Origin of the sequence: Butyrivibrio sp. WCE2006 (genome assembly GCF_000701985.1) — a bacterium.
GTDB lineage: Bacteria > Bacillota > Clostridia > Lachnospirales > Lachnospiraceae > Butyrivibrio.
Genome location: NZ_JNKH01000001.1, coordinates 346,029 through 403,699 on the forward strand (window position 1 = coordinate 346,029; position 57,671 = coordinate 403,699).

The 57,671-nt window shown below is 37.6% G+C and carries 51 protein-coding genes (1 of these 51 only partly in view); all 51 read right to left on the reverse strand.

The genetic code is table 11. From position 1 onward, the window contains the following. Nucleotides 1–538, reverse strand: the 5' portion of a protein-coding gene (gene yqeK / locus T501_RS01480) for a bis(5'-nucleosyl)-tetraphosphatase (symmetrical) YqeK (RefSeq protein WP_242845467.1). It extends 44 nt beyond the left edge of the window; 538 of the gene's 582 nt are visible here — the first part of the coding sequence; it begins with the start codon at nucleotides 536–538; its stop codon lies beyond the left edge, outside the window. 26 nt (nucleotides 539–564) lie between these two features. Beyond that, entirely contained in the window at nucleotides 565–1,224 is a 660-nt protein-coding gene (gene nadD, locus T501_RS01485) for a nicotinate-nucleotide adenylyltransferase (protein WP_044912804.1), read from the reverse strand. 53 nt (nucleotides 1,225–1,277) lie between these two features. After that, nucleotides 1,278–1,574, reverse strand: a complete 297-nt coding sequence (gene yhbY, locus T501_RS01490) for a ribosome assembly RNA-binding protein YhbY (RefSeq protein ID WP_026509288.1) — start codon at nucleotides 1,572–1,574, stop codon at nucleotides 1,278–1,280. Beyond that, entirely contained in the window at nucleotides 1,558–2,949 is a 1,392-nt protein-coding gene (gene obgE / locus T501_RS01495; RefSeq protein WP_081842994.1) for a GTPase ObgE, read from the reverse strand. Before obgE ends, yhbY begins: the two co-directional genes overlap by 17 nt. Before the next feature lie 70 nt (nucleotides 2,950–3,019). Then, nucleotides 3,020–3,304 carry a 50S ribosomal protein L27 gene (rpmA, locus tag T501_RS01500; RefSeq protein ID WP_026509287.1) on the reverse strand — a complete coding sequence of 95 codons (285 nt, stop codon included), beginning with the start codon at nucleotides 3,302–3,304 and terminating at the stop codon, nucleotides 3,020–3,022. Nucleotides 3,305–3,307: 3 nt separating this feature from the next. Next, on the reverse strand, nucleotides 3,308–3,637 hold the full coding sequence (locus tag T501_RS01505; protein WP_026509286.1) for a ribosomal-processing cysteine protease Prp: 330 nt from the start codon (nucleotides 3,635–3,637) through the stop codon (nucleotides 3,308–3,310). Between the two features lie 24 nt (nucleotides 3,638–3,661). Further along, nucleotides 3,662–3,970 (reverse strand): 50S ribosomal protein L21, encoded by a 309-nt coding sequence (gene rplU, locus T501_RS01510; protein WP_026509285.1) that lies wholly within the window; start codon nucleotides 3,968–3,970, stop codon nucleotides 3,662–3,664. Nucleotides 3,971–4,058: 88 nt separating this feature from the next. Next, nucleotides 4,059–5,081, reverse strand: a complete 1,023-nt coding sequence (locus T501_RS19760; protein WP_050008053.1) for a ribonuclease E/G — start codon at nucleotides 5,079–5,081, stop codon at nucleotides 4,059–4,061. After that, a complete protein-coding gene (locus tag T501_RS01520; RefSeq protein WP_050008054.1) occupies nucleotides 5,074–5,829 on the reverse strand; it encodes a TIGR03936 family radical SAM-associated protein in 756 nt (251 codons plus the stop codon). Before T501_RS01520 ends, T501_RS19760 begins: the two co-directional genes overlap by 8 nt. Before the next feature lie 111 nt (nucleotides 5,830–5,940). Beyond that, nucleotides 5,941–7,821, reverse strand: a complete 1,881-nt coding sequence (locus T501_RS01525; protein WP_044912805.1) for a TIGR03960 family B12-binding radical SAM protein — start codon at nucleotides 7,819–7,821, stop codon at nucleotides 5,941–5,943. A gap of 41 nt (nucleotides 7,822–7,862) precedes the next feature. Continuing rightward, nucleotides 7,863–9,140, reverse strand: a complete 1,278-nt coding sequence (gene hisIE, locus T501_RS20595) for a bifunctional phosphoribosyl-AMP cyclohydrolase/phosphoribosyl-ATP diphosphatase HisIE (protein ID WP_081842995.1) — start codon at nucleotides 9,138–9,140, stop codon at nucleotides 7,863–7,865. Between the two features lie 27 nt (nucleotides 9,141–9,167). Next, on the reverse strand, nucleotides 9,168–9,755 hold the full coding sequence (gene hisB, locus T501_RS01535) for an imidazoleglycerol-phosphate dehydratase HisB (RefSeq protein ID WP_044912807.1): 588 nt from the start codon (nucleotides 9,753–9,755) through the stop codon (nucleotides 9,168–9,170). Between the two features lies 1 nt (nucleotide 9,756). After that, complete coding sequence (hisD, locus tag T501_RS01540; protein ID WP_026509281.1) at nucleotides 9,757–11,052, reverse strand: histidinol dehydrogenase; 1,296 nt, start codon at nucleotides 11,050–11,052, stop codon at nucleotides 9,757–9,759. Next, nucleotides 11,052–11,699, reverse strand: coding sequence for an ATP phosphoribosyltransferase (gene hisG, locus T501_RS01545; protein WP_044912808.1), 648 nt, complete (start codon nucleotides 11,697–11,699; stop codon nucleotides 11,052–11,054). Before hisG ends, hisD begins: the two co-directional genes overlap by 1 nt. A gap of 1 nt (nucleotide 11,700) precedes the next feature. Beyond that, the gene (hisZ, locus tag T501_RS01550) at nucleotides 11,701–12,813 is read right to left on the reverse strand and encodes an ATP phosphoribosyltransferase regulatory subunit (RefSeq protein ID WP_044912809.1); all 1,113 of its coding nucleotides are present in this window, start codon (nucleotides 12,811–12,813) and stop codon (nucleotides 11,701–11,703) included. A gap of 88 nt (nucleotides 12,814–12,901) precedes the next feature. Continuing rightward, nucleotides 12,902–13,435 carry a Holliday junction resolvase RecU gene (locus tag T501_RS01555; RefSeq protein ID WP_044912811.1) on the reverse strand — a complete coding sequence of 178 codons (534 nt, stop codon included), beginning with the start codon at nucleotides 13,433–13,435 and terminating at the stop codon, nucleotides 12,902–12,904. Between the two features lie 70 nt (nucleotides 13,436–13,505). After that, nucleotides 13,506–14,558, reverse strand: coding sequence for an RluA family pseudouridine synthase (locus T501_RS01560; protein ID WP_044912812.1), 1,053 nt, complete (start codon nucleotides 14,556–14,558; stop codon nucleotides 13,506–13,508). 14 nt (nucleotides 14,559–14,572) lie between these two features. Continuing rightward, nucleotides 14,573–15,175 (reverse strand): hypothetical protein, encoded by a 603-nt coding sequence (locus T501_RS01565; protein WP_044912814.1) that lies wholly within the window; start codon nucleotides 15,173–15,175, stop codon nucleotides 14,573–14,575. A gap of 16 nt (nucleotides 15,176–15,191) precedes the next feature. Then, nucleotides 15,192–15,899 carry a pseudouridine synthase gene (locus tag T501_RS01570; RefSeq protein ID WP_044912816.1) on the reverse strand — a complete coding sequence of 236 codons (708 nt, stop codon included), beginning with the start codon at nucleotides 15,897–15,899 and terminating at the stop codon, nucleotides 15,192–15,194. 127 nt (nucleotides 15,900–16,026) lie between these two features. After that, a complete protein-coding gene (locus tag T501_RS01575) occupies nucleotides 16,027–16,677 on the reverse strand; it encodes an HrpE/YscL family type III secretion apparatus protein (protein ID WP_026509275.1) in 651 nt (216 codons plus the stop codon). After that, nucleotides 16,674–17,183 carry a pantetheine-phosphate adenylyltransferase gene (gene coaD / locus T501_RS01580; RefSeq protein ID WP_026509274.1) on the reverse strand — a complete coding sequence of 170 codons (510 nt, stop codon included), beginning with the start codon at nucleotides 17,181–17,183 and terminating at the stop codon, nucleotides 16,674–16,676. Before coaD ends, T501_RS01575 begins: the two co-directional genes overlap by 4 nt. Before the next feature lie 11 nt (nucleotides 17,184–17,194). Beyond that, nucleotides 17,195–19,942, reverse strand: coding sequence for an Ig-like domain-containing protein (locus T501_RS01585; protein ID WP_044912818.1), 2,748 nt, complete (start codon nucleotides 19,940–19,942; stop codon nucleotides 17,195–17,197). 33 nt (nucleotides 19,943–19,975) lie between these two features. After that, nucleotides 19,976–20,527 carry a 16S rRNA (guanine(966)-N(2))-methyltransferase RsmD gene (rsmD, locus tag T501_RS01590; protein WP_026509272.1) on the reverse strand — a complete coding sequence of 184 codons (552 nt, stop codon included), beginning with the start codon at nucleotides 20,525–20,527 and terminating at the stop codon, nucleotides 19,976–19,978. A 16-nt stretch (nucleotides 20,528–20,543) separates the two neighbouring features. Further along, the gene (locus tag T501_RS01595) at nucleotides 20,544–22,781 is read right to left on the reverse strand and encodes a DNA gyrase/topoisomerase IV subunit A (protein ID WP_044912819.1); all 2,238 of its coding nucleotides are present in this window, start codon (nucleotides 22,779–22,781) and stop codon (nucleotides 20,544–20,546) included. Nucleotides 22,782–22,856: 75 nt separating this feature from the next. Further along, nucleotides 22,857–24,779, reverse strand: coding sequence for a DNA gyrase/topoisomerase IV subunit B (locus T501_RS01600; RefSeq protein ID WP_026509270.1), 1,923 nt, complete (start codon nucleotides 24,777–24,779; stop codon nucleotides 22,857–22,859). A 68-nt stretch (nucleotides 24,780–24,847) separates the two neighbouring features. Further along, nucleotides 24,848–25,714: a DegV family protein gene (locus T501_RS01605; RefSeq protein ID WP_044912821.1), complete on the reverse strand. Its 867-nt coding sequence runs from the start codon at nucleotides 25,712–25,714 to the stop codon at nucleotides 24,848–24,850. Nucleotides 25,715–25,780: 66 nt separating this feature from the next. Further along, nucleotides 25,781–27,847, reverse strand: a complete 2,067-nt coding sequence (gene recG, locus T501_RS01610) for an ATP-dependent DNA helicase RecG (protein WP_044912823.1) — start codon at nucleotides 27,845–27,847, stop codon at nucleotides 25,781–25,783. A 1-nt stretch (nucleotide 27,848) separates the two neighbouring features. Beyond that, complete coding sequence (locus T501_RS01615; RefSeq protein ID WP_044912825.1) at nucleotides 27,849–29,621, reverse strand: DAK2 domain-containing protein; 1,773 nt, start codon at nucleotides 29,619–29,621, stop codon at nucleotides 27,849–27,851. Nucleotides 29,622–29,636: 15 nt separating this feature from the next. Next, nucleotides 29,637–29,999 (reverse strand): Asp23/Gls24 family envelope stress response protein, encoded by a 363-nt coding sequence (locus T501_RS01620; protein WP_026509266.1) that lies wholly within the window; start codon nucleotides 29,997–29,999, stop codon nucleotides 29,637–29,639. Between the two features lie 153 nt (nucleotides 30,000–30,152). After that, complete coding sequence (rpmB, locus tag T501_RS01625) at nucleotides 30,153–30,338, reverse strand: 50S ribosomal protein L28 (protein WP_026509265.1); 186 nt, start codon at nucleotides 30,336–30,338, stop codon at nucleotides 30,153–30,155. A gap of 199 nt (nucleotides 30,339–30,537) precedes the next feature. Further along, entirely contained in the window at nucleotides 30,538–31,071 is a 534-nt protein-coding gene (locus T501_RS01630; RefSeq protein WP_044912827.1) for a J domain-containing protein, read from the reverse strand. An 87-nt stretch (nucleotides 31,072–31,158) separates the two neighbouring features. After that, the gene (locus T501_RS01635) at nucleotides 31,159–31,551 is read right to left on the reverse strand and encodes a GerW family sporulation protein (RefSeq protein WP_044912829.1); all 393 of its coding nucleotides are present in this window, start codon (nucleotides 31,549–31,551) and stop codon (nucleotides 31,159–31,161) included. A gap of 17 nt (nucleotides 31,552–31,568) precedes the next feature. Next, on the reverse strand, nucleotides 31,569–32,660 hold the full coding sequence (locus T501_RS01640) for a DUF2953 domain-containing protein (protein WP_044912831.1): 1,092 nt from the start codon (nucleotides 32,658–32,660) through the stop codon (nucleotides 31,569–31,571). Then, nucleotides 32,660–32,998 carry a hypothetical protein gene (locus tag T501_RS01645; RefSeq protein WP_155831402.1) on the reverse strand — a complete coding sequence of 113 codons (339 nt, stop codon included), beginning with the start codon at nucleotides 32,996–32,998 and terminating at the stop codon, nucleotides 32,660–32,662. Before T501_RS01645 ends, T501_RS01640 begins: the two co-directional genes overlap by 1 nt. Nucleotides 32,999–33,001: 3 nt before the next feature. After that, on the reverse strand, nucleotides 33,002–34,426 hold the full coding sequence (locus T501_RS01650; protein ID WP_026509261.1) for a peptidoglycan D,D-transpeptidase FtsI family protein: 1,425 nt from the start codon (nucleotides 34,424–34,426) through the stop codon (nucleotides 33,002–33,004). Beyond that, entirely contained in the window at nucleotides 34,413–35,765 is a 1,353-nt protein-coding gene (locus T501_RS01655) for an FtsW/RodA/SpoVE family cell cycle protein (RefSeq protein WP_044912833.1), read from the reverse strand. Before T501_RS01655 ends, T501_RS01650 begins: the two co-directional genes overlap by 14 nt. Nucleotides 35,766–35,777: 12 nt before the next feature. Next, nucleotides 35,778–38,174: a U32 family peptidase gene (locus T501_RS01660; protein ID WP_044912835.1), complete on the reverse strand. Its 2,397-nt coding sequence runs from the start codon at nucleotides 38,172–38,174 to the stop codon at nucleotides 35,778–35,780. 67 nt (nucleotides 38,175–38,241) lie between these two features. Further along, the gene (gene zapA / locus T501_RS01665; protein ID WP_029321302.1) at nucleotides 38,242–38,649 is read right to left on the reverse strand and encodes a cell division protein ZapA; all 408 of its coding nucleotides are present in this window, start codon (nucleotides 38,647–38,649) and stop codon (nucleotides 38,242–38,244) included. A 110-nt stretch (nucleotides 38,650–38,759) separates the two neighbouring features. Next, complete coding sequence (gene ruvB / locus T501_RS01670; RefSeq protein WP_044912836.1) at nucleotides 38,760–39,797, reverse strand: Holliday junction branch migration DNA helicase RuvB; 1,038 nt, start codon at nucleotides 39,795–39,797, stop codon at nucleotides 38,760–38,762. Nucleotides 39,798–39,821: 24 nt separating this feature from the next. Next, nucleotides 39,822–40,442 carry a Holliday junction branch migration protein RuvA gene (gene ruvA, locus T501_RS01675; RefSeq protein WP_026509256.1) on the reverse strand — a complete coding sequence of 207 codons (621 nt, stop codon included), beginning with the start codon at nucleotides 40,440–40,442 and terminating at the stop codon, nucleotides 39,822–39,824. 34 nt (nucleotides 40,443–40,476) lie between these two features. Then, nucleotides 40,477–41,865 (reverse strand): GGDEF domain-containing response regulator, encoded by a 1,389-nt coding sequence (locus T501_RS01680; protein ID WP_026509255.1) that lies wholly within the window; start codon nucleotides 41,863–41,865, stop codon nucleotides 40,477–40,479. A 22-nt stretch (nucleotides 41,866–41,887) separates the two neighbouring features. Beyond that, nucleotides 41,888–45,655: a cache domain-containing protein gene (locus T501_RS01685; protein ID WP_050008055.1), complete on the reverse strand. Its 3,768-nt coding sequence runs from the start codon at nucleotides 45,653–45,655 to the stop codon at nucleotides 41,888–41,890. Between the two features lie 21 nt (nucleotides 45,656–45,676). After that, complete coding sequence (locus T501_RS01690) at nucleotides 45,677–46,186, reverse strand: Gx transporter family protein (protein ID WP_044912838.1); 510 nt, start codon at nucleotides 46,184–46,186, stop codon at nucleotides 45,677–45,679. A gap of 8 nt (nucleotides 46,187–46,194) precedes the next feature. Continuing rightward, a complete protein-coding gene (locus tag T501_RS01695; RefSeq protein WP_044912839.1) occupies nucleotides 46,195–46,884 on the reverse strand; it encodes a hypothetical protein in 690 nt (229 codons plus the stop codon). Nucleotides 46,885–46,917: 33 nt separating this feature from the next. Continuing rightward, nucleotides 46,918–48,498: a PP2C family protein-serine/threonine phosphatase gene (locus T501_RS19765; RefSeq protein ID WP_207641174.1), complete on the reverse strand. Its 1,581-nt coding sequence runs from the start codon at nucleotides 48,496–48,498 to the stop codon at nucleotides 46,918–46,920. Next, nucleotides 48,495–48,899 (reverse strand): ATP-binding protein, encoded by a 405-nt coding sequence (locus tag T501_RS01705; protein WP_044912841.1) that lies wholly within the window; start codon nucleotides 48,897–48,899, stop codon nucleotides 48,495–48,497. The genes T501_RS19765 and T501_RS01705 overlap by 4 nt, the downstream gene beginning before the upstream one ends. A 17-nt stretch (nucleotides 48,900–48,916) precedes the next feature. Further along, complete coding sequence (locus tag T501_RS19770; protein ID WP_050008057.1) at nucleotides 48,917–50,092, reverse strand: phosphotransferase; 1,176 nt, start codon at nucleotides 50,090–50,092, stop codon at nucleotides 48,917–48,919. A gap of 14 nt (nucleotides 50,093–50,106) precedes the next feature. Continuing rightward, on the reverse strand, nucleotides 50,107–53,331 hold the full coding sequence (locus tag T501_RS01715; RefSeq protein ID WP_081842997.1) for a cellulase family glycosylhydrolase: 3,225 nt from the start codon (nucleotides 53,329–53,331) through the stop codon (nucleotides 50,107–50,109). A 94-nt stretch (nucleotides 53,332–53,425) separates the two neighbouring features. Then, nucleotides 53,426–53,725, reverse strand: a complete 300-nt coding sequence (locus T501_RS01720; RefSeq protein ID WP_044912842.1) for an STAS domain-containing protein — start codon at nucleotides 53,723–53,725, stop codon at nucleotides 53,426–53,428. A 125-nt stretch (nucleotides 53,726–53,850) separates the two neighbouring features. Then, complete coding sequence (locus T501_RS01725; RefSeq protein ID WP_044912844.1) at nucleotides 53,851–55,641, reverse strand: ABC transporter ATP-binding protein; 1,791 nt, start codon at nucleotides 55,639–55,641, stop codon at nucleotides 53,851–53,853. Between the two features lie 2 nt (nucleotides 55,642–55,643). Beyond that, the gene (locus tag T501_RS01730) at nucleotides 55,644–57,428 is read right to left on the reverse strand and encodes an ABC transporter ATP-binding protein (RefSeq protein ID WP_044912845.1); all 1,785 of its coding nucleotides are present in this window, start codon (nucleotides 57,426–57,428) and stop codon (nucleotides 55,644–55,646) included. Between the last annotated feature and the right edge of the window lie 243 nt (nucleotides 57,429–57,671).

The following is a 57,671-nucleotide window of genomic DNA, read 5'->3' on the forward strand; positions in this document are numbered from 1 at the left end:
TATCATCGCACTCTTTATCAATGTTTTTTAGATAGTTCAGAGTATCTGATAATATATGTAGCATACATTTATCAAGGTCTGTATAAGCAAGTTTTCTGATTTCACTCATATGCTCCAGCGGTTTCCTGTTTGGCTCAATGAAATCGGCAATAAAAACTATCTTTTCAAGATCAGTCATACCGGGATGCCCTGTGGTATGCCATCGGATTGCACCAAGTATGTCCTCATCTTCTATTCCATATTTATGTTCCGCAAGGCACATGCCTGCTTTTGCATGTATTAATGCAGGATTTCGTCTCTCTACATCAGTAATCTCGACGCCATACTTTTTGCATATTTTGATTTGCTCATCATGTTCCAGATTCTTGGCACAATCATGAAGATAGCCTGCAGTAATCGCTTTATCAATTGGAACATCATGTACTGCAGCCATATTAGCAGCTGTATATGCGACTCCAAGCGTATGATCAAATCTATCCGCATTAAGTACAAGCTTCATTTCTTTTCTAAGCTTATGGGATATTTCTAAGATCTTCACACTCAAGAATAATACCTCCCGTAAACTCAGCCATTGTATATTTTTACATCATCATCAGAATTATCAGGAGCCGGCATACCGTTGTACAAATTCTTTATACTTGCAAAATCAATTACAGATTCCGGAAGCATATATCGAACAGATCTGCCGTTTTTAATTCTGGCTCTTATATCACTACTTGAAATCTCAATATTGTTCAGTTGAAGAAGTCTTATATCTGCGCCATATTTATCATGCAGATAACTTCTGTGCTTATCCATCTCTTCGAGAGATAATGAGCCTCTTACACCTGCTAAAATAACACAATTAGCAAATATCTCCTCTGAATGATACCAGCTTTCGAGCTGTTTAAATGTATCACCGCCTACAATGAAATATATCTCATCGCCTGGATACATCTTCTTAAGCTCTCTCAAAGTATCTATAGTATAGGTTTTACCCTCACGGTCAATTTCAAGTCGTGAACAGGTAAAATAAGGATTACTGTCAATGGCAAGCTTCACCATCTGATATCTAAGCTCTCCCGGAGCAACATTATCATTTTCCTTCATGTATGAGATGCCACTTGGCATAAAAATCACCCTATCAAGTCCGAATTGCTCTCTGGCAGCTTCTCCTAAAATAAGATGAGCATTATGAATAGGATTGAACGTTCCACCTAAAAGTCCGATTTTTCTACTTGCCATATAAAAGTCCCCTTTTTATAATCATTTGATTATTTTATTTTTGATATATTGTATTACTTAGGCAGCTTAATCTCAGGATCTTCATGAAAAGGCTTGTAAAGTACTACTTTTCTTCCTATAACCTGTACAAGTGTGGATCTTGTTCTTTCTGCCACAGTATTTGCGACTTCTTTCACATCATCAGTACAGTTTTTTAATATAGAGCCTTTAATAAGCTCTTTTGTATTAAAGCATTCTAATACACTTTCAGTTACTTCAGGAGTAACTGAAGCCTTTCCTATCTGAAAAACAGGCTCTAAGTTCATAGCAAGCCCCTTAAGATAAGCTCTCTGCTTACTCGTTAGATTCATCATCTTCCTCCATATCTATATAATCGTCCTGTAATATACTATCATCTGCTGAAGCACCGCTTTCTTCGGTATCTGCATTTCTGTAATAATCAAAGCTGTTACCATACATTCTGACAGTATCGCCCTCCTGTATGCCAAGAGCCTCCAGCTTATCCAAAATGCCATTTTCAACAAGGAAGTTCTGGAAAAATGCAAAACCTTTCTCTGAATCAAGGTTAGTGTAACCAAGCATCTTCTCAATCTTAGGTCCTTCGATTACATATTCCTTTTCATCAGAATCATATTCAACTGTAAATGCTTCGTTTTCTTCTTTAAGCTCAACTTCAGGATCATATTCACTTTCAAATACGACAGTATCCTCACCAAGTTTATCGAGCTCCCTGCTAATATAGTATAACAGTTCGTCTATTCCTTTGCCAGTTAGCGTTGAAGTAGCAAATACTTTTACCCCTTGAGGCTCAAATTTTTCTTTAAGTTTCTTTATGATCTCAGAATTCTCACCATCAGGAAGCATATCAATCTTATTGGCAGCAATTACCTGAGTCTTTTTGGTGATATCAGCATTATACTTCTCAAGCTCAATATTTATAACTTCAATATCTTCAAACGGATCACGGCCTTCAGTTCCTGCAGCGTCAACAACATGAATCATCATGCGTGTACGTTCAATATGCCTCAAGAACTCGTGACCAAGACCTGCTCCATCAGCCGCACCCTCAATAAGTCCGGGAATGTCAGCTACAACAAATCCGCGGGCATCATTAAGACTAACTACCCCGAGAATAGGAGTTAAAGTTGTAAAATGATAGTTCGCAACTTTTGGCTTTGCATTTGAGACCTTAGTTAGAAAAGTTGATTTACCAACATTAGGGAAACCAACAAGTCCCACATCTGCAATCATCTTAAGTTCGAGTAATATTTCAAGTTCCTTGGCAGGTTGACCTGGCTGAGCATATCTGGGTGCCTGCATTGTGCTTGTAGCATAATGCATATTACCGTTGCCGCCTTTACCACCTTTTAAAAGAGTATATTCTGTAACATCTCCTGACATATCTACAATAACTTTACCACTGACTGCTTCTTTAATTACAGTACCCTGTGGAACCTTTATTATAATGTCAGCCCCCTGCTTTCCATGGCATCTGCGTTTTCCGCCATCTTCACCATTTTCGGCTTTATATTTTCCACCGTAGTGGAAGTCTGAAAGAGTGTTTATGCCCAAGTCGACCTTAATAATAACGTCGCCGCCTTTACCGCCATCGCCGCCATCCGGTCCACCGTTTGCAACGAATTTTTCTCTTCTAAAGGAAACATGACCGTCTCCACCTTTGCCACTTTTTACAAACACTCTCGCTCTATCTACAAATGCAGGCATTATTATCTCCTATATGATAAAAAGAGCTCCAAACAATACATGTTTGGAGCTCAATACAATACGATACTGATTACTTCTCTACAGCGTAAACGCAAGCCTGCTTCTTATCGCGGCCCTTGCGCTCGAAACGAAGCACACCATCAACAAGTGCGAAAAGAGTATCATCTTTACCGATACCTACGTTCACACCGGGATGAATGTGAGTGCCACGCTGTCTGTATAAAATATTTCCAGCCTTTACGAATTGTCCGTCAGCTCTCTTTGCTCCAAGACGCTTTGACTCGGAATCACGACCGTTCTTTGTGGATCCGACTCCCTTCTTATGAGCAAAAAATTGAAGGTCCATATTCAACATGACTTACACCTCCTCGAATTTAATGTTCAAAAACTCATTACCATACTGTTTGTAGACGCCCATTATGCCAAGTTCAAATGACTTCAAAAGTAACTCGCCATTTTCTGAAAATCCCTCAGAGGATTTTACATCTATCAATCCTTTAACAGGATCAGCATCACAGGTAAAATTATCATCTGTAAATTTTTCCAATGAATTAACGGTATTAATTGAGAGCATAGAAATAGCTGCACAAACAATATCTTTTCCATATTCACCGGATCCGGCATGGCCCTCAAGCTTAAAGCCGAGTATCTCACCATCTTTATTTTTACGAATAATGATATTTGTCATATCTGCAAACACTCACTACAAGAATTACAGTGAAATCTTATCAATCTTCACACTTGTGAAGCACTGTCTGTGACCGTTCTTCTTGTGATAACCGGTCTTACTCTTGTACTTATAAACGATAACCTTCTTACCTTTGCCCTGTTCCATAACTGTTGCGCTAACCTTTGCACCAGCTACATCACCAGCAACCTTAAGAGTCTTGTCATCATTTACTGCAATAACATTATCAAATGTAACTTCTTTTCCGGCTTCTACGTCAAGCTTCTCAACACGAATAACGTCGCCCTCGGAAACCTTGTACTGCTTACCACCAGTAACTATAATTGCGTACATAAGGCACCTCCTTCTTCCAAATCTCGCTAACTATGGTGGGATTCATCCACTTCAACCTCGTTAAGCGGCATACTATTGAATAATAACATCACTTATTACGTGTGTCAATAGTTTCTCTTAGAGATTTCTTTTTTTTATTTCTTGTGAATTCCATGATTCCAAGTCCTGTAAGATCCACAAAGCTTAAATTCATAGGATCATTTTTGATAAGATCCTTAATAAACGCTATCAACTCTGAGTTCATGCTTTTATCCTTCATGGATATAAAATCTATAAGAATCATACCGGATAAGTTTCTTAATCTTATCTGTCTATAAGCTTCTTTTGCAGCTTCTTTATTCTGCTCAAGAAAAAACATATCGGATTTTTTTAAATTTTTACCGGAATTAACATCAATAAGATTTAAAGTTTCAGTCTGCTCAATTACCAGGAAAGCTCCGGATTTTAACCATACGTTTTTCTTGAAAATATCTTCAGTACGACTCGTAAGACTATAATGTACTTTTAAAGGTAATCGTTGTTCCTCTTCATCATAATAAGTACAATCGACATCTGCCCCGGTAAGCTCCTCATATATCGATCTGTTATCTGTAACTATCCTGTCAGGAGCCTCATCACATATCTGACTGAAAATCTCATACGTCTTATTCACTACACACGATATACCTGTTTCTTCAGGTGCTATCTGCTGGTATTCAGATCTTGTCTTTGCTATTGCGATTAAATTCTGTAAATCCCCAGCGGTATTTTCGAATGATAATTTTAATTTACCGGTAAGCCTTGGCTGTTTGGTCTTTTGAGCTTCAACCTTTATCTGTACAAGAACAATATCACCGGCTTTAAGCTCCTTAGAAGATTCGACATCTCTGTTTAAAACACATTGAGCTGGAAGCGTGTTCAACGGTAAAAAGCCTATACCATTCTTATCTCCGTTTTTTTCGAATCTGACAAATGCTGCATTTATGTTGGAAACAATATTTTCTACTCTTCCGACATATATATTCCCTGTGCGATCAACAATATCGATGATATCCAGATATTCTATTTTGTTTTCTTTAAGACCTAATATACAGGTGTGGTCAAAAAATTCTGTTATCAGCAGCTCAGACATATATTTTTCCCTGTGTCAGATTCTTATCTGCAGCAAAAGATAACTCGTTTAACATATCGGGAATCATAGGCTGTACATAGTGTCCGCCTTCATCCTCGCCTTCAAGATAAGTCTCAAGCCTGTGAAATCTTGCAGCGAATTCCTGCATTTCTTCATTGGCAAATGCAAATAAGCTCTCAATAAGTAAAGACGCCTTTAAATTGGAACTGCTACCTGCAGATAGCAAAACATGAACACTTTTATCTTCCAAAATCTCCCACTTGTAGATCAGCGGTTTAATGTCAATCTGCTTCTCACCATTTTTAGTCTTCTTTGTTGCCAAAATCTCATTCTGTTTCATGAATTCGGTAAATTCATGTAGTAGGTCAAATGAAGGTTCCTTATTTTCTCTAAAGGAAATAATGTACTCTGCAGCTGCAACACTGGTCATTGCATTGACACTTTTTTCAGGTAATTCTTGTATTGCAAGTATCTCAATTCCTTCATTCATAGCACCGTTCAGTGATTCCATGACACTCTCGGGAGAACTACAGCTTAGAACAGTCATATCCATATAGTCACCGTCTGTTGTAGCTCCAACGCTAAGGGGCTGTGCAAATGACAGAATCTGATGAGGGCTGTAGCCTTCACTGTATTTAATATCAATTTCAGCACGTCTTATTGCTTTCTGGACATATCTCATTACATCCAAATGTCCAAGAAAACGTATAGGACCATGCTTTGAAAATTTCAATCTTAGTTTAATCATATTTTGTAACCTTTAAATTTTTGCAATTTATAATGTTTTTCTCTATTATGACTTTTAAAGCGATAACTATGAAAATCGCTAGACAATCCTATAAGTTTGATAACATTATTTTTATATGCCTGTTTTGGGCTGGAAGCAAATGCCTACGCCATAGTTTGCGCCGCCGCAGCCCATACATGACTGTCTGCAATTGGGTGAAACTTTACCTTCTTTTGAAGTCTGCCACTCGCGCCATAAGAATTCCTTAGAAACACCGCAATCAAGAATATCCCATGGAAGAATTTCGTCTTTACTACGCTCTCTTTTTACATAGAAAAGGGGATCCAGACCTGCTTTTTCCATCTCTTCCATCCAGATATCGTTTTTAAAGTACTCACTCCATGCATCAAAGATACATCCGCGCTTATAAACGTTATAAATAACCTCTGAAAGTCTTCTGTCACCTCTTGCAAGTATACCTTCAAGCATACTGGCGTCTGCTTCATGCCAGTTATACTTTATGTGCTTCTGATTAAGCTGTGACATTATTCCTTTTCTGGTAATGCTTGCTTTATCGAGAAATTCTTCTTTTGTATTCATTGAAGCCCATTGAAAAGGTGTAAAAGGCTTGGGAACAAAGAAGGATGTACTTGCAGTTATTTCAATTGTTCTTCCGTTTCTTTTTTCCTTAGGAACAGTTTCAAAATATTCAACGGCAATCTTATTGGCAATATCGCCTATGCCCTCGATATCCTCTGTAGTTTCGCCGGGAAGGCCAAGCATAAAATACAGTTTAACCTTATTCCAACCGCCTTCAAAGGCTTCGTGAGCACCTCTTAAAATATCTTCCTCAGTAAGACCTTTATTAATAACATTTCTCATTCTCTGAGTACCTGCTTCAGGAGCAAAGGTAAGTGAGGATTTCTTTACATCCTGAACCTTACTCATTACATCCAGAGAAAATGCATCTATTCTCAGTGATGGAAGTGAAATATTGACTTTATGCTCATTACAATAATCAATAAGGAAATCAAGCAGCTCGTTAAGTCCGGTATAGTCACTGGTACTTAGTGAACTTAATGAAATCTCTTCATAGCCGGTATTTTTTATCAGAGTCATTGCATACTCTTTTAATTTATTGACATCACGTTCCCTTAGTGGTCTGTACAGCTGACCTGCCTGGCAAAATCTGCAGCCTCTTATACATCCGCGCATTACCTCAAGCACAACCCTGTCCTGTGTAACTCTTATAAAAGGCATTACAGGCTTCATAGGGTAATAACTCTCTGTAAGATCGAGACATATTTCCTTTTCAACTTTTGCAGGAACACCGTCCCTTAGTGCTGAAATGGCGCTTATAGTACCATCTTCCTTATATTCGACATTGTATAAAGAAGGCACATACATTCCATGAATCTGTGAGCATTTGTAAAGAAATTCTTCTCTTGAAGTTCCATTTTCTTTACATTCTTCATATAAGTCAAACAACTCTCTGTATTTTGTTTCACCTTCACCTATGTAAAAAATATCAAAAAAATCTGCTATCGGCTCAGGATTGTAGGAGCAGGGACCTCCTCCTATAACAATCGGATCATCTAAAGTTCTATCCTTGGAATAAAGAGGAATTCCGGAAAGATCAAGAACCTGAAGGATATTGGTGTAACACATTTCATACTGTAGAGTGAAACCCAAAAAGTCAAAATTCTTGACAGGATCCTGAGATTCCAACGCAAAAAGCGGGATATTTTTTTCTCTCATAAGGCTGTCCATATCAGCCCAGGGAGAAAATACCCGCTCACACCATACATCCTCATACTCATTAAATAATCCATAAAGAATCTGTATTCCCAAATGCGACATGCCTATCTCATACACATCCGGAAAACAGAATGCAAATCTGATCTTAATGTCAGATAAATCCTTCACAGCACTATTAACCTCACCCCCAATGTAACGCTCCGGCTTAGTAATGCTAAGAAGGATTTCATCTGATAATGCTAATTTTTCTTTCAAATTACACCTCAAAGATAATTATTGGAAAAAGGAATAATTATTTATCTTCTGGCAAGTTCATCTGTGATCTCTTCCCAGCTGATTCCTTTTTCTGACATAAGTACCATCATATGATACAGGAAATCTGCCATTTCGTAAATGAGTTCATTTGAATTTTCATTTTTTGCTGCGATAACCATTTCAGTGCTTTCTTCACCGACTTTTTTCAGGATTTTATCAAGTCCCTTATCAAACAGATAATTGGTATAGGAACCTTCTCTTGGATTTGTTTTTCTGTCATTTATAACAGTGAAAACACTATCAAGCACCTTCTGAGGATTTTTCTCAGCATATTTCTTTCCTGTTATCTCATTGAAAAAACAGGAATAGCTGCCGGTATGACAAGCAACACCTACCTGCTTTACCTTGGCAAGTATTGTGTCCATATCGCAATCTGCTGTCAGCTTTTTCACATACTGGAAATGTCCGCTGGTCTCTCCCTTAAGCCAAAGCTGATTTCTGCTTCTGCTAAAGTATGTCATTTTTCCTGTCTCTATAGTTTTATAATAGGACTCTTTATTAAAATATGCCACCATTAGTACTGCATCTGTTCGATAATCCTGAACAACAACAGGAACCATACCGTCGGAGTTTTTCTTGAAATCTTCCCACTCGAATGAAGGAAGCATTCTATCAACAGCAAGGTCATTCTCAGCACAGATATTTTTCATATTTCTTATTTCGGCCGAATTAGCATTTATGGCTTTTCCGGAAAGTCCACTGACATTTGGCTGTGACATAAGCCTTATCATTTTATCAAGGGACAGATCAGGAAGACTCAGAATAGTAGGCATATTTATTTCAGGAGTCTTCTTGATTTCGGAACTATTCAAAAGGATAAGCTCTGAAGCATACTTTCTTACACTTTCATCATAAAGCGAAATCTTATCTGTTTCTGTATAGCAGATGCAGATTTTATCCTTTCCGAATTTTTCGGATACTTCCTGCAAAATATCAATATTTTCCTGCTTTGAAAAGTTAAGACAAGCCTTTTTACATCCGGCATAAAGGAGTTTTTTTATGTCCTCCATACGCTTAACATTACCTGCACCATAAACCTCACAGGAAACCTGACCGCATATATCCTTTATTATATCAAGAGATTCCTCATGCTCAGAATCACCGTTGGACATATCATAGACAATAATCGCATCACAATCATCATTATCATATTTTTCTGCCAGAGCTACAGGCGATTCTGATATGACATCAGCATTTTCAAGTGAAACTACTGCATTTTTATGAAGTAAATAGATGCAAGGTACAAATTTTTTCAGCATAAAATCAATTCTCCAAAGGTTTATTTTTTAAAGACTTCCCTTAGTACTTAAGACTCCGGTTATCCTTTCATCAAAGGAAGTTGCCTCATCTAAGGCTTTTGCAAAAGCTTTAAACATGGCTTCAACCTTATGATGATCATTTATTCCCGTGATGACTCTCAAATGTAAATTCATCATAGCACCATAGGAAACAGCGTAAAAGAATTCTCTTACAAGCTGTGTATCAAATTCTCCAATCATTGGTGTAGTAAAGTCGGCATCCATTTCAAAATATGGTCTGCCACACAGATCAATTGCACAAAGCACAAGCGCATCATCCATAGGAAGTAAAAAGTTACCGTATCTTTTTATTCCCTTTTTATCACCGATAGCCTTGGCTATTGCCTGGCCGATAACTATTCCGGTGTCCTCCACGGTATGATGACCATCAACATAAAGATCCCCTTTTGCATTAACCGTAAGATCAAAGAAACCGTGCCTGGCAATTGCAGATAACATATGATCAAAAAATCCAATTCCTGTATTTACATCAGTTTTACCTGAACCGTCAATTTCAATCTTAACAGTAATATCTGTTTCACCGGTTTTTCTAGTAACTTCAGCAAATCTGGACATATCAGCCCTCCTCGAATCTGACAGCTATTGAATTAGCATGTGCTGTCAGGCCTTCATTTTTAGCAAATAATTCAATATCTTTGTGTACTTTACGAAGTCCTTCCTCAGAATATGCAATAATACTCGTCTTTTTAACAAAGTCATCTACAGAAAGCGGTGAGAAGAACCTGGCTGTCTGATTTGTAGGAAGTATGTGATTGGGACCAGCAAAATAATCACCAAGTGGCTCGGATGAGTATGTTCCAAGGAAAATAGCACCTGCATGCTTGATCCTTGGCATTACTTCAAAGGGATTGGCTGTGATTATTTCCAAATGCTCTGATGCAATGGCATTTGCGGCATCGACAACATCTTCCATGTTTTCTGCAACAAAAATGTATCCGTAATTATCCAAAGACTTATTTATGATCTCTGAACGTTCAAGCTTTTTAGTGAATTCTGCGACTTCATCGGAAACCTTCTGTGCCAGTTCCTTACTGGTGGTAATAAGAATTGCACTGGCCATCTCATCATGCTCAGCCTGGGATAAAAGATCTGCGGCAACATATCTTGGGTTTGCAGTTTCATCAGCAATTACAAGAATTTCTGAAGGACCTGCAATTGAGTCGATTGAAACGTATCCAAAGCATGCCTTTTTTGCAAGAGCTACAAAAATATTGCCGGGGCCTGTGATTTTATCAACCTTAGGTACAGACTCAGTACCAAATGCCATGGCAGCAATTGCCTGGGCGCCTCCAACCTTATAAACTTCTGTTACGCCGGCAATATCAGCGGCTACCAACGTTCCGGGATTTACCTTTCCGTCCTTTGATGGAGGTGTGCACATAATAATACGCTCTACACCTGCAACTTTGGCAGGAACAACATTCATAAGTACGCTGGATGGATAAGCAGCCTTGCCACCTGGGACATAGACACCTGAGATTTCTATGGGGATTATTCTCTGTCCGAGGATTGATCCATCTTCCTTAGTGTCAATCCAGGAATTTCTCTTTTGCTTTTCATGAAAAACTCTTATGTTTTCAGCACTCTTCTTAATGACTTCAATGAATCTGTCATCTAAAGCCTTATATGCTTCTTCAATTTCTTCTCTTGTAACCTTTATGGTCTTATCTGTAATGTCAAAATGATCGAATTTAGCGGTATATTCGAATAATGCTTCATCCTTCCTGTCGCGAACATTAGCAATGATATCCGCTACCGTCTTTTCATATTCACCGTAATTTGAGGGACTTCTTTTAAGGAGCTTTTCAAGAAGTTCGCCTTTTGTCTGATTATTAAGTTCAACTATACGCATTACAGATTCTCCTTCATATCATTGATAAGCTTGTGGATTCTTTCTGATTCCATCTGCATGCTTACCTGATTTACTATGACTCTTGCAGAAAGAGGACAGATTTCTTCAAGTACTGTGAGCCCGTTTTCTCTTAAAGTGCTTCCTGTTTCAACTATATCTACGATAACATCTGAAAGATTTACAATCGGACCCAGCTCAACAGAGCCATTGAGTTTAATTATATCAACTGTCTGCTGCTTCTGATTATAAAAATAATCTCTGGCAATTCTGGGATATTTGCTTGCTACTTTTATCATTTCATGATGATGTAAAAGCTCTCTTGCTGATTCCGGACCACAGACACACATTCTGCATTTGCCGAATCCAAGATCCAGAACTTCGTAGACGCTTCTATTTTCTTCCATGATGGTATCTTTACCGACAATACCAATGTCAGCGGCTCCATATTCGACATAAGTTGGAACATCAGGACCTTTTGCCAAAAAGAACTTTAGCTTAAGCTCTTCGTTGGTGAAAATAAGTTTTCTTGTCTTTTTATCCATTACTTCTTCGCAGTGGATCCCACATTTTTCAAGAAGCTCCATTGTAGACTCAACAAGTCTTCCTTTTCCAAGAGCAAATGTTAAATATCTGTTTTCACTTTTCATGTCAATTTGCTCCTTTCAAGATAACGCGCTTGCCTTCAGCTCTTAAAGCCTTTGCCTTACTTAGTGCTTCTTTAAAATTATCAGCAGTATATTCGATAGTGATCTGAGCTTCTCTCTTCGGGATTTCAACCTTTTGTCTGTAAAGAGCTGTCATTAGATCATCAAGATTTATCATAAATCCAATGGACGGAGCACTTTTTCCAAATCTTTCAAGTAGGTTGTCATATCGTCCACCCTTGGCGATGGCATCTCCAACACCATAGGTATATGCGCCGAACACAACTCCCGTATAGTAATTGAATTTACTGAGCATACCAAGGTCAAAAGATATATATTCTTCAATTCCGTAACTGCAAAGCACCTGATATAGTTCCTGTAAATGCTTTATGGCATATGTTGACCTTTTGTTATTAACAAGGCGCCCTGCTTCCTCAAGAACATTTGCATTACCAATACAGGTTGAAACACTTCTTATAAGTTCACGATATTTCTCAGAAACACCATATTCTTCCATAATTCTGTCAGCTGCAAAGGCATTTCTGTTTACGAGTTGCTCTCTGATATCTTCCTCTGTATCAAAATCTATTCCGGCTTCTTCACAGATTCCGTAATAATAATCTGCATCACCTATACTTACCTTGAAGTCCTGAAGGCCTGTTGCAGATATTGATTCAACCAGTAATGCGATCATTTCCGCATCAGCATAGATTGAGCCATCGTTCATAAGCTCTGCACCTATTTCAGTTGATTCCTTAAGCTTGCCCTGGAGATTATTTGTATTAAGAAAAGCTTTGCCACTATAGTAGAATCTTAAAGGCTCATCATCTTCTAGAAAATACTTACTTGCGCATCGCGCAACGGAAGGAGTAAAATCTGGACGCAAAACCATCGTCACGCCGTCCTTATCAAAGAATTTGTAGAGCTCCCTTGCACTGTTGTCACTTATCTCCTCTGAAAAAACATCAAAATATTCAAATGTAGGAGTATCTATTTCCTCAAATCCAAAGCCAAACATCTTTTTGCAAATAACATTTTTCACAAAAGATCTGTCACTGCATTCTGTTCCATATAAATCCCTGACACCTTCAGGTGTGTGTAAAAGTCTTCGATTCATAAAATATCCCTCTGCACTTTAATACGGTAACGTGCTAATTCATTACTATGTTAAATTTATTTTAGTTTATAAGAATACAATTTGTTTGTCAATCTCTTTGTGCTAAATCCTTTTGCATGAGATCAAGGTATGGAACAAAAGCTTCGGAGTCATCGGAAATAACATACTCAGGATCAAGTTCTTCATAGGTGAAGCTCTTTCTGCCACCGGCTAATGCCCGGTCCCAATAGTTTTTCAAATGTCTGAATGGTAAATAGTAGAATACTCCCCTGCTTGTAAAATGGATCAGAAAGAATGCTATACCATCCTGTTTTTCAAATCTCTCCATAAATGAAACCTGATGGGCATGGATATTTTCAAGTGCAAATGTATCTTTAGCGCATTCTTTTGCATCAAAACAAACCGGTATACCTTGAACAGCACCTATATAATCGATAGTGCTCTTTTGGTCAAAGTATGCCAGTGTAATATGTCTTGTTTCTTTATCAATTCTTATTGGGGTTATTGGTGTAGGAATTTTCTGGATAAGTGCAAGATTTTCATCCTGATATTTCTCATTGGTTCTGTTTATCAATTCTTCCAAGGCCTGCCCCCTCAGACCTCTTGAATTCCAAGTTGCCATTCATTCACCTCTATAAACATTACTTTAATAATATTATCGTAAACGTCATTAACAGTAACCGAAGAAATTACTAACAGATATTGGCTATATTTTTATATAAATCAGGTAAAGGAGCAACAAAAGACTTGCCGGAAAGACCTGAAAGCTCTCCCTCTATAGACGGAAATTCAAGTCTATAAGAATGAAGAAGCTGAAATTTTAGACCATAATTTTTTGAAAAATATTCATTAACCTTTTGATGTCCGTATTTAGCATCGCCAATAAGAGGATGCCCTATTGAAGATAGATGCGCTCTTATCTGATGTGTTTTACCCGTGTGTAACAACACTTCAAGTTCGGTAAATGCCTGACTTTTACCATTTATAGTAAAGCTTTTATGTCCAATAACTTTGTATGATGTCTCAATTCGGGATAATTTATTTCTATCTATTCCGGAGAAATCATCATTATCACCATATAGTTTTACAGTATTTTTTCTTTCATCCTTAATCAGATAGCCTGATATATGTTCATCACTTGTAACATTACCTGAAACTATTGTTCTGTAATACTTATGAACAGACCTGTCCCTCAACATTTCTGCTGATTTTCTTGCTCCCGGAAGGGATTTGGAACAAATAAGAAGACCTGAAGTATTCCTGTCAAGTCTGTTACAGATGGATGGCTTAAAAACTCCCAGAGATTCAGGAGTTATAAATCCGGTATTCAAAAGATATCCAATAAGCCACTCATTAACACTGATATCCTTAAACTCAGCCTTTTGTGATAATATTCCAGCAGGCTTATTTATAAGTAAAATATCATCATCTTCATAGATTATTTCAATACTTTTAAGCTTTTTAAAGGCTTTCTCATACTCGGTAAGACTTTTATCTTCATTGGCTTCAGATGATTTTATATGCACGTTTACAAACTTATTGAAGGTTTCATCTGAAAAGAATACAGATATCGTATCTCCTTTCTGTAATATTTCTTTACCGGTTGCCTTTTTTCCGTTAAGGGTAATATTCTTTTTTCTAAGCATTTTAAAAATAAAACCCATGGAACATTCTGAAAAATAAGTCCCAAGAAATTTATCAAATCTTTTGCCGCTTGAATTGTTATCTACTTTTATTTCCTTCATTACTTATACCTTTATTAAAGTGAAATAGAAAGCAGGACTAAAGCACAGGTTTCTACTGTTCCGGGAACCCATGCATCTTCTATGGCCTGCGGATCGATTTTCTTTGTTACCCTTATCTGTTCGAGCTGATCAAGCCTTGAACAGAAAGCATTAATATCCTTAAACACTTTAACAGTATAATTACTGTAACCACTCTGAGATATCTGGTTTTTGATATGTTTCTCACAATTAACGGTATCAAGGGTGTTATCCTCAGTGTAGCATACGACATTCTTATCAAGAACTGTAGCTGCTGCAATGTCGTAGTTCTCATCATAGCTTGTCATTTCAAGATCATATCTGATAAGAAGACCGTTTCTGTGTGCTTCAATTATGTCATATGCTTTTTTTGAACACGGATGTGCTCTTAAATACATCACTAAATTTACTGCACTAAGTCCGGTAGGAAGACATCCTATAGCGGCAATTATACTAAATGCACTTTTATTAGACTTATAAATAATTAGTCCTGTAAAGAAAATAATAAGGCATATAGCGAGGGCAATAACAGTTCTTACTGCCGCAAATTTTCTATTATACTCAATATATCCAAAATTTCCTTTTGCAACTCTTCTCATACTTACCTCAAAATAATTACTTTAATAAATTCAGCTCATCATTAGTAAGCTCTCTATATTCTCCCGGCAATAATGCGGAATCGAGAACTAATTGACCCATCCTTATTCTTTTTAAAAATGTAACTTCATTGCCTATGGCTTCAAGCATTCTTTTAACCTGATGAAAACGCCCTTCATGTATAATAAGATGCAATATTTCAGCTCCATCCTGATTTTCGATAAATGCTTTTGCAGGAAGTGTAAGCTCTTCGTCACCTATATCAAGTCCATTCTCAAGCTTTCTTAAATCCTCATCTGAAACATGTTTTTTAGTATGTACTTCATACTCCTTTTCAACATGCTTTTTAGGTGATAATAAACGATGGGACAGCTTTCCGTCATTAGTTATAATAAGGAGTCCCTCCGTATCTTTATCAAGTCTTCCAACGGGAGCCAGGTCTTTGTCATAACCTGTATCAATAAGATCAAGAACGGTCTTATCATGATTATCACGGGTAGCAGAAACAACACCCTGGGGCTTATTCAAAATGTAATACCTGTACTTTTTATAATCCCTGGTCAGATTCTCACCGGCGAATATAATCTCATTTTTCTCCGGATCAACGGGCATTTCCGGTTTATTGGCAACAGCGCCATCAACTGTTACCATTCCGTTTTTTATGTATTCTTTTAACTGCTTTCTTGTTCCAAGTGAACAATCACCTAAAAATTTATCTAATCTCATATCATCCTTAATAGAAATAGCTGTCGCAGGATTAAAATTGCGACAGCCATATTACAATTTGAATAGTCATTTGACTGAGTATAACAAACAAAATAGCTTGTCTTAATGCACAGTACGGGACCGGTCTTTATAACATATCCAGATTCAGATCAGCCTCATCTGCATAACCGCCTTCAGGAGTTATCTCAGATACATTTGCTGATGCCCTCTGAGGCTCTCTTACATTCGAAGGGTTAACACTGGGCGGTACTAAATCTGCTCTGTTTGATTTAATGGTCTCACTGTAAGCAGTAAGATCTCTAAGTAATGCATTATTGCTTGCACTTGTTGTATCAATTGCCTTGTTTACAATTACCTCAACTTCTGCCAAAAGATTATCTGTATAAGCTACTGCTGCAGCCTTCATCTGATTTGCTTCATTGGTCGATTTAGTAAGAATATCCTCAGCCTGCTTAGCAGCATGAGCGATCACTTCATTTGCCTGAGCATAAGCCTGTTGCATAATGTCATGCTCATTTATCATTGCATGTGTCTGTTCTGTAGCCTTATCTATAAGATCCTTGGCTTTTTTTCTGGCGTCCTCTAAGATGGATTCTTTATTACTAATAATAGTCTGATAACGTCTGATTTCTTCAGGAGTTTTACTTCGCAGTTCCCTTAGAAGATCATCTATCTCTTCCTTGTTAACAATAATGTTTCCATGTGACAGGGGCTGATGCTTGCAGTTGTCAATGTAAGTCTCAATTTCATCAATGCATTGTTCAATTCTGCTGCTCATAGTTGTTTCCTCCCATGTTTATTATCATATCCATATTTTTTATAAACCATCTGTGCTACATAAGGAGTAACGCAATGGCTTATATCCCCATGAAAGCTGGCGAATTCTCTCACCGTAGAACTGCTTAGATATGCGTATTCAAGGCTTGTTGTAAGGAAAACGGTATCTACTTCATTTTTTGAAAAAGCTCTGTTTGTTTGTGAAATCTGAAGCTCATACTCAAAATCAGTAATTGCTCGTAATCCTCTAAGAAGAATCTTGATATTATTCTCTTTGCAATAATCAATTATCAATCCTTCATACGAATCAATCTCGACATTATCAAGATCTGATGTAGCCTCTTTAATCATCTTAACACGTTCATCCGCTGAAAACAACGGATGCTTGGCTGTATTGACACTAACGACAATTACCAGTTTATCAAACATTTCTGATGCTCTTCTAATAATATCCAAATGCCCCAATGTTATGGGATCAAAGCTTCCAGGATAAACTGCTATTTTCATACTTAAACCTCTTACTTAACTACTACAGTACATGTAGCTTTATGTTTACCATCTACCGACTTAGCAGTAATCTTTGCTTTACCTTTTGACAAAGCAATAATATTTCCTGCTGCATCTACAGATACAATACCGGGTTTGCTGCTCTTCCATGTAAGTTCTTTGTTCGTAGCTTTTCTTGGATTGAACTTAACGCCCAATGTAGCACCTGCTCCGACAGTAAGTTTTATTTTTTTCTTTGTCAATTTAATTGACTTGACTCTGGTTGCTTTTTTTACAACTACTTTTATCTGAGCCTGATAGCCACCATCAGCTGAAGTACAGGTAATAACACATTTACCTTTCTTCTTTGCCGTTATGACACCATTCTTATTGACAGATGCAATTTTCTTATTAGAGGACTTATACTTAATGGCTTTATTAACTGCCCACTCAGGGAATACAGAAGCGTTGGCATTTGCCTTGCTACCCTCAAATATGCTGATTGTGTTTGCAGCTACTTCAACAGTTTTTACTCGTCCATCCGTTACAAGAACACGGCATCTTGCCTTTTTACCACCGTAAACAGATGTAGCAAATATTTCACATTCACCATTCTTTAAACCGGTCACTATACCTGCATCGGATACAGTAGCAACGGCACTGTCTGATGAACTCCATATTACGCCCTTGTTATTGCTTACAGTAGCAGTCAGCTGGATTGACTGTCCAACGCCAACCATTGCATTGGGTGTATTAATGGAAATACTAACAGGTGCTGAATTATAGTTTACGTTATTATAGTCGTTAACACTTGTAGGATAAATTCTGTGGAATTCATTAGTATTATAAGGATCATAACGACTATGCAAATAAGTTATACGTCTTCCATTTACACTAACTGAAACAGTATCGAAGTTTTTACTTCCTTTAAGGAACCATACTGATTTGTCGCTAAACTCTGAACCCCATGTCGAATCAACATTGTAATAAATATTACCTATCTTTACAATGTTCCATCCATGAGCTCCTGTCGCCCCTGCTCGACCACCATCTCCCGGTATAAGTCTTGCATCTACACCGCTCATTAGCATCATTCTGTAAAATAAAAGTGAGTAACCTTCACATACAGTATAATGCTTTATAGCAGCAGAATAACATGAATACGGACTGTAATCACCATAGGATTGTTTTATTTGAAAATCATGATCATAAGTTACATTCTTACATATCCAGTCATAAGCCGCTTTTGCTTTATCATAATCAGATTTAAGACTTGTAAGCTTTAACTTATTTACCAGGGAATTAATGGCATTGGTTGTTTCAATTTCCTGCTGTGCACTATGGGTATAAATGAAGCTAATTTGAAAAGTACCATAGGTCATGTCATTAGCATATGCTTTTGTAGTCTGATAACTAGTTTCACAATAAGCCCATCTTACATAATCGCCTTCATTAGGAACACCGGTATGCTCAATCATTACGTCATAAAGCTCGTTTACAATTGTTAATTCATTATAAATTCCAGGAAGCTTAAAATCGACAGTAATGAGAGATTGTCTCGCCATTATTCCTCTTCTTACAGCTTCACCCATTTCCTGAGTAGAAGTACATTTTCCTCCGGATGCTAAAAGAGTTTTAACATTTACAGTTGAATCAAGGCCTGAAGCCAATAAATCAAGTTCCTCTTTGTTTGCATCAATTACGCCTTCATATACGGGGTTAAGTTCTGCAACCGCATCAGATGTGGTAAAGTTTAATACAACAGAAACATCATAAACTGAGAAACTGTCAGCATCATAATGTACAACAGTCTCTTCTGTATCTCCATAAATATCTGTAGCATTATCATTAGAACTGTTCAAACCATAATTCTGTGTAACGTCAGCATTTACCTCTGTTGTTGTAAGGTCATCCTCAATATGAAAGACCTGCAGAGATGTAGAATCACCATCTTCCTTTGCGTCAGTAAGTTCATCAGCAAGTACGATATCAACTGAAACATTGCCTTCCGGTTCTATTTCTACACCATTATTAAATAATGAAATATCAAAGGATGCAGATTCATATACAGCTGATTCTGCAGGTAATACATCATTTACAAGTTCATCTGTTTTTACGCCTGCTACCTTGTTCACTTTACGAACAACAGCTTCTGTTCCTGCAGGTACAACGCCAGCATCAGCGTGAAGAATTATCTTGTAGCCGTCTACAATTCCTACAAAGTCAAATGCTTCAGATTCTTCAGCATTTGCATTGCCGTCAGATACTTCACTTTCAGCTGCCAACTCTTCATTAGTCTTATTTTCGGCATCAGAAGGATTTTGAATCTCCTGATCATTGGCTGTGTCTGATATTCCGGCATTTTGATCAGACTCTAAATTCTCAGAAACTTCTTCAGATTCTTCATTATCAGCATTACCATCAGTAACTGCTAAATCACCATCTGATGTATTTTTAAGCTGATCAGTAGTAATATTATTACCTGCAGCTTCATCAGTACTCTCAGCAACTGCTCCAACAGTATTGGAAGAATTATCATCACTTGAAGAACTATCATCTGAAATTGAACTGTTTATAACATCAACAGTTGAATTATTCTCTTCTGCAGCTGAATTATTTTCATCTGCAGTGCCAAAATCCACATTGCCTGTGATTTCTTCGGTTACATTTATGTCGTTAATTTCTGATGCATTTACGGTTAAAGCAGCACTGTTTTCTGCCATTATGGCAAAAGCCAGTGATAGCGCCAGAATACTCTTACCCCAAAAAACTTTTCTCACCTTATTACTTCCTTTCAATAGTCCCCGATTATATTAAATAGCCTTTTTTAGAAATACGTGCTGATTTGTTTTATATCTTTTCTCTTTGATAATTTCAAATCCTGCATCTTCAAATACTGACAGATCCATATCAAGATTACATTCAGCAATCAGCATCGTATACTCCGTAACATATGGCAAACGTCCCAAGAGTTCGAAAGTCCTTTCATACAGACCTGATTCATAAGGCGGATCTACAAAAATAAGATCAACCTCTTTTTCCTTTATATTTTTCAGACCCACAAGGACATCCTGTCTTAAAACAGTTGCCCTGTCTTCGAATTTAGTAGTCTGCAGATTCTGATTGATGCATTTAACAGCCTTAATATTGTTCTCAATAAAATATGCCTTTTTTGCACCTCTTGAAAGAGCTTCAATTCCTATTCCACCGCTTCCTGCAAAGACATCTATAAATACAGCTCCCGGAACATCATTCTGAAGCATATTGAAAAGAGTTTCTTTAATTCTATCCTGTGTAGGTCTCGTATCGTTACCTTCAGGTGTTACGAGTCTCAGGCGTCTTGCCTCACCAGCTATTACTCTCATTTTATCTCCAATTTTTTTATAATCTTACTTTTGTGCCTTTAGTATCTCTGCTTGTTATCTTTAGATGATCAAGCTTTAAATCCTTGCCATTGTGTTCAATTGATTGCTCATCAGCTTCTTTAAGATAGTACACATCTCTTACAGAATCTTTGGCAGAAAGACGCATTCCTCTGACACCAACAGCTCCCTTTTTCTTCTCAGGAACTTCGTCGACGCTAAATCTAAGGAAGAATCCTGCCTCAGACTGAAGTACAACAGTATTTATCTCATGCAGCTCATGAACACTTACAACCTCATCGCCTTCTGCAAGCTTTGTTGCAGCAACTGTTCTTCTTGTAACATCAAACTCGCCACCGTCAACTATCTTCATATTAGCCTGTTTAGTAACAAACATAATTCTATACAGGTTGAGATTGCTCTGGCTTGAAACGTATATTATCTGGTCACTGGTCGTATCAAAGTCACTTAGGTTATCAATCGGTACACCTTTATCTCTCATTCTTCCCTGTGGAAGATCCAGTGCCTTGATAGTATGCAGATTACCATTAGCTGTAAATATACATACCTTACCGGTATTTTTCATTACAAATGAAAATCTGAAGTCATTCTTGATAGTATCAAAGTTCTTTTCATAAGTAGTTACATCAATGGTCTTGGCATAACCAAATCTGTCCATGATAAATGCCACATCGATCTCTTCAACCGGCTTTTCTTCATAAACAGCCTCTTCAACGTTATCAATAACCGTTCTACGCTTTACGGCATATTTCTTTCTGATCTCACTGAGTTCATTTTGAATTACAAGAGACATTGACTCGTGATCCTCAAGAATATCCTCATATCGGTATATTTTAGCGATAGTGTCCTCATGTTCCTTTACGAGAGCTTCAAGTTCAAGACCTATTAATTTGTAAAGTCTCATCTCCAGAATAGCATCAGCCTGTCTTTCTGTGAAAAGTAGCTGGGCAGCCATTGCTCTTGAGGCTTCACTCTTAAACCTGATGCCTTCAGTGTTACCGTTTACAAGGCAATCCTTAGCCATAGGTCTGTCCTTTGACCCTCTGAGGATTTCGATTACGATATCAATTACATTGCAGGCCTTAATAAGACCTTCCTGAATTTCCTTCTTGTCCTGTTCCTTATGAAGCAGTGTAGTATACTTTCTGGTAGCTGTTTCAAACTGGAAGTTGACTACAGCCTTCATTATTGACTGAAGACTCATAGTTTCCGGTCTTCCGTCAGAAATTGCAAGCATATTTACACCAAAGGTATCTTCAAGCTTGGTCTTCTTATAAAGGAGATTTGTAAAATTCTCAACATCCGTATCCTTCTTAAGTTCGATCACAATACGGATTCCCTCTTTTGAAGACTGGTTTGAAATATCAATTATGTCATTGGTTACTTTCTTCTCCGCAAGCTCAGCAACATCTGAAAGGAATTTTCCAATTCCGGCGCCAATCATTGTATAAGGAATCTCAGAAATAATAAGATTTATATGACCGGCTTTACCCTTTTCAACGTCAACCTTACCACGAATGCGAACCTTACCCTGTCCTGTCTCATAGATTGAGCGAAGGTCGTCCTTATTTATTACGATTCCACCTGTAGGGAAATCCGGACCTTTGACATACTTCATGAGCTGTTTAGTTGTCATCTCCGGATTTTGCATGAAAGCAATCTCTGCATCAATTACTTCTGCCAGATTGTGTGGCGGAGTATTTGTTGCCATACCTACTGCAATACCTTCAGATCCATTTATCAGAAAATTAGGGATTTTAACAGGTAAAACGGTAGGTTCACGCTCAGTTTCGTCAAAGTTTGGAATAAAATCAACTACATCCTTATCAAGATCTGCAAGGAAATTCTCCTGAGTAATCTGAGCAAGCCTTGCTTCTGTGTAACGCATGGCAGCTGCTCCATCGCCCTCAATATTTCCAAAGTTACCATGACCGTCAACCAGTGGAACCGCCTTCTTAAAGTCCTGGGTCATAACAACCAGTGAATCATATATAGAGCTGTCACCATGGGGATGATATTTACCCATGGTATCACCGACTATACGGGCGCTTTTACGATATGGTTTGTCATATCTGATACCAAGCTCGTACATATCGTATAAAGTTCTGCGCTGAACAGGTTTAAGACCATCCCTGATATCCGGAAGTGCACGAGCTACAATTACACTCATTGCATAGTCTATGTATGACTTTTGCATTATTTCCGAATATTCGGAACGAATCAGTTTTTCTTCCATTATGTAAACCTCATTTAGATATTTATAGACTTATTTTAAAATTCGTTATCATCAAATCCAGTGAATGTCTGTATATTAAACATCCAGCTCAGCATCTGTAGCATGCTGATGTATAAAATCTCTTCTCGGAGGGACATCGTTCCCCATAAGAAGCTCGGTCATGTGTGAAGCCATCTTTGCATCTTCAATTTCTACAAGTCTCATCATTCTGTTTTCAGGATCAAGAGTTGTTTCCCAAAGCTGCTGAGGATCCATTTCACCAAGACCTTTATATCTTTGAAGTGTAAATGAGCCTTTATGGTTCTTACGATATCTCTCAAGTGCTGCATCATCATAGAGATATTCTTCCTTGCCTCTGCTGGGCATAGCCTTATATAAAGGCGGCATTGCAATGTAGACATGTCCTTCGAAAATCAGCTCAGGCATAAATCTATAGAACAATGTAAGAAGAAGTGTTGCAATATGAGCACCATCTACATCGGCATCAGCCATAATAACAATCTTGTCATATCTAAGCTTTGATATGTCAAAGTCATTGCCATATCCTTCAGAAAAGCCGCATCCAAAAGCATTGATCATAGTTTTAATCTCTGCATTTGCCAGAATCTTATCAATGCTTGCCTTTTCAACGTTAAGGATTTTTCCGCGAATAGGTAAAATAGCCTGAAACTCTCTGTTTCTCGCCATTTTAGCACTACCACCCGCAGAATCACCCTCTACGATAAAGATTTCACATTTTGAAGCGTCTTTACTGATACAGTTCGCAAGCTTACCATTTGAATCAAAGGAGTACTTCTGCTTAGTCAAAAGATTAGTCTTGGCTTTCTCCTCTGTTTTTCTTATTTTTGCAGCCTTTTCAGCGCATCCGATTATAGATTTTAAGACTTCCAAATTTCTGTCGAAAAATCTTGTTACCTCATCACCGGTTATCTGTGAAACAATCTTTGCTGCATCCTGGTTATCAAGCTTTGTTTTGGTCTGACCTTCAAATCTGGGATCAGGGTGCTTGATGCTGACTACAGCAGTCATACCGTTTCTGACATCGGTTCCGTTGAAATTATTGTCTTTATCCTTAAGTACACCAATCTCTCTTGCATATTGATTGATTATATTGGTAAACATGGTTTTAAAACCGGTGAGGTGTGTACCACCTTCGGCGTTATAGATGTTATTACAAAAACCAAGTATATTTTCATGGAATTCATTGACATACTGAAAAGCGACATCAACAGAAACTCCGTCACTTTCACCACTATAGAAAATGACATCCGTAACGGTTTCCTTTGATTTATTCATATCGCGGATAAAGCCGGTAATTCCCTCAGGCTCGTGGAACTCGATATACTCCTCGGTTCCCGGTCTGTCATCGATGAAAATAATTCTGAGTTCAGGATTAAGATAAGCAGTCTCATGAAGTCTGGACTTTATATCTTCCTCTCTGAATCTGGTCTTTTCGAAGATTGTAGGATCAGGTAAAAAAGAAATCGTAGTACCATGCTCTCTTGTTTTACCTACCGGTTCTAACAGACCATCCTTTAATTGTACAGTGGGAACGCCTCTTTCATACGCATCTTCATAGATCTGACCATCGGTTCTGATTTGAACCTTGAGCCAGGTAGACAGAGCATTTACAACGGATGAACCTACACCGTGCAGACCACCGCTTGTCTTATAAGCTGCATTATCAAATTTACCACCTGCGTGAAGCATAGTTAAAACAACACGCTCAGCCGTGATCCCTTTTGCATGCATTCCAACAGGGATACCTCTACCATTATCCTCTACAGTTGCGCTTCCGTCAGGATTTAGCGTAACCGTGATCTGAGAACAATGCCCTGCTAAATGTTCATCAACAGCGTTATCTACTATTTCGTATACGAGGTGATTCAATCCTCTCGTAGAAACACTGCCGATATACATACCGGGTCTCATTCTTACAGCTTCAAGACCTTCAAGAACTGTAATGCTCGATGCATCATAGTTATTCATTTCAGACATAAAACTTTCCCAACCTTACTAAAACTTTTTTCTAATGCCGTTTGTAGGAAAATGAAACAAACGGAAATTTAAATGTGTATTTTTTTTGAGCATGCAATAGCAAGAGCTCCGGGGCCAATGTGACAGGATACTACAAGAGAAAGAGGATCCATATGCATTTTGTAGCCCGGAAAAGCGGCTTCTACTTCTGCCTTGAACTCATTCGCTTTCTCTAGATCATAAGAATAAGCACCGCTCAGATGAACATCATGTGCATCTAAGCCGCCAAATCTATTCTCTATATCTGACATAGCAGCATTGATCATAATATTCTTACCCTGTGTCACAGTCCTTGCCTTTGCAAAAGCATCAAGTTTTTCACCCTGTATCTGTAAAACGGGTTTAAGCTTGAGCAAAGTTCCAAGTGCTGCAGCAGCCGGTGTTATTCTTCCGCCCTTCTTTAAGTAATAAAGCGTATCAAGCATAATATAAATACTTGACTCGAATTTTACCTCTTCAAGCTTATCCTTTATTTCCTTACCACTCATACCCTTGTCACGCATTTCAATTGCATCAAGGACAGATTGTCTCATGGTTACTGAAATGCGCTGATTATTAACAACAAAAACCTTGTTCTCATAATCTTCTGCCAACATTAAAGCAGTCTGACAGGAACTGGATAATCCACTGCTAAGTGGAATATATACTATTTCATCATAATCCTTTAACATGATGTCCCAAAGCTCTATAGTAGAACCGGGACTGGGCTGACTTGTTGAAACGTCGGCACCATCAGCAAGTTTCCTAAAAAATTCTTCCTGTGAAAGATTTATTCCCTCTAAATATTCAACACCATCAATCATAAAGGGCGTAGGCAGTACTTTTATTCCAAGAGCCTCACCCTCAGCAGGCATAATACCACTGTTAGTATCCGTTATGATTGCTACCTTAGACATTGATTTCCTCCAAGTAATTACACTATATATTGTATATTAAATCACATATTCTACTAAATTTTACTTTTATAGAGCCATAAAGTCAAATGAATTTGAGATAAGCCATTGCTTAATAGGCGCATTTTCTTCCATTACGAGGTCAGGATCCTCCAAAAGAAGCCTGTCTGCAAGGCTTGCGGCTTCCTTTATCAGTGCAGCATCCTGATAGATATCTGCTACATGAAACGACATTTCTCCGCTCTGCCTTATTCCAAATAAGTCTCCCGGACCTCTTTGCTTTAGATCTTCCTCGGCAATTCTGAATCCATCATTTGAATTATTCATGATTGAAAGTCGCTCTTTTGCTTCTTTCCTTCCGGATGTGTTTATAAAAATGCAGTAAGACTGAGCTTTTCCTCTGCCCACTCTTCCTCTTAGCTGGTGAAGCTGTGCAAGTCCGAATCTTTCAGCATTTTCAATCATCATAACGGTTGCATTTGGAACATTTATTCCGACCTCAATTACTGTTGTTGATACCAGAACATCTATCAGTCCATTTGAAAAATCCTCCATTACAGAATCCTTTTCAGAAGGCTTCATTTTTCCATGTAATGTCGCAACATGTACATCTGAAGGCAAAGCCTTTATCAGCTTTTCTGTATAGTCAGATACGTTCTCTACACCGTCCATTTCACCTTCTTCAATCATAGGACATATGACATACGCCTGATGCCCCTGTTTTACCTGGTCATATATAAATTTATATGCCGTGGGACGGTATTCAGTTCCTACTACGCAGTTTTTTATGGGAATTCTGCCCATAGGCATCTCGTCAAGGACAGAAATATGCAGATCTCCGTACAGTATGATAGCCAGCGTTCTGGGTATCGGAGTAGCACTCATTGCGAGAATATGAGTATTCATACCTTTATCAGAAAGCTTTTCTCTCTGCAAAACGCCAAATCTGTGCTGCTCATCAGTAATTACAAGAGCTAACTCTTTATAATTCACCTTTTCCTGAATTAGCGCATTTGTACCGACGATACAATTAAAACTGCCATTCTCAATTCCTTCAAGAGCAAGCCTCTTTTCTTTTGCGGTCAGCGCTCCCACAAGAAGTACCGGTCTGATGGGAAGCTCATACTTTTCAGCCATTTCCAGGAAGCCTTCATAATGCTGTCTGGCAAGAACTTCAGTAGGTGCCATAATAGCTCCCTGATATCCGTTTTCAGCAGTAAAAAGAAGCGATAAAAATGCAAGTATAGTCTTACCGGAACCCACATCACCCTGTATCAGTCTGTTCATTATATGAGGTCCTCGAAGGTCTGATTTTATCTCATTCCAGATTGTAAGCTGTTTACCTGTAAGCTTATATGGAAGTTGTTCAATCAGGGAATCAGAAGCTTTTGATGATTCGTAAGAATAATCGTTAATGGATTGTTCTTCTTCTCTTTTCAGGAATCTCAGTCTTAATATAAACTCAAGAATCTCGTTAAATGCAATTCTTTTTCTGGCAATCCTGTATTCATCAGTATTCAGAGGAAAATGTATTTTCCGTACAGCCTCTGAATAATCAAGAAGCCCAAGCTGTCTTTTAATATATGTCGGAAGCATCTCCTCAAGATATGGCGTCATATTTATAGCCTGCTTCATCACCTTTATTACAAGCTGGTTGGAGAGCCCCTTAACCAAAGGATATTTTGGCTGCATTGAGCCCATTATCTCAAGATAATCCTCTGTCTTATACATCTTGGGCTGTTCCATTACAAAGCCTCTGCCTTTTCGTTGAACAATACCTCTGAAAACATAATGATGTCCGGGTTTAATATTGTTTCTCATAAAAGGCATATTGAAGTAAGTAATGTTTATATCTCCTGTGGTATCAGAAGCTTTAAATGTAAGAATGCTCAAATTTCTTACATGTTTAAGGGCAATATTAGATGAAGGAACTACTCTTATGGCACTTACATCACCTTCATGCAGATCGGATACATTTTGTATCTCTTTGCATATGTCATAATCACGAGGAAAATATCCAAGAAGATCCTCAATACTTTTTATTCCGCACTTTTCAAAAAGGGCGCTGCTTTTATCGCCAACGCCCTTTAAAGAAGATACATTTTCAATTAGTGATGGATTTTTCTTACCCGTCATTTTACTCCGCACTCACAATATAATAGTAAATCGGTTGTCCGCCATACTGAACTTCAACGTCACAGTTAGGGAATTTAGCAACAATACGCTCACTGAGTGTATTTGCTTCATCTTCCTTAATATCTGATCCGTAATAAAGGCTGATAAGTTCAGTAGAATCGTCGGCAATCTTGTTGATCATCATCTCGGTAACATCATCAATGTCACCACCAACGCCAAGTATTCCGGTATCACCAATTCCCATATAGTCGCCCTGCTTGATTGTTACATCATCAATCATTGTGTCTCGGACAGCATAGGTAATTTCACCTGACTTAACTGAAGCTATTGCTTCAATCATTCCCTCTTCATTTTCCTGTGCTGAAGCGCCGGGAATAAAGTTAATGGCAGCTGTAATACCCTGAGGAACTGTCTTAGTGGGAATAACAATAATCTTCTTATCCCCTTCCTTATCATCCATCATTATCTTCGCCTGGTTAGCGGCAAGTATAATGTTCTTATTATTTGGAAGCACAAAAACCGTATCAGCATCAACTTTAGAAGCAGCATCAAGAATATCGGCAGTGCTGGGATTCATTGTCTGGCCGCCTTCAATAACGTAGTCAACACCAAGACCTCTGAAAATCTCTGCAAGTCCTTCGCCTGCACAAACAGCTACAAAACCTATTTCCTTATGCTCAGCATTTACATACTTGGGTTCTTCTGCTTTAGAAGCTTCACCTTTAAGAGGAATATCATCATCCTTACTGTATGTAGGTGTTGATTCTGCAGCACCGTTAATCTCAGTTTCTATCTCAGCATAAACACCGCTTTCTGTCTCGTGGAAAAGCTTCTCACGATGTTCCATGCGCATGTTGTCAATCTTCATGTTAGAAAGCTGACCATACATTAAAGCTCTCTGGATAGCAAGTCCGGGATCATTTGAATGAACATGTACTTTACAGATTTCATCATCTGCCACCATTACAATGCTGTCACCGATAGACTCAAGGAAACTCTTAAAATCAATCTCCTGCTTTACATTTAAAGGCTTATTAAGAAGAACAATAAATTCAGTACAATAGCCAAACTTAATATCTACTTCAGCATCAGCCTTGGCGTTCTTCGGAACAGGTGTAGCTGCAGCCTCATCTATACTGTAATCAATTTCCTTTCCGAGAAATGCATCAAGGGCTCCCTTAAGAACCTGCATGAGACCCTGTCCGCCTGAATCTACAACACCTGCCTGTTTTAAAACAGGAAGCATTTCAGGAGTTTTTGAAAGGACAACATCACCATACTTAATTGTTTCTTCAAAGAAAACAGCTAAATCCTCGGTACCTTCCTTCGAAAGCTCCATAGCCTTCTCAGCAACTCCCTTGGCAACAGTAAGAATTGTTCCTTCCTTGGGCTTCATAACTGCCTTATATGCTGTCTCAACAGCTTTACCAAAAGCATCTGCAATAATCGGAACATTAAGCTCATCATAGTCACGGACGCCTTTTGTAAAGCCTCTTAAAAGCTGTGAAAGAATAACGCCGGAGTTACCTCTTGCGCCTCTCATCGCACCAGAATAAATATTCTTGCAAAGAACACCCATATCTACATCTTCGGGAAGTGCTTTTACATCCTTAGCTGCAGACATGATTGTCATTGTCATATTTGTACCTGTGTCTCCGTCCGGAACAGGAAATACGTTAAGCTCATTTATCCATTCTTTTTTTGCATTAAGATTACTTGCGCCGGCAAGAAACATCTTCTTCACGTCTGACGCATTTATAGTGTTACTCAAAATTCTACCTCCTTGACCTTAGTCGATGACGCGAACGCCCTCAACGAAGATATTTATCTTCTCTATTTCAAGGCCGGTGAATTCCTCAACCTTGTATTTTACATTATCTATAAGATTATCCGTTACAGCTGAAATGCTCACACCGTAAGCAATTATTACATGAAAATCTAATGTAAGCTTTCGATTAGATCCGACAGTTACATTAATACCTCTCTTGATATTGTCTTTTTTTAACAGACTAACAAGACCCTCAGCCATATTAACATTAGCCATTCCGACGATACCGAAGCATTCATTGGCAACAGCTCCTGCATACTGAGCAATTACTTCATTATCAATAGCGATACTTCCCATATGGGTATTCATTGAAGTAGACTTCATACTGCACCTCCATTAAAGCATATAAAAAGATTATAAACTAAGCGGATAAAAAAATGAAGCAAAATAAGAATTTCGAAGAAATTTCATATAAGATAAAAAAAGGATTCACTTGCGTGAATCCTTTAATTAAATACAAACTTCAATGAAATAAGATTAAGCACGCTCAACCTTTTTGGATCTGAGGCAGCTTGTACAAACATTCATTCTCTGTGTTCCGCCATTAACTTTAACAGCAACCTTATGTACGTTAGCATTCCAGATTCTATTGCTCTTTCTATGGGAATGGCTTACGTTGTTACCGAAATGAACGCTTTTGCCGCAAACTTCACACTTAGCCACTTTGACACCTCCTTATAAGCCATATTTGTTAATAAACAGTTGCTACTGAGTTATTTAAAACTCATAAAACATTATAATCATAATAAATATTCGCAACATCAAAGATAATAGCAGAAATGTTAAGTGATTGCAAGTGAAAATTCAACATTTACAAAAAAGTAATAATTTTTACTAAATATCTTTACTGCCACCCCGTAATTCAGGCCTTCATATATGCATCAAACTGTCTGAGGAGTACATTATATTCCTCATTTATAATATCGCAGAGCTTATGGTCTCCACACAGGTTATCGGGATGATAAATCTTCATAAGATCACGGTATCTTTTTTTCAATGCAAGAAGAGAATTAACTCCCTGGAAGAAAAATTCAGCTCTGCTGTATTCATCTTCTCTAAGATATCCCTTTTCCTGCTCAAGTTTTTTTCTTTCTCTTTCGAGTTTCTTCTTATCGATGTTAAGCTTATCAAAGCCCTCTTTAAGAATCTCAATCTGTTGATCAAACAGAGCCTTGTCATCCTGTAGCTTTTGTTTGTCGTGCTCAAGGCGACTTCTCTCAAACTGAAATCTGTCGCGGAATTTTTTCATCTCTGCTTCGATCTCAGCCACTTTACGATCAACAGCCATTTGTTCCTGTTCAAGTCTCTGGCTCTCTTTATAAATCCATAGCTTCATTTCAAAGAGCTCTTCCTCGGTTGCCTTGTCAATTCTTTCTTCACTAATGAACTTTTCCATACGGAACCCCCTATACCGTACAAAATTATATGAGAATATTTACAGCAGCTTTTGCTGGACTGTTCCCATATGCCTTACAAAATTAACTCAGGTCTCATCTTCAGGAAAGGCAATATCTACAGCGCTGTCATCATCCATCATGTCATTGCCACGATTCAAGAAACGATCAGCAATATCCGGAACAAGATCAAGTACTTTGGTTACAGCATCCTGATTCTTGATATTAACCAGCTTCGTCTGTCCGTTTTTAATTACAAGAACTGCGCTAGGTGACATCTTGGCAGCAAAGCCACCGGCTCCGGAATTCTTTTTATCGGCATCACTGGCACCTGCCCCTACCCCAAAGGAAACATCTACCAGCGGAACAATTACGGTATCTCCAACCTGAGTGGGTTCACCAACTACAGTCTTAGCTCCCATAATAGTATTCATGCCATTCATTAGAGAATCCACAACGGAATTAAACTTTGAATCTCCCATAAAAAAGCTCTCCCCAACTATGAATTGATAATTTTGTTGAATCTTTTGATAGTTTTCTTTACATCTTTGTTAAAGTAAAGTACTGCTGCAGAAAAAACTATGGTAAAAATTGTAATTCTGCCCTTGATATGCGCTTCTCCTGCAAGGATTTTACGATCAAAATCAGGCGTAACATACACCTTATTATAAACTACAGGATATAAAACACCATAAGCGGCGAGAATATCAGCAGTTACAGTAGGATCTTCCATTCCAACGAGTAAGTTCACCTTGAATTTCTTTGGAAGAATCATCCTGATTACTCTGAATAAATGCTTTTTGGTAATTTCAAATGCACGCTTGAAAATATCATTGGATAGTGTATTTTTTACCATGTCTATCTTAGCATAAATTCTAGATATTGTATATTGGATTTTTGTGAATACATCCTGTGGTACTTTGATTATCCTGGCAATTGTCTCAAAGATTTTTTCTATAATATCAAAAAATCCCTTGTCATCATCCTCAAAATCATCTTCCGTTTCTGATTCCCGGTTATTCTCCTCATCAGTTTCTGAGGGAATATCCTCAGTAGAATCAGCTGCTTTTTCAGGTGCAGTTTCATCTGTGTTTTGGGCATCTGTCTGCTGTTCGATAGCATGTTCATTCCAAGGGACCTCAGTCTGCTGCTCGATATCATGCTCATTCTCAGATGTTTTAGCGCTTTCATCCTCAGCTTTCACTTCAGGAAGACCTTCTTCCATCTCTGTAAGCTTATCCTGATTTTCACTATTTATCTCATCTTCGAGATCATATTCCTCTAAGTCATCATTCTTTTTATTTTTCGGCGGATAGACTTTAAAACATAATACTTTAATATAAAACTCTTTTGATTCAGGATATGAAATGCCTCCGCTGATAAAATGAAGAAGCCAGCTAAATGAAGCACATGCAGAAATATTGTCTTTAAGTTTATCAGCATCTTTCTCAAGATCTGTCTCTTGTATTAAAGCATCAACCTTATAGCGTACAGGAACAAATAATATCAGCAGAATAATTAATAATGTGAGCGCCAGAATAGATCCAAGTACGATGCCTATTATCTTTAAGACAGTTAAAACAGTCCCCATCAATTATCCCCCAACGCTCCTCCAAGATAACCTTTTATATCTCCGGTCAAGCCATTCTCATTTGCTTCATCGCACAATTTTACAATGATATCCACAGCTTCCTTATAGCTTCCAGCGATTCCATAAACAAATGCAGGGTGCCGCTTATAATACTTCTGTTTAAGAACAGCACAGTGCTTTATTTCAAGCTGACCGCCTGCCATTTCGGGAGCAGTGATCACATAGATGAAAAGCTGACCTGCTCCGTGTTTTAGCTTCCACTTAACAAGTCTTGGATTTTTAATGGATTCACCTATGTATAAATTTGAATAGAATGTACAAAACCCCTTTATAGACAAAATTTACTCCCCTGATTTTTTAAAATAACAGTCGAAAACCCTCTTAGCAATCGGTACAGCATATTCGCCGCCGGAACCTGCATTCTCTACAATGATAGTAACGGCAATCTGCGGATCTTCAGCCGGTGCATACCCCGTAAACCAGGCATGTGAGTCAGAAGTGCTGTCCTTAAATTCCGCGGATCCTGTTTTACCTGCAGCAGAATAAGATAATCCCTTTAATCTGGAGGCTGTTCCGACAGTTACAACTTTTTCCATCATATTTTTAAGAAAATATGACTCATCTTTTGTCATCAGTGTTTTATATTCAGAAGGTTTAAAGTTTTCAAGCACCTTACCATCTTCCGTCACAACTTTTTCAAGAAAATAAGGCTTCATCAGTAAGCCGTCATTGGCTATAGCCATGGTGATCAGGTTCATGTGAAGCGGTGTAACCGTGGTGGCACCCTGACCAATTCCAAGCTGCATTGTATCTCCGTCACTCAAATTCTCATCGCAGGTCGCAGTTGATGAAGAATAATTCATATCCCACGGAAGATCTGCATTAAACATAAGTTCATCAAGCGTTTTGCCAAATTTAGCCCGGTCAAGCTGCAGAGCTATATTTGCATAGGATGAGTTACAGGACTTTGCAAATGAAGTCTGAAAATCGAGTGCACCGTGACTTTCTCCATGGAAACACTTAATGGTATCGTTACCTGAAACGAATTTACCGTTACAATTATAACGATAATCTAAATAATCTTCACCAAACTCCTTGTAGTATTCAAGTGATGTCAGTATTTTAAAAGTTGATCCGGGAGGATATAATCCTTGAGATACTCTGTTTAAAAGCTGAGTATTATTCTCATCAGAAGTAATGTCTTCCCAATCATTTAAAATTGTAGCAGGATCAAAGTCCGGTTTTGATACCAAAGCCAAAACCTTGCCGGTTTTAACATCTGTTACAATAATTGCTCCTTTGTGAGCCGATAAAGCTTCAAATGCAGTCTCCTGAAGATCTACATCAAGAGTGGTATATACATTATCCCCGGGGAATTTTAATTCATTCTCCTTAGCTTCTGCCTTACTTTTAAGCGTGGCATTTGAATTAATAAGATAATAATTGGCAAGATTCTCTATGCCGCTTCTTCCGTTTACCGAGAACCCTACAACATGTGAAAATACTTTTCCGAACGGATACTCTCTGGTTTCATTACCATTGGCATCAGTAACTGTCTTGGCAAGTATCTGTCCGTCGTTTGAATAAATTGTGCCTCGTGTATTCTGTGTTTTTAAAAGCTGCTGATGAGCGTTGTAACTGTTGTCAAACATTACTCTCTCATTTTTGATGGCATAAATGCAGATATAGCTTACCATCGAGATAAACAGCAGCAAAAATGCTATTCCAATAAAGATAATGGGATAAGATTTATTATCGTCTTTCATTCATCTTCTCCCTCTTTCTTTTTAAATATTCCTGATAACGTTCATCAGTTCTTACAAGACATTCGCCCTCTACAAATGCAAACATGATTATCGTAACCATTACTGAGGTTCCACCATAGCTTACAAGTGGCAAAGTAACACCTGTCAGAGGAATGAATTTTGAATCGCCGCCTACCGTAAGGAAGACCTGGAAGATGTACATAACGCCCATTCCTACGCATAATAATCTTCCGAAAATACTTTTTATCTTATATCCTTCCAGAAGTATCATAAGAAAGGTTGACATACACACAGCAACAAGACATGATGCAAAAACAATACCAAGTTCCTCAGCTATGGCAGCAAACATGAAATCTTCTTCAACATATGGAATGGAAGTAGGTGTACCTCCATAAAGACCTAGTCCCCATAAACTGCCGCCACTTATTGCAAAAAGTGACTGGGTAATCTGATATCCTGTTGCATCTATATCTATCCAGGGGTCTCTCCAGGCAGCAACTCTTTGCTGTATGTGCGGAAAAAGCCTGTAAGCTATTACACTTGCAGCTGTTCCTGCACCAAGTCCTGCAATCATATAAAGGGGCTGGTTTGTAGCAACAAACAACATGCAGATGTACACTACAAAGAACAGCAGAGCACTTCCAAGATCCTTTAATAATACCAGTATGATCACATGCATAGCCGCTATTGCAGAGACCAAAACTACTGTTTTAAAATCTTTTTTTCTTGAAAGTATTGATGCAATAAAAAATACAAATATAAGTTTAACCAATTCCTGAGGCTGGAAAGACAGTCCCGCAATCCTGAAATTTATCTTTGAACCATTGGCAACAGAACCATATATCAAAAGAATGGCAAGTACTGCAATACCTATCCCTGCAAAAATCCATCCGCCTCTCTCAAGAAATGCCATTCTAAAAATGATTTCAGGTATTATAAATGCAATAACAATTGAAGCACATGCTATAAGGAACTGTCGTATACCTTTACCATAGGATATTCTTGTTATCATAATCATGCCTACCATAAGAAGCATACACATATTATTAATAATTAGCCTGTTCCCATCAGGATATACCAGTCTGAATAGCGAAATGGTACTTATAAGTACCAGTGACTGAATCATGAGCAGAAAGAAATATCTCTTTGATCCCGTCTGTGCAATGATTTGAATAAAACACGCAAACTGAGTCGCAAAGAGCGAAACAGTCTGCAGAAAATAAATCCACCTTCTTCTGCGTTCTCCTTTATATATGAATACAAGAAAGCTGAAAAAGGCGTAAACAGCCATACCTCCTGCTATCACATATTTTGATATTTCAGTTAAGTATAATTCCATAAATACTGCACCTTAATCGGCGCTCCTCTCAAAATGTCCTGTCGTGTAATCCTGTTTTGATAATATATAATCAAATTCAGAACTTTTCTTATCTGTGTGATTATAAAAAATACCATTGTAGGCATTCAAAATCTCACTGACTTCTTTTTCATTCTCAGTGGTGAAATCGATCCTGTATAAAATATTATATTTATCAGAAAATCTTCTGATTTTCTTAGTCTTCTTGAATAAAGATACAGGAACGCTGTTCCAGATAATATTCATACAGTGCTGACAGTCATAGGTAACAGGAAGTGTTCTTCCGGTCCTGTCCACAAGATTGGTCATACCGTAGTCTGAAAGCCTGCCTCTATTACCACTACAGCCCTCCAAAGTATTTTTAACACAGCCGGCTGTCAGCATCATTGGTACTCTTCCGTAAACCATCAGTCCGGCTTCCGGAATTAAAGAGTAATCGCATTCACCTTCTGATCCATTATAAAGTGAATCAAGGAATTCATTCATCTCATGTAAACTAAGCTCCAAGGGCAAATTGAACGCCTTCAGAACATCATCGCCGCATAACTCCTTATAAAGCAAAAGCGCTTCATGATTCCAGATATAAAGACCATAATCAAGAACAACTTTTCCTTTATATCCGGATTCTTTAATTACATATAGCTCTTCCAGATTACGTACAAGAACACCTGTCAAATTAAGATCATCAGCTTTATTCAGTATCTCTCTTATTTCTTTATGACCATCAAAAAAGCTTTCATTTCTGATAATATACGGAAGTGAAACATAAATACTTACGTTTGAAGGTATGTCTTTTAGTTCATTTGAATCAAATTCTATAATCCTGCTATCTGCGTATATTCTTAAACTTTTATCTGTTCCGGATGCGTGTTTAAAAACACTCGTAAGCTGGGCATTATTCATTACTGAAACAGCAAAAATATCTCTGTCTGAATCCGTATCATCTGTGAGATCCTGTCGATTCATGAGCTCTTTATTATCATGAGAATTTATGTCATTTTCATCAGAACCGGCAGACAAAGTGCCCTCTGATGATTCACAAACACCGTTTGCTTTCTGATTATTTATTATAGCATTTAACAGGGCTTCACATGCATTTCTTCTTAATTCGTTTAAAGATTTATTTGCTGCAAATATTCCTTTATCATCAATATCCAATGAAATATCTTTAAGCTCAAACCAGGTATTACCAAATTTAGAAAGCTGTTTTGTAATGTCATCTTCTGACATAGGTTTTTTTAATGCTTCCTGAACTATATCTCCGGTTTTTGTCACACTGATTTTACTTTCTGATATTGAACCATCTGTTTCAATGGTTATAGTTGCAGGCTCACCCACAAAAAATCTTCCGGTGAGATTTACATTGATTTTTTTCTCTCCGGTGAGATATTTTTCACGTATCGTATTTAATACGTTTTCATCAGATCCATTGTATGCAGGATTATCAATAGTCACCATATCCTTGCTGTTGTGTCTGAAATAATATCCCTCACCTATTTCTGAACGCAGATATAAAGCTGACAATATTTTCTTATCAGCTTCTGAAGCATCCAATTTGATTTTCCCTTTCTCAAAACTGTCAGATTCTGCCAGTTCATAATATCTGTCTATATATTTTCTGTACACAGAGGTGACACCTGCTGCGTATTCTGGCTTTTTCATGCGACCTTCAATTTTGAAGGAATCGATTCCCGCCTCTATAAGCTCAGGAATTCGATCAACCATACACATATCCTTTAGACTCAAAGGATAACATTCTCTTTTGCCGCTCTTATATGGAAGTCTGCAGGGCTGTGCACAACGTCCTCTGTTTCCGCTACGCTCGCCTACCATACTGGAAAACAGACATGCACCTGAATAGCAGTAACACATTGCGCCATGAATAAATGCCTCTATTTCAACGCTTTCACCATTACTGAATTTACAGTTATTATGAATATTTTCAATTTCAGATAAAGACAGCTCTCTTGCAGGTACAATACGCTTTGCACCAAGTTCCATCAAGTGCTTTGCACCGCCTTCACCTGTTATCGTCATCTGAGTACTTACATGAAGCTCAACCCAGGGGAACATTTCACGTATCATCCTGAATACGCCAAAATCCTGAATTATTGCTCCATCAAGTCCAGCCATAGCGAAGGGTTCAAAAAACTCTTTAAAGGCAGGAATTTCATTTTCCTTTAAAAGAGTGTTAACTGTAAGATATATCTTTTTCCCATGCAAATGCGCATATTGTATAGCCTTTATAACTTCTTCATTAGTAAAATTATCAGCAAAGGCTCTTGCTCCGAACCCCTGCCCTCCAAGATAAACAGCATCTGCACCTGCATTAAATGCTCCTACCATCGTTTCATAATTACCGGCGGGAGCTAATAATTCAACTTTACGCATATATAAAAACCTCGCTTAATGCGCTTCTAAAACAAGTATAAAGGCTGCCATACAGGCAGCCCAACAATTACTTTTTCAGAGATTTAAGCTCTGTCTCCATCTGAATAATCTTTCTTGAATCCTCTGTTATATCAGATTGAAGATTCTTAACATTTTTTTCTGTATTTTCAAGCTTTATCTGTGTAGCAATAAGCTCGTGCTTAATATCATAAAGCTCTTTTTCCTTATCGCTGAGCTGACCTTCAAGCATTTCAACCTGCTTCTTTGCTTTGAAATAATCATCAGCAATATTCAGCTGCAATAATACATTCTGGGTATCAAGAGGCTGTCTCTTAAATCCATCCATTTTATTATAATCTGCAATTTTATTATTTATATAAGAGGCAACCTTTTGAAGATATTCCTCACTCTCGTATCCGCTCAGAGTAAATACCTTTCCACCAATGATTACCTCGGTATCAGTCTTAGAAGCCATAATTATCCTCCCCATATCAAAACTTAAAAGTATTTATCCAAATTATATACTTTAGGCATATACATTATCAATAGTATAGCGCGATATTTTTTCAAAACAGCACTACTACATCATGTATCTGCAAGTTCTGAAAGCCCAAGATGTTCATATGCAAGAGAGGTAACAACTCTTCCTCTCGGAGTCCTGTTTATAAGACCGTTTTTAAGAAGATATGGCTCATATACATCCTCTATTGTGCCCGCGTCCTCGCCAATAGAAGCAGCAAGAGTCTCAAGACCTGCGGGTCCTCCCGCGAACTTTTCAATCAAAGTAAGAAGAAGTGTCCTATCGTTATGATCAAGTCCGAGCTTATCTACATCCATTAGATCCAGAGCTGTTTTTGCAACATTCTCTGTTATTACGCCGTCATATCTCACCTGAGCATAATCTCTTACTCTTTTCAAAATTCTGTTGGCAATTCTGGGCGTCCCCCTGCTTCTTCTTGCCATTTCCCTTGCGCCGCCATCCTCTGTCTCTACACCTAGCACAGTAGCTGACTGCATAATGATCTGCATAAGCTCTTCCGTCTCGTAGAATTCCATCTTATAGAGCATTCCGAATCTGTCTCGCAGTGGAGCAGAAAGCATACCTGCTCTTGTGGTAGCACCTATAAGTGTAAAATGAGGAAGATCAAGTCTTATTGATCTTGCTGTCGGGCCTTTGCCTATTATGATATCGATTTTATAATCCTCCATAGCAGGATAAAGGACTTCCTCCACCTGTCTGTTCAACCTGTGGATTTCGTCAATAAATAAAACATCACCTTCTTTGAGGTTATTTAAAATTGCTGCGATGTCACCGGGCTTTTCAATTGCAGGTCCGCTTGTAACCTTACAGTGAACTCCCATCTCTGCTGCAATAATTTCAGCAAGAGTGGTTTTACCAAGTCCGGGCGGTCCGTACAACAAAATATGATCAAGGCTCTGACCTCTTTTTTTTGCTGCTTCAATTGATACATTAAGATTTTCTTTGATTTTAGCCTGACCTATGTAATCTTTTAATCTCTTAGGCCTCAGTGACCCTTCTATTTTTTTATCTTCATCAAGAACCTTTGCATTTATAGCTCCGTTACCCCGCTCTGCAGTAGTTCTTATTGTCCTTTTTTCCATAACTCCACCACTTTATTTAAAAATTCAGATAAGTTCTTTCAAAGCAAGCTTCAAAATAGCTTCCGTATCATCCCCGTCTGCATCCCCCTTAGCGATAACTGCTCTTACTGCCTTTGATGCTTCTGATAAAGCATATCCAAGACTTACAAGAGCTTCAACGGCTTCATTTGCAGGCGTATCCTCAGTAGTCAGAGCAGACATGTTTTCTGCACTGCCACCTGCCTTACCACTGATAATATCATCATTTGAAATCTTATCCTTTAGCTCAAGAACCAGTCTTTCAGCAGTCTTCTTGCCTACTCCGGGGGCTTTACTTATCGATTTCGAATCTCCGGAAAGAATCGCAAATCTAAGATCATCCGGAGTCATAACAGATAGTATTGCCTGCCCTCCCTTAGGTCCTATTCCGCTGACACTTATAAGTAGTTTAAAAAAATCCAGTTCATCCCGCGTAAGAAATCCATACAGATTCATGGCATCTTCGCGAACACTCATATATGTGTAAAGCTTTACGCTTTCACCTTTACCGGGCAATCTGTCTGCAGTATAAGCGGAGATATTGACATTATAACCAATACCTCCGACATCGATAACAGCAAGCAGATCTCTTTTTTCATCAAGTATTCCATTTACAAAAGCAATCATTTAAAGAGCTCCAATTAAATTTATTTTTTGGGATTTATTCATCCGATGAGTCATTTATACGTCTGTTACCATCTTTATCGTCCTCAGACTGTATGTTCTCCGACTCATAAGATATACTTACCTTTTTTGAAAAATCAAGTTCATTCCAGGATGTCATGATTCTGGATATAACATTATCTATATCCGTCTCATTTATACCCGGAAGGAATAAAAAGAACTGATTAATTCCGTTTTGCATCATAACATCACTTTTTCTTAGTGAATTGGAAATAAGAGTACCAAATCTCTTCATATACTCTGTAAATTCCATCTGACTTACATTACTATTCGCAGGTGTAGCCTTAAAAAGCACCCTGTAAGCAGTGCCATGATAACTTCTGATATATCTTAACATATATCTGTAAATGTGACTGAAGGCATCCTGACCGACCCACATAGCACTGTTATAGGTCTCATTCTCTTTTAAAGCATTGCTGATCTGATCAATCTCATCCTTCGAAGCGGAATCATATGTAACAATCTGCTCCATTGAATCAGCAAATATATTATAACCATGTTTTCCGTTTTGTTTAACATGATAAAGGGCCGTGTCGGCTTTTCTGAAAAGAATTTCGTAATTCCTTCCATCAGTCGGTACGAACGCAACACCACTGGATACGCCTACAGAAAAAGGCAGCAAAGTCGTAGAAAACTTATTCATGATTTCTTTTAACTGCTTGTTTATACGCTTATTAAGCGAGTTAATCCCGGACTCAGCTTTAAAGTTTTTCAAAAATACGATAAACTCATCTCCGCCAATTCGTCCGACTATATCCTTTTCACGAATATTGGTGGATATGACTTCAGAAAACAGCTTAAGAAGCTTATCACCTGTATCATGGCCATAGAGATCGTTTACCATTTTGAAATTGTCTATGTCAAGGATCATCAGTGCGCCATTTTCTTTTTGACAGACTTCAGTAAGCTTTGCATTTACTGCAGATTTATTGAGAAAACCCGTAAGACCATCAATGGTGGCATCATTAATGAGCTCACGTATCCGTGCGCGATTCTCAATAACATTCATGATCCTTTTAAGGAGAACATCTTCTCTAAGGGGCTTGCGTATAAAATCAGCTGCGCCAAGTCCCAATGCTCTGATCTCAGCATCCTCATCTTCATCCGAAGTAAGAAATATTACCGGTGTCTCTTCATCGCCCCAGTCCTTCTCCAATTGACGAAGTCTCTTAAAAGTTTCATATCCATCCATATGTGGCATCAAAATATCAAGAAGAATAAGATCAGGCTTATTGTTCCTAATATGAGCAAGAAGCTTTTCTCCTGATTTTATGGCTGTGACTCTTATATTATTTTTGCTAAGTATATTACCTGCTGCAAGCAGATTGGTCATGTCATCATCAACTACAAAAACCCAGCCGGCCATTAATGTAACCTCCGAAGTTCATCTAAGAAGTCTTGTTTATGTCACTAATAATTCTATCATACCATTCAAATATTAAGGCATTTTTTTCTTCAATAACACTTAAATCATTTTCCTTTCCTGCAAACTCCAGATCCTTTGCAAGACTGCTTAATTCTTCTGCACCAATAAGCTTTGCGGAACTCTTAAGTGCATGAAGCTCTATGATATAGTTCTTAATATCCTTCTTTTCATATAATTCTTTTATTCTGTTCTTTTTTATTTCGGCAGTTCTTATAAACATCTGTAGTACCGTGATATATGCATCTATACTGCCGCTTAGAGAAACAGCGGAATCCACATCAAGATAGGACAATTTTTTAAGTTTATTAATGTAATCAATGTTTTCTTTTGAACTTTCATCCATTGTTGTTGAAGGCATAAACTCTATTATATCCTCATCTATAATGGTATCCTTCCTCTTAGTCTGCTCCATGGTCTTTTGTCTTACCTTCTCATCATCAGCTGATACATAGGTGTATTTATAGGGCGGCAGATATTTTGCCAGGAATTTTTCAAGTATCTTTGTATCAACAGGTTTTGACAGATAATCTGCAAATCCGGCAGCAATATATTCTTCCTTTGCGCCAACAACGGCATTAGCTGTAAGAGCGATCACGGTAGTATCCTTACTTAAAAGATCTCTTTCTTTAAGAATGGCAAGGGTTTCTATACCATCCATCATAGGCATCATGTGATCCAAAAAGATAATATCATAGTGCCTTGTACCTGCTTTATCTATGCATTCCTGTCCGCTTGATGCAAAATCAGGTTTTATCTTATTTCTCTTAAGAAGGCTCTTCATTACCGATAAATTCATCTCATTATCATCTACAATAAGTATGTCAGCATCCTGAGCCACAAGGAACTTATCAGTGCTCTCAGCAATGTCTGCCTTAATACTTTCAAAGTCAAACTCTCCTATATCTCTCCAGTCCGTAACCTTTTGCTGGATGACAAATGAAAATTCAGAGCCCTCACCATACACACTCTTAACTTCAAGGTTACTACCCATCATTTTAAGAAGGCTTGTTACGATTGCAATTCCAAGTCCCGTACCTTCAATATTTCTGTTTCTCTTCTCATCAAGTCTTTGAAAAGATGCATGAAGCTTATCGATGTCAGTGTCTTTTATACCTATACCTGTGTCACAGACCTTAACATCAAGAAGAACCTCCTCTTTATTTAAAGGCTTAGCTGACATTTTTAAGGTGACGCTACCCTTTTCAGTATATTTTACGGCGTTGGTAAGAAGATTAAGTATAATCTGTTTTATTCTGAAATCATCCCCATACATACCCTGAGGTATTTTGGGATCAATCTCAAGCTTAAGCTCAAGACTGGTTTTGTTTATACGTGCACTTATCATATTGATAATATCTGCTATAAGTGCTTTTGCTTCATAATTAACAGAAACTATTTCAAGCTTACCTTCCTCAATCTTTGAGAAATCCAGAATACTGTTAATAAGCGAAAGAAGTGTTTTTGATGCGCTTTGAATATTTGCTGAATAGGATTTTATATCATCATTGTCGCACTCCCTTAGAATCATTTCATTCATACCGATTATGGCATTAATAGGGGTCCTTATTTCATGAGACATCATGGCAAGGAAATCACTTTTTGCTTTTCCTGCAGCTATTGCAGCATCTGCAGAATCCTGCAACTGATCATTAACCTGATCCTGCCAGGTTATAAGACTTCCAAGCAGATTCCATATAGCAAAAACACAAACAAGTGATGAGAAAAATGCTATAAGACCATAAACTATTGAACGCCCGTAAATAGTAAAGAAATTGATTACTACAAAAACAGTAAAGTCTGCAATTTTTGTATTTTTCGCGATGATTACTTTAGGTACGTTATCATAATCCTTAAATACTGTTACAGAGCCCTGATCATTATAAGCTTCTTCATAGTTAAGACCTGCGATGTTTGTGGATCTTTTATTTGTCATCTGATAGGTCCCGTGAGGATGATTTATGATGGTTCCCCTGGAATCTGTCAAAAATGCATAACCGGTATCTGTATAGGAATTGCCAAGAATATCAATCAGCTTATCAATGTAAAAATCGATTCCGAATACGCCAAGATAATCCCCTGTTTTTGCATCATTTACCACTTCCGAGAAGGTTATACAATACAGTCCTGTCTGAACATCAATATATGGACTTGAAATATTGAAGCCGGTATCAGAATTTAAAGTATCCATGTACCACTGTCTGTCTTCAATCCTGAAATAATCATCCGGTCTCCATCCGGTATTCATATAAACCGAATGAACAAAGTCCTTGTTGGCAATATAAGAAGCTGAGATCTGTTCATAACAGGAAGTTATTCTGGCGAGATAATCTATAGTTTCCTGAGGATTCTTTAATATATCGGAATTCGTAGAAATATCTGCAACAAACATATCAAGAATGTTTTTTTGTGATAAAGTCCATTCCGTTACCTGGCTTTCATAATTTCCCGCTTTCTCCTGCATGCTGGCAGTACACCAGCGTATAGTCATCCAGCTGATGGATATAACACTTATAAGCATACTCAGACTCATAAGAACAATTATTATTGTTCTGTATTTACTGCTTATCTTCTTTATGCGTTTTACATCCTGTCTGCTGTGTTTCTGATTCTCGCTTTTTACATAATTTGAATAACTGATTATCTGCTGAATACTCTCAGAAAGCTGTTTTGTGGCAGACTGAATACTCTCGAATCTGGCTTCATAGTTCTTATCTTCATCGAAGGTCCTTGAATCAGTATTATTGAGTATCTGGCTAAGAGGAGTTTTCAGATCCCCTGTAATTTCCTGCAGAAAACTGTTTTTGGAATCCAATGCCTCCTGAGCTTTTGCCTCATTATTCTTACTAATAAAATAAAGAATGAAAATAACAAAGAAAATTATGAGATTAAGAACCATTGAAAGTAGTAACCACAGATAATTATTATGGTACAACTCCCAATCATTAATACCGACAATAAGATACCAGCCCGATTCCGTTCCGGTTGCAAAAAGATTGTCATGGGAAAGGCCATTTCTTAGCCTGTAGGAAACAGTCTCATCAGACAGTTTTGCACTCTCAAAAATGCCCATATAATCGGGGAAAGCATCTATGAGTTCACTACCCACGTAGCTTTGTTCGCTACTCCCCGCAATAATACCATCCTCAGTAACAATTACTGAAGTAGTATTATCAGCTATGGACATCTTTTGAATTTTATTCTGAATCTGTGAAAGAGTATAGTCGACAGCAAAAACCGTATCATTATCATCTAAGGAAATAGAAACTGTATAACATATCGCTCCGGTAACAACATCAATATAAGGAGAACTCACATAGGCGTTACCTTTATTTTTGATAGCGCCCTGATACCATGGTCTTGAAGCAGGATCATACTCTTCCTCCTTAAGATCCGGTATTATGTACCAATCATTGCCTGCTGCATAAACATTAAAGCCCACTCCGCCGGTCTCTTTTCTGATTTTATCCTGGGTATCATAGATGAATTTTTCCAGAGCATCTTTGTCCAAGATCAGAGGTTGCGCTTTTATTGCATATTGTGATGTTAAGTTTTTGGCATTTTTTATCCCGTTTTCAAGGTCAGCTCCAATACTTTCAAGCTGATATTTACCTGAACTAATTGTCTCATCGGCAGTTGTTCTGAATACCAAAAGCAGATTGATAGTAGTGACAATTATTAATGTTATAAGAACAAAGATAATAATGCCTGCTGCATGTTTATGCTTTTTCACAGATAAATACCTCAAAGGGTGTTACAGCAGCTTAGAGTTCTTTATATATCCTATCATTGCATTTGCAATGAAACCGTTTAAAAATCCGGTTAGTGCGCCTGCTATCAATAATAATGGCAAATAAAACATGATTCCGGAGGTTTTTACTATAAAAATCGCAATAAGGAGCTGTCCCAGATTATGAGCAAGCCCCCCGCAGATACTTACACCTTTTATATCCAATAGGTCCAGTCGTTTTATAATTACCATCGTTATAAAGCTGATAACAGCACCGGAAATCGAAAACATTATTCCAAACAGAGTTCCAAAGAGGAATCCTGTAAGTATTATCCTCAGAACATTTATGATAATGCCTTCGAATTCTCCATAGCAAAATAACAATAGAACAATTACCATATTGGGGAGTCCGAGCTTCATACCCGGAACACCGCCGAAAAATGGTATTATTGATTCAATATAAGTCAGAATCATTGCATAACAAAGCAATAATCCCAATACACTTATTCTTTTTATTTTAATTGACGTATCCATTCCGAAGCTCAGGCGTGTTTAAGAGCTTTGACGATAGTCATCTCGATAACATTGCTCTTTGTTCCAACAATCACGTCTTCAGCAATACTTGCAACGATGGATTTTTCAAGCTCATCCCACGCTTCCTGAGATGCTTCATTTTCATCACCCTCATCATCAATAGCGTCATTTAGGGATGATTTGTAGTCAGAAAGACACCATGCTGCATTCATGTCGCCTATTCCATCATAGCCGTCATAAATACCCATGCTTCCAAATCCTACATTAACTCCACCGTACTCCTGCTGAAGTCTTGCAACATAATCAAAGTCCATAAGACCTGTTTCGATAATGTCTGCTATTTTGCCCATGAAACCTTTAGCCATAGCATTCTCACCGCTGGAAGAAACAGAAATAAGCTCTTCCTTCTTTTCGAAGTTCATCTCTGTTTTAGCAGTAAGCTTAAGGCAGCAATAATTCTCATATTTCTCAAACCAAAGTAATGCTGAAAAATCCTTTGTGATTTCACCAAGCATCAAAGCTGTTTCTTCAAAAAGCAGCTCCATCTGAAGATGATCTTTATGCCCGAGATTGCATTCTGAAAGGTATCTGGATGCCTTATCAAACTCTGCAGTCATCATTTTATCATAACAGTTAATTACGATCTTTGATGTTTTGAAAATCGGTTCGCCTTCAATTTCCTTATACTTTTTGCCCATATTTTATCTCCTCATAAGTTGTATTTAAAAATATTATATCACATCACTTTTTTCATTTGCTCCATAATATTTTAAGCAAAGCATTGTTATATCATCAAATTGCGGAGCATCTTTAACAAACTGATATATCCTTGTTCTGACTGCATTATCAAGCTCTTTTGGCGTACCGTCCGGATTTTCATTTAATGCAGCCAGCATTCTGTCATTTCCAAATAATTCATTATTGGAATTGGTCGCTTCCGTAACTCCGTCCGTGTAAATATAGATCACGTCGCCCTTTTCAAGATTAATTTCACCGCCCTTGAAAACAAGCCCTTCCATCGTAGCCAAAGGTGGAGAATGTTTTTCTTTAACTATAACAAAGTTACCGTCTGCTTTTCTATAGCAGGGATATTCGTGACCGGCATTTGAATACTTCAGTTTTCCTGTAGAGATAGTCAGTATACCAATCCAGGCAGTTACAAAAAATTCGAGATCGTTTCCTTCACACAACTGGTTATTAACCTTAGCAAGTATCGTATTTGGATTCATTTTTCTGGAATACAATCCCTGATTCTTAATGATAGTTCTTGCAACCATCATAAAAAGTGCAGCCGGAACACCCTTTCCTGAAACATCAGCAATAACTATTGCCAGATGGTCATTGTCAATCATGAAAAAGTCATAAAAATCGCCGCCAACCTCCTTGGCAGGAGTCATTGAAGCGTATATGTCAAATTCTTTTCTCTCAGGAAAGGGAGGAAAAATCCTAGGTAAAATATGCTCCTGTATTCCCGATGCCAAAGCAAGGTCTCTGTCTGCAATCGCTTTTTCTCTTCCCTGCATAACATTGAGAACGCAATACATAAGAAGTATAAAAAGCATTATTACGGCATTTATAATTGAAAGACCATATATTCGTATCGTAAGAACAGATACAATAGTAGGACCAAGTACATATGTAAAAAATGTAATTATCTGATATAGCTGTAAATTCTTTCTCTCAATCACAAGAATTGACAACGTGCATATAATCGAACTAAAGACATACAGCATTGAAAACAGATAAATGCCGGTCCTGTGATAAACTCCTTCACTGTCTACATAGAAGTAAAATTTAAAGAACATATTCAATAATCTTACTGCTACGGAAGTACATAAACCAAATAATTGCAGCTTATTGATAATTCTTAAATGAGGCTTTTCAATATCCAGAAATGTTCTGGTATATTTCCAGAAACAGAAAACCTCAAACGGAGCACACAAATAATAAAGTGTATTATCAAGGAAATTAATAGCACTGTATTTACTTACTCCATCCACCAGCCATGCGATTGAATCAGTAAATACTCCTATATACGCTGCGTTTAAAAGATATAAAAGCCACTTAAGATCCTTACCTGTTTTTTGTACATCTATAAGACAACATATAAAAAGAACATATCCCATCAGCATCGCAAAAACATCGCCGCTGATATTAAAGATGTAAACAGGCTTTAAATTCGCAAAACCTCTTATAAACAGAAACTGAACACTTGTTACAATAAATATTACATAGAAAACCGCAGCCAGAATAGCACGCTGCTTTTGTTCTTTAGTTATAAGTTCCATCAAAATTCCATCCGGTAGTATCAAAGATTTTTAATAATGGTAGTTTTGTTTTTACCATCAACATATTCATACAGTACATCATCCATACTGTTCTTGACCATATAAATACCAAGTCCGCCGATTTTTCTCTCCTCTGCAGACAAAGTAACATCAGGATCTTCCTTGGCAAGAGGATCATAATGAATTCCACTGTCAATAAGTGTGATAACAGCCCTGTTCTTGTCATCTACATCAAAAGTAATCTCAGCTTTACCAACCTTGTCTCTATACGCGTAGTGGGCAATATTTACATAAAGTTCCTCAACTGCCATATCGATTTTCATCTGGTCTTTCATTTTACATTCTGCAACCACAAGCTCTGAATCTATAAATTCCAGCACCTGAGGAAGATTTTCAACTTTTGCATCAATTACAATTTCTTTCATATGCCATATCCTTTGAATCAAAAGTTTAAGGTATCAGTTACATCTAAAAGTTCAAAAAGCTCCTTCTTCCAGAACTCAATCTTCTTTATTCCCTGTTCATTTTCAAGAGCACCTCTGCGTATGGATCGTCTTATAAGTCTTGTATAACCGATTATTCTGGCTTTATCGATGACCTCATTGATTTTATTCTCATCTTCTGTTTCAAGATATTTTGCAAGTACCTTCTTATAAAATCTATCAGCAGTGTCAAAATCATATCCAAGGAAATCTAATATTGAATCCTTATCTAATTCGTAAAAACCGACAAAAGCATTATAAATTGATCCAAATTCAAAAATCGGATGACCTACAGCCAAAGTATCCATATCAATAAGAATTACTTCATCATTTTGAAACTCAACGTTATTTGTATGGTAATCTCCATGAATCATAAAATCAGTATCCGGCACAGCTTCAACCAGAGCTTTAAGCTTTTGGTAATGCGCATCATCAATATAATCTTTGGTAAAATCCACCCATTTAAGAACTGTATCCTTTATTCTGGGCAGTTTTCCGGGAGCAACTTCTGTAGAATGGATTTTTTTCAAAAGATCTGCAAACTCATCAACGCACCAGTCAAATTTGTCCGGTTCGCTGGCGATTATTGAAGAAAAACTCTTAGCGTTTAGAAGCTCAAAAACAGACCCATAGCTGTCCCCAACCTTCACAACGTCGTAGGATATCGCCGTAGGAATACCAAGAACAAGTGCAAGTCTTGCAACTTCGCGTTCATGATGTATATCATCAAGAGCATTTGGATCGTTGTACACTTTTACGACATTATCCTTATCAATCCTGTAAAGGGTTCCGTTTGCTCCTTTTCCTATAACTTCACATCCTTCTACGTTCACCTGCTTATATGCCTTTTCGACAGTCATCATTTGATTGAAACCTGTCATATCAAGTATTTCATATATCTCAGACCCTACATTTATCATCTTTATATTTTTATGTTTCTTGATAATATGCAGTATCACACGGAGTCCTGCACTTGAGATATATTCAAGTTCTCCGGCATCAATTATTACATCTCCATCGTCCGGCACTGACTCTTTAATCACCGCATCAAATTCAGGAGCATTTGTTGAATCAATTCTTCCCTTTAAAAGCACCTTTATACAATTTTCAATTTTTTCTACTCTTACTTCTTCCATATAAGACACCTTTTTTATCGTTTTGTGGTTCTGGCAATTCTATACGCTATGTTCTGCCATAAATGTTCCAAAAGTCCATAATCCTTTACAAGCGATTGAGGAAGAGACGGAACCCTGTCATATAAAATTTCCAGATACTCAAGTTCACTGTCACCAAAGTCAAGTATTTCCATAGAATGAGTGCATTTATCACCGTTTTTAGATATTCGCATTCCTGTAACAGCGCCTTTAAGTTCGGCAGCATAATGTCCTGTATCTATATGTATATTAACTGCTTTTCCAACAGGAATGCGCTCATTACCATCAAAAAAAGCTTCAATGTGATGCTCAGTCAGAAGCGTTGTAACTCCGGAGAATTTTTTACCTTTACCCTCGCCATGAGCTATATCGACATCTACAAATTCAGGATAAATAACATTTACGACTTCTCCGTCATAGTCTCTGCCATCTATCAGGAACAGCGCCATGATCAGATAATACAGATTTCGTATTATCCAAAAAGCCAAAATGGCAAGTCCGATAGTCTGTGTTTTATCAAATATAATTATTATCCTGACAAGTCCAATAACAGAAAGAACAACTAAAATTATAAAAGGAAGCATCTCTTTTATATTTCTTTGCCTTTTTTGTACTTTCTTCGATTTATCCGTAACCTTAAAGGTCTTAAGGCTTATTCCCAATGATTCCTTTAAAATAGGGAATAACAAATGCGGCATTACACTTGTTTCATAAATACCACTCCATTTTGTCGAAATGGCATTTCCACTGATTACTCTAAGCGATGCATCCTGAAGCAAATGCATAGGTAACCAGAAAAGCAACAGCTCCAGCCAGTTACAATGAAGCACCGGGATCGCAAATGTTGCAAATAAGAGCGGAGAAATAATATAAATAAAATTCTTTAATGGTGAATACCAGTAAATTACAGCACTAATATAACTGAGTTTCTGTGCCAATGAAAGATTTCTGTTTCTCCATATTTTTAGCTTTTTAGCAGTTACAATAACACCTCTGCCCCATCTTGATCTTTGCTGTATATGTTCTTTATATGTGTGTGGAGTCTGACCACTCGCAAGCGGCTCAGGCAATGCAAGGCTTACGAATCCTGCGGCTTCTATGAGAAGTCCTGTTGCAAAGTCTTCAGTAATGGATTCTGTGTAAAAGCCTCCGATAGCTTCCAATGCTTCTCTGCTTAAAATTGTATTGGAACCACCATAAATAACACTGTTGGTAGAAGTTTTTGATACTTCAATTGTTCTATAGAAAAAGTCCTGTTCATTTGGAGCTCTTCTCTCAGAATACAATGCATGCTGAAAAACATCTGGGTCGTAAAAACATTGAGGCGTCTGTAACAGTCCAAGCTTTATCTCTTTTTCTTCGGTCCTTCTCTCATTTCTTTTTTTTGCATCCACAAAATATGGAATAGTCTTTAAAAGGAAGTTACTCTTAACTATCATGTCAGCATCAAGTGTAACTATATAAGGCGAACTGGTCTTTGAAAGAGCATTATTCAAATTACCCGCCTTTGCCCCTTTGTTATCAGGTCTGTCAAAATAGCCGACTCCCATGGTTTCTGCCAGTTCACGCATTTCTTTCCTTCGATTATCATCACAAACATAAACATGAACTTTGCTTTTGTCCGGATAACGCAGATGATTACAACCATTAATGGTTTTACGAAGAAGCTCCGTTGGTTCATTATATGTAGCAATAAAAATATCCACATCTGGATATTCATCATCTTCAATCTCAGGAAGCGGATGATATTTAAGTCCTAAAAGGTTAGAGAACAATAATATGGATTCAATAAAACCAACTATTTCAACAATCAATAAAAGAATGTTGGCAATAACCGGAATGATTCCATATTGGTATGGGATTGAAAACAAAGTTCTCCAACAAAGATATATTAATGTGAAGTAAGCACTTAAAATAATAAGTCCTTTTAAAATAAAATAATAATATCCGCGTGTTCTTGATATTTCACCAATCTCACTTTTGTTAAACAGATCATAATAAGTAAGATTATCCTTCTTATTGATCTTTCTGTTTAAGAATCTCAAAATCAATATAACTATAATGAATAATGCACTGGAATAAGCCATCATAGAATATTGTTTTAGTGAATCATATGCGCGTTTTCCAAGAGAGTTTGTGGTAATAGCAAATCTTTTCTCGCTTGAAGTAAGTTCAACTATATCAGCAGGAGTATTAATACTATCGGGAGAAGATCCCTTTACAAGCTCCATTACCCATTTTCCTGCAACAGTCAGCTCATTGTTACTAATAGAATTATCATAATTTCTATCATATTTAAGTATTGCTGAGGTTTCGCTCTTATCTGATAAACTCCATACAGCATAACTGATAGAGTTCTCATTCAAATAGTTGAACCATTTTTTGGCAGATCTAAAATCAATTATTCCATCACCGGAAGCTTCACTTATTCCACATTCAGTAATAAACACCGGGAGACCGGAGTCTACAGCATTTTTAAGTTCATCCATAAGATCCTGATTATGAGATGCCGCATAAAAATGCAGAGTATACATTATGTTGTCGAATTCAATCGGTCTATTAATAGCAGGAAGAAGGTCCCTGTCATAATTAGGGGTTCCAACTATAATTACTGAGTCAGGGATGTTTTTTCTGATTACAGGAATTATTTCATTGCTATATTCAACGATATCTTCCCACTCAGTATCACCATTTGGCTCATTGCAGATTTCAAATATAAGATTGGGATACTCAGAGTACTCTGAAGAGATTATTTCAAAAAATTCTCTGGCCTGCTCCTTATTGATGTTTGGATTATAATCATTAAGGATATGCCAGTCCACAAGAACATACATATCAGCGGCAATAGCCGCTGATATACCTTTTTTCATAAGTCTAAGACTATCGTCCTTTTCACCTGAGCAATATTCTTCAGAATACATTGCTAATCTGATAAAGCCAACGTTCCATTTATCGGAAATTTGAGCGAACAAATCTTCATTGATGATATCAGGATACCAAGTAAGACCATGAGTACTTAATCCTCGCAGCTGTACCGGAGTTCCATTTTCATCAACCAGATTTTTTCCATCAACATGAAGTCTGCCATTTACAGATGGTCTTGCTGTATAGGCAGTTTCGTTTTTAGCTTTAACAGTATTGTTCCTTGGCAATAAATTAAGAAGTAATAAAAATATCACCAAAAAAAAGCATACTATCCTTCTATGGTGAAAATAACGCATAATGCCCCCTCAAGCTATGAGCGATTACATTCCCTTATATATTAATTAGCAGGATAACAGAGTTATCCTGCTAATCAGAACATACATATAAACTTTATTCAATAGAAAGAATATCTGAAAAACCTGTTACTTCAAATATCTCATTTACTTCTTCAGAAACATTCTTAACAACCATTTTACCCTGTTTATTCATGGTCTTTTGAGAGGAAAGAAGAACACGAAGACCGGCACTGGAAATATACTCTAAACTTGAAAGATCAAATACAAGGTCTTCTACACCAGGAAGTGCAGCCTTAAGTTCTTCTTCAAGTGTAGGAGCAGTTGTCGTATCAAGTCTTCCTTCAAGTGTAACTACCAGATTTTTATCGTTTAAATCCTTTTTAATGTTTAGCATGTACAATAACCTCCTCACAAAGTTTTGCAACTTATTTATTTAATATTCTTTTTTATTGTACACTATTACGACAATAAATGTATGAAGTTTATAATTTTTTTAAAATATTTTTAATTTTATAATCATCACACAGCTTTTCCTTCTATATCTTCTATCTGAGCGGTGTAAAGATGGTAATAATCACCTCTTTTAGCCATAAGTTCCTCATGAGTTCCACACTCAGTTATTCCACCGTTACTAATGTACATAATCTTATCGCAGCCGGTGATGGTAGATAATCTGTGAGCGATGATAAAGCTGGTTCTTCCTGCAAGCATGGCGTTTAATCCTCTTTGCAAATCTTTTTCTGTCTGTACATCAATACTTGAAGTTGCCTCATCAAGAACAAGAATTGCAGGATCTGACAGAAGCGTTCTTGCAAATGATATAAGCTGCTTTTGTCCTTGTGACAGAAGTGCTCCTCGTTCCTTAACCTCCGTATCATATCCCTTACTCATATTTCTGATAAAGGAATCAGCACACACAGTTTCAGAGGCCTTAAATATCTCTTTGGAAGTGGCATCCAGCTTACCATATCGTATATTATCCTCTATCGTGCCAGAGAATATAAAGCTGTCCTGAAGCATTATACCCATCTGTTCGCGCAGGGACTTAAGAGTAACCTTTGAAATATCCTGGCCATCAATAAGTATTTTTCCGCTGTCTACATTGTAGAATCTTGAAATAAGGCTTACTATAGTACTCTTTCCGGCACCTGTAGGACCTACAAGAGCTACACTCTCACCGGGTTCTACAGTAAATGATACATTATGAAGAACCTCTTCTCCCTTCTCGTACGAGAATGATACATTCTGAAATTCCACCTTTCCTTCGAGAGGTTTCATTTTTATTGCATCAGGCTCATCCTTAACAGTCACCGGCTCATCCATGGTCTCAAAAATTCTCTCAAGATAAGCTATGTTATTAATAAATCCGTTAAAGATATTTCCAAGGTTCATGATAGGCTGCCAGAATCTTGATGCATAACTGCTTATTGCAACTATGGTTCCCAATGTCTGATTGCCACCTGCAAAGATAACAAGTCCGAAGAAATAAATTGCCGCTCTTACGAAGACAGAAATCGTATCTATTCCGGGCCACACCAAAGTGCTGTAAAATATTGCTCTCATCCAGGTCTTTTTACAATCTCCCGAAAGTTCTTTGAAAATCCTGGCATTCTCATCTTCTCTCGCAAATATCTGTGTTATTCTTGCACCTACTATGTTTTCCTGAAGATAAGCATTCAGGTTTGAATTTTTGTTTGAAACCATCTGCCATGCTTTTCTCTGCTTATCCTTTATCCAGAACATAAAAATCATAAGCACCGGTACACCGGCAAGAACAACAAGGCTGAGCTGTACATCCACAGCCAGCATAAAAACAACAATGAAGATCAGGTTCAATATCTCAAGCACAACATTGATAAGTCCGTTACTAAGCATATCTGATACTGAATTTACATAATTCACAACTCGTACAAGTATCTTGCCATGCGGTCTGTCATCATAATACTGAAATGGCAGCTTCTGAAGATGTACATAAAGATCATGTCTGATCTGATAAATAATATCCTGGCTGACATTTACCATGATCCTGGATCTTATTGTTGAAAACAAAATACTAAGACCATAGAAAACAACGGAAATCCCAACTAAAGAAAACAGTAATGTTTTGTTGTTTTCAGGTATGGCAACATCAAGTGCATTTCTTACAAGAACAGGGTTAACAAGCGCTGTTATTCCTGCTACAGCTGACATAAGAAATGCGATTATCATTTTTACCAAATGCTTTTTTATATATCCTGAAGCTCTGAGTAAGTGCTTAATGTCAAAGGGCTCCTCAAGTATTTCATCCTGTTTATAAGTATTTCTGGCCATATTTATGCTCCCATCTGCAGCTTTACAAGATCTGCGTAATATCCACCCTTTTTAATAAGTTCCTCATGTGTTCCGCGCTCAGTTATTTCACCATGCTGCATTATGAGAATCTGATCTGCATTCTTGGTGGTAGAAATTCTCTGTGCAATGATAATCTTGGTGCATTGAAAATCAAGATTATCAAGACTTTCCTGTATTGCCTTCTCCGTTTCAAGATCCACAGCTGATGTTGTATCATCAAGTATCAGAATTGAAGGTCTTACTGCCAGTGCTCTGGCAAGTGAGATTCTCTGTTTCTGACCACCTGACAAGCCCACGCCTCGCTCACCGACTATAGTTTCATAGCCTTCAGGCATTTTTGCTATAAAGTCTGAAGCCTGTGAATATCTTGCGAACTTAAGCACATCTTCCCTACTGAGGAACTGATCGCCATAAGCAATATTTCCGTCAATAGTATCTGAGTACAAAAGTACATCCTGAGTTGCAAGTCCAATGTTCTTACGCAGCTGATGAAGCTGAATATCCTGTACATTTACTCCATCAATTAAGACCTTTCCTTCAGTCGGTTCGTAGAATCTTGGAATAAGATGTATAAGTGATGTTTTTCCGCAGCCTGTTTCACCCATAATGGCTATTGTCTGACCGGGTTTTGCGGTAAAGGATATATGCTTTAGAACAGGAAGCTTTCCATCCGAATACATAAAGCTCACATCCTTGAACTCAACCTTTCCTTCGAATCTGTTAGGCATAAGTGCAGTATATTCCTTATCTACTATTTCAGGCTCTGAGTAGTAGATTTCCATAACCTTAACTGCTGCTGCTGAAAATCTCTGAAATTCATTCATAACGTTTCCAAGCTGTCTCATGGGATTGGCTATTGCCCAAATAAGTCCGGAAAATGCGACAAATTCGCCCATGGTCATCTCAGAGTTGATAAGAAACAGTCCACCTATTAAAAGGAGTATAACCGGCAGCAGGTTTGCCAGTGTTTCAACTATCGGGAAATATTTAAGCCATATATTTGCTGTTTTCTTATTGGTATCCCTGTAATCTTTGTTACATTCATCAAACTGTTTAATCTCATAATCTTCTCTTGCAAAAGCTTTTACTACCCTGTTACCGGATATGTTTTCCTGTGCCATGGTATTCATTCCGGCAAGCTTTTCACGAAGAAGTGCATGCATGGGTGCAACCTGAGTCTTAAACATTATTATTATGACAAAGATAAGCGGAGCTACAGCCAGCAGGCAGAGCGCCATCTTCCAGTTCATAAAAAGGAAATATATTCCGACAGCGCTTATAAGAGAAACGGCTTCTATTACCATTCTCATAACCCACGCTACCATATGTCTTACAGCATCAAGGTCACCCGTTACTCTTGTCATCAGGTCACCTGTTCTGTAGGTGCTGTAAAACTTCATGTCCTGTCTTTGGATTTTGTCATAGAGGAAATTCCTGACTCTGAAAAGAACCCCCTGTGATACCTTTTCATAACCATAACAATCGATGTAAACCAGAATACATCTCAAAATAGTAAAGCCAACCATCATAAACAGTAATCTGTAAAATTCATCCGGATGGGAATTAAAATTAGCTCTTGCCTCCTGTCCGGTAAGAAATTTATCTACTATTTGTGACGAAAAATAAGGAACAGTAAGCTGCATCATGTTATAAACTACTGTTCCCAAAAGGCACATCACATAAATAAATCTGTACCCTTCCATATTATCCCAAAGCCATTGCAGCCTTGTTCGTGGAAATTTCCACTCATTGCCATTTGTTTTCATAATTTTTGCTCTCCCCATTTTTTATATTTAAAAAGATATAAGCAATATAATAGTTGGAAATTATATAATTTCCAACCATTAATTGCTTATATTTTCATTTTTTTTTGCTAATTATTAAATTTGATTTTTTGATTGAATTATCAACTGTTAACAACTGCCTTATTTCACAGTTTTTATTAAAAATCACCGATTCCATAACAGATTCTTTCAGGCCATCCTAAAACCATATCATCTTCTTTAACG

Excerpts from the sequence above, each read along its gene's own strand:
- nadD (WP_044912804.1), bottom strand. The coding sequence starts at position 1,224 with ATGGCAAGTAGAAAAATCGGACTTTTAGGTGGAACGTTCAATCCTATT.
- yhbY (WP_026509288.1), bottom strand. The coding sequence starts at position 1,574 with ATGAATCTAACGAGTAAGCAGAGAGCTTATCTTAAGGGGCTTGCTATG.
- obgE (WP_081842994.1), bottom strand. The coding sequence starts at position 2,949 with ATGCCTGCATTTGTAGATAGAGCGAGAGTGTTTGTAAAAAGTGGCAAA.
- rpmA (WP_026509287.1), bottom strand. The coding sequence starts at position 3,304 with ATGTTGAATATGGACCTTCAATTTTTTGCTCATAAGAAGGGAGTCGGA.
- T501_RS01505 (WP_026509286.1), bottom strand. The coding sequence starts at position 3,637 with ATGACAAATATCATTATTCGTAAAAATAAAGATGGTGAGATACTCGGC.
- rplU (WP_026509285.1), bottom strand. The coding sequence starts at position 3,970 with ATGTACGCAATTATAGTTACTGGTGGTAAGCAGTACAAGGTTTCCGAG.
- T501_RS19760 (WP_050008053.1), bottom strand. The coding sequence starts at position 5,081 with ATGTCTGAGCTGCTGATAACAGAATTTTTTGACCACACCTGTATATTA.
- T501_RS01520 (WP_050008054.1), bottom strand. The coding sequence starts at position 5,829 with ATGATTAAACTAAGATTGAAATTTTCAAAGCATGGTCCTATACGTTTT.
- hisIE (WP_081842995.1), bottom strand. The coding sequence starts at position 9,140 with ATGCTGAAAAAATTTGTACCTTGCATCTATTTACTTCATAAAAATGCA.
- hisB (WP_044912807.1), bottom strand. The coding sequence starts at position 9,755 with ATGTCCAGATTTGCTGAAGTTACTAGAAAAACCGGTGAAACAGATATT.
- hisD (WP_026509281.1), bottom strand. The coding sequence starts at position 11,052 with ATGCGTATAGTTGAACTTAATAATCAGACAAAAGGCGAACTTCTTGAA.
- hisG (WP_044912808.1), bottom strand. The coding sequence starts at position 11,699 with ATGAAAAGTGAAAACAGATATTTAACATTTGCTCTTGGAAAAGGAAGA.
- hisZ (WP_044912809.1), bottom strand. The coding sequence starts at position 12,813 with ATGAATCGAAGACTTTTACACACACCTGAAGGTGTCAGGGATTTATAT.
- T501_RS01555 (WP_044912811.1), bottom strand. The coding sequence starts at position 13,435 with ATGGCAACTTGGAATTCAAGAGGTCTGAGGGGGCAGGCCTTGGAAGAA.
- T501_RS01560 (WP_044912812.1), bottom strand. The coding sequence starts at position 14,558 with ATGAAGGAAATAAAAGTAGATAACAATTCAAGCGGCAAAAGATTTGAT.
- T501_RS01565 (WP_044912814.1), bottom strand. The coding sequence starts at position 15,175 with ATGAGAAGAGTTGCAAAAGGAAATTTTGGATATATTGAGTATAATAGA.
- T501_RS01570 (WP_044912816.1), bottom strand. The coding sequence starts at position 15,899 with ATGAGATTAGATAAATTTTTAGGTGATTGTTCACTTGGAACAAGAAAG.
- T501_RS01575 (WP_026509275.1), bottom strand. The coding sequence starts at position 16,677 with ATGAGCAGCAGAATTGAACAATGCATTGATGAAATTGAGACTTACATT.
- coaD (WP_026509274.1), bottom strand. The coding sequence starts at position 17,183 with ATGAAAATAGCAGTTTATCCTGGAAGCTTTGATCCCATAACATTGGGG.
- rsmD (WP_026509272.1), bottom strand. The coding sequence starts at position 20,527 with ATGAGAGTAATAGCTGGTGAGGCAAGACGCCTGAGACTCGTAACACCT.
- T501_RS01595 (WP_044912819.1), bottom strand. The coding sequence starts at position 22,781 with ATGGAAGAAAAACTGATTCGTTCCGAATATTCGGAAATAATGCAAAAG.
- T501_RS01600 (WP_026509270.1), bottom strand. The coding sequence starts at position 24,779 with ATGTCTGAAATGAATAACTATGATGCATCGAGCATTACAGTTCTTGAA.
- T501_RS01605 (WP_044912821.1), bottom strand. The coding sequence starts at position 25,714 with ATGTCTAAGGTAGCAATCATAACGGATACTAACAGTGGTATTATGCCT.
- recG (WP_044912823.1), bottom strand. The coding sequence starts at position 27,847 with ATGACGGGTAAGAAAAATCCATCACTAATTGAAAATGTATCTTCTTTA.
- T501_RS01620 (WP_026509266.1), bottom strand. The coding sequence starts at position 29,999 with ATGAAGTCTACTTCAATGAATACCCATATGGGAAGTATCGCTATTGAT.
- T501_RS01630 (WP_044912827.1), bottom strand. The coding sequence starts at position 31,071 with ATGGAAAAGTTCATTAGTGAAGAAAGAATTGACAAGGCAACCGAGGAA.
- T501_RS01635 (WP_044912829.1), bottom strand. The coding sequence starts at position 31,551 with ATGGGAGATTCAAAGTTTAATTCCGTTGTGGATTCTCTAATGAATGGC.
- T501_RS01640 (WP_044912831.1), bottom strand. The coding sequence starts at position 32,660 with ATGGGGACTGTTTTAACTGTCTTAAAGATAATAGGCATCGTACTTGGA.
- T501_RS01650 (WP_026509261.1), bottom strand. The coding sequence starts at position 34,426 with ATGAAAGACGATAATAAATCTTATCCCATTATCTTTATTGGAATAGCA.
- T501_RS01655 (WP_044912833.1), bottom strand. The coding sequence starts at position 35,765 with ATGGAATTATACTTAACTGAAATATCAAAATATGTGATAGCAGGAGGT.
- T501_RS01660 (WP_044912835.1), bottom strand. The coding sequence starts at position 38,174 with ATGCGTAAAGTTGAATTATTAGCTCCCGCCGGTAATTATGAAACGATG.
- zapA (WP_029321302.1), bottom strand. The coding sequence starts at position 38,649 with ATGGCTTCTAAGACTGATACCGAGGTAATCATTGGTGGAAAGGTATTT.
- ruvB (WP_044912836.1), bottom strand. The coding sequence starts at position 39,797 with ATGGAAAAAAGGACAATAAGAACTACTGCAGAGCGGGGTAACGGAGCT.
- ruvA (WP_026509256.1), bottom strand. The coding sequence starts at position 40,442 with ATGATTGCTTTTGTAAATGGAATACTTGATGAAAAAAGAGATCTGCTT.
- T501_RS01680 (WP_026509255.1), bottom strand. The coding sequence starts at position 41,865 with ATGGCCGGCTGGGTTTTTGTAGTTGATGATGACATGACCAATCTGCTT.
- T501_RS01690 (WP_044912838.1), bottom strand. The coding sequence starts at position 46,186 with ATGGATACGTCAATTAAAATAAAAAGAATAAGTGTATTGGGATTATTG.
- T501_RS01695 (WP_044912839.1), bottom strand. The coding sequence starts at position 46,884 with ATGGGCAAAAAGTATAAGGAAATTGAAGGCGAACCGATTTTCAAAACA.
- T501_RS01705 (WP_044912841.1), bottom strand. The coding sequence starts at position 48,899 with ATGAAAGAAATTGTAATTGATGCAAAAGTTGAAAATCTTCCTCAGGTG.
- T501_RS19770 (WP_050008057.1), bottom strand. The coding sequence starts at position 50,092 with ATGGAAGAAGTAAGAGTAGAAAAAATTGAAAATTGTATAAAGGTGCTT.
- T501_RS01715 (WP_081842997.1), bottom strand. The coding sequence starts at position 53,331 with ATGCGTTATTTTCACCATAGAAGGATAGTATGCTTTTTTTTGGTGATA.
- T501_RS01720 (WP_044912842.1), bottom strand. The coding sequence starts at position 53,725 with ATGCTAAACATTAAAAAGGATTTAAACGATAAAAATCTGGTAGTTACA.
- T501_RS01725 (WP_044912844.1), bottom strand. The coding sequence starts at position 55,641 with ATGGCCAGAAATACTTATAAACAGGATGAAATACTTGAGGAGCCCTTT.
- T501_RS01730 (WP_044912845.1), bottom strand. The coding sequence starts at position 57,428 with ATGAAAACAAATGGCAATGAGTGGAAATTTCCACGAACAAGGCTGCAA.